Origin of the sequence: Sulfurospirillum arcachonense DSM 9755 (assembly GCF_000597725.1) — a bacterium.
Classification (GTDB): Bacteria; Campylobacterota; Campylobacteria; order Campylobacterales; family Sulfurospirillaceae; genus Sulfurospirillum_A; species Sulfurospirillum_A arcachonense.
In genome coordinates this window covers 1-57,671 of the sequence record NZ_JFBL01000009.1, presented here as the reverse complement: position 1 = coordinate 57,671, position 57,671 = coordinate 1, and the positions used below count along the sequence as shown (strand labels likewise).

The window sequence follows — 57,671 nt, the reverse complement described above, 5'->3', positions numbered from 1 at the left end:
AGTTACTCTATCTTGAGCTGATACTCCTGTTGTAACATTATCTTTTGATTCGATTGAAACAGTAAAAGGTGTTTCGTATTTTGAGTTGTTATTTTGAACCATCATTGGGAGTTGGAGTTCATCAACTTTTTCATGAGGAAGACACAAACAAACTATACCACTACACTCCCTTATAAGAAGTGCCATTTGTTCTTTTGTTAGACTTTGGGCAGAAAAGATTATATCAGCTTCATTTTCTCTGTTATAATCATCCATAACAATCACACCATTACCTTTTTGCAAGGTTTTAAGTGCTCCATATAATCGTGATTTAGAATCACGACTCATTGTATTTTGATTCATTAGGTATACCTTTATATTAAAGTAAACTTATTGAATCAGGGCTAATGCTAAAAGCAATATTATCCTAATTATTAAACAATAAAAAGACATATTATTTTCTCTTCCATCCAGACTTTAACTGTTGGTTTTGGATTTACACCAAATCTGCTGACCTTCATACTATGAAGCGCTCGTGGACTTCTACTTTTAAGTAGTTACCACCAGTAAGGAATTTCACCTTGCCCTGAGAAATAAATTTTGATTATATTATCAAATATATTATTAATTGATAATTAAAAGTTTATCTATTTTATGTAATATTTTTATTTAAGAAAGAAGGAATTTTTTCCAAGTTTTGTTAATACGAAAATCTTTGGGGGCTAATAACTTGGGCTCTTTCTCTTTTACAATTTGCTTTTTATAATGATACATAAAAACACTTACTCTATAGTTTTTTGCACAATGAATAAAAACTTTTTTATTCTCTTTTTGCAAAACTTTTAATATCTTCAAAAATAGTTGTAACTTTTCTTTTTCTGGTTTTTTCCAACTTATAGGGATATGTATATAAGACATTTTATTTTTTGTTACAACCTTCCCTTCATTCTTAAGAGCATTTGTACTTTCACTAAGAGCAAGATTTATAACAACATCAAATCCTTTTTTAGCAATTTTTTTAAACTCTTTTGAGTTAGGTTGTCCTGCTGTAGATATATTTTCATTAAATTTTATATAATTTAAAATTGATTCCATCTTTTCTCCTTTGTAATAAATACAGCATTATATCAAGAAATATATTGGTCTATCTTTAGCTATAATATCCGTTATATTTACTTCGAGGATGTATATAATGAACCCAATTGAAAAAATATTGAAAAAACAAAAAGCTGTTGTTATTGATGGTGCCTTAGGAACAGAGTTAGAAAGAAAAGGGTATGAGCTCAATGATCCTATTTGGTCAGCTAAATTTTTAATGCAAAACCCTATGGCTATAGCACAAGTGCATCAAGACTATCTTGAAGCTGGGGCTGATTGTATAACAACTGCAAGCTATCAGGCAAGTTTTGAAGGTTTTATGAAAAAAGGTTTGAGTAAACAAGAAGCCAAAGAGCTTCTTAAAAACTCTATCGAACTAGCAAAAAAAACTAGAGATAATTTTGTTCAAAACAATACAAATAAGTCTAGAGTAAAACCTTTAGTAGCTGCTTCTATTGGTCCATATGGAGCATTTTTAGCTGATGGTTCAGAATTTAGAGGAAATTATAAAGTAAGCGAGCAAGAACTCATTGATTTTCATAAAGAGCGTATGCAAACTATCCTTGAAACAAATCCTGATTTACTTGCACTAGAAACTTTACCATCTTTCAAAGAAGCAAAAGCACTGTGTGAGCTTTTAAAAGACTTTCCAAATGCTCATGCATGGTTAACTTTTAGTGCTAAAGATGAAAAACATATAAACGATGGAACCCCAATCAAAGAGTGTGCACAGTGGCTTGATAAGCAAAAACAGATCATAGCCATAGGGATTAACTGCACTGCTCCACAATACATCGCATCTCTTATTTCACAAATCAAAGAAGTATCTACTAAGCCTATCATCGTCTATCCAAATGCTGGTGGAAGTTATGATGCTATAACAAAAACATGGAATACAAAAGAAGAGATATCTTCTTATAAAGCAAAAGCCGAGCTATGGTATGAAAAAGGTGCCACTCTTATTGGAGGATGTTGTCAAACTACCCCAACAGATATCGAGCAAATAGCAAAATGGGTAAGGGAAGATTAAAGTTTATTATTGATTTTTTTCCATGTCTTGGCTGCATACAGCACACTAACAACAAGGATAACAATAGAGACAATTGTAAATATAACCGTAAAAACCAATTCATCCATGATTTATTCCTATAATTTTTACAATATACTAACAAATTGTCTCTAAAAACTTTGTTTTACGTTAAACTCTTCTCTTTAAAAACCCCTATTTAATGATATTTCGTGTATTATGTAATATACTTACCCTAAGGGTAAAAAGGAAATTATAATGAATGTAAAAGACGTTGCACAATTTATGCTAAACGAATTAAAGAAAAAAGGTGTTTTAAATCAGGTAGGATTAGTGGATATTATTAAAGAAAAATTTGGAGATGAATTTGTTTTTGAAACTACGCATGGAACTCTTACTATAGACAGAAAAGTTATAAGAGAATTCAATAAAGTAAAAGGCGAAAATATCCTTTGGGATAAAGATGGATGTTGTTGGAGATAAATTTATACACCTAAAACAACAACTTATGTAAGACTGTAAATACCCTACAGCCTTACATGTAAAGAATCTAAGCAAAAAACCTCTTATTTACCTCTTCACTAAGTTTTTGTCCACTAAAGTGGGCGCGCTGTACTAACTCCCAAAAGTATCTATAAGTTGCGCGATCATGTAGTTCTCCGGCATATTGGATTGGTCCCCATGCTGCATTTTGTGCTGCTATGAGTATATTACCTGCATCTTCTACTTCAGTAAAATCTGGTTTCATGGCATCTACTATAGCGGTGATTTGTGTTGGGTATATACTCCACATTCTCATAAAACCAAACTCATTTTTTGCTCTGTATGCATCTTCATAAGTTTGATATGCATTTTTTAAATCAAGTGTTACATTATGAGCTGGGATAACATGATTTGAGAGTGCGGCTTGCGTGACTTTTGCTTTTGCACTACTTATTAACTTATGCTCAAACTGTCCTGGACTTCTCATATTACCAGCAGGGATTGCCCCTTGGTAGCCTGAGACAAAATCCATCAAACCAAAATCAAGTACTTGAAGCCAAGGAAGAGTTGCAAGCTGCTCAACATCTCTTAGTGCCCCATGTGTTTCTATCAAAATATGGATTGGTATTTCTCTTGCTATACCTTCTTTTTTACATATTGTCTGGATATACTCTATTTGTTCTTTTGCTTCTTCATAAGCTGTCGCTTTTGGAAGAGTTATATATGAGAGTTTTTCACCAGCACCAGGAACCAAGATATCAACATCTTGTTTCCAATTTATATTTGAATAATCATGTATACGCACTCCAGCCATCCCATACAGATTAGCCTCAGAATTTATCATACGAACAACCATCCTAGCGTGTTGTTCTTCTGCACCAACTTGTGCACCATCTTCACAATCACAAGTTATATCAAAAATTGGTCCTAGTTTTTTTTGTAATTCATATGCTTTTCCAATAAGCTTTTCACTGCCAGTAAAATGCTCACATGAAGGAATAATCGGTAAAGATTTTCCTGATTCAAATAGTTCAACATTAGGGTGTGTCATAATCTCGTCCTTGTTATAAATTTTTATTTTTTGGTATTACGATTGTATAATCTAAATCTAGTACAACGTTTTTAAGGTATTTTCCATCTTCACCTTTTGGATTTTCTACGTCCTCAGGTCTCATATTTTTAAGCCCAACAGTTCTTACTCTAAGTAATCCTATATCTTCTCTGTTATGCTCTATCTTTTCTATAATTTCACTATATGCGTAGATTGTATCTCCTCCATACGTTGGATTTGCGTGAACTCCAGCATTTATAGCATATATCCAAAGAGCATTTTGTAAACCATTAAAAGAGATAGTTCTTGCTATAGAAATTACATGTCCCCCATACATAAGTCTCTCTCCCATAGGAGTACTTTTCATCATAAAATCATCAAAATGTACTTTTGCATTGTTTTGGTAAAGCTTTGTTGCTAGTGTATGATCGCTATTGTCTATTGTTATTCCTTCTAGATGATTGAGTCTCTCTCCTACTTCATAATCATCAAAAAAGTACTCTCCTCCAGTCACTTGTGTATCAAATCTAAAAAGTCTAGGAATACTAATATTTTCTGATATAGGTGCTATTTTTTTGAGCTCTGGTACAATATTTATACCTCGCATAATCCCTTGCTCCCTCTTATGCACCATAACCCATCTTTTTAAGTTTAACACCTCATCACCATATTGATTATGCCCAATCGAATGAACATAAACAACGCCACTTTTACCATTAGAATTCTCTTTTAATCCAATAATAGTAGACTCCATACTTACAGTATCTCCTACAAAAACAGGATTTTTAAATACCACTTCAGCATAACCAAGATTTGCAATAGCATTAAGAGATATATCTTGTACTGACTTTCCAAAAGTAAGATGAAACATCAACATATCATCAATTGGTCTATGTGCGTAACCCAACTCTTTTGCAAACTCATCAGAAGAGTGAAGGGCAAACCTACTTCCAGTAAGCCCAATATAAAAAGAAACATCTCCATCACTTATAGTTCTTGGTAGTGGATGGATTATCTTTTGATCTATTTCAAAATCTTCAAAATAATTTCCTTTGTTAATTTTATTGCTTATTTTCAAAATTAACTCCTTAAAATAATTCTTTACCAATTTCTCGGTATCTATCATACAATGTTATAATCCTTTGTGCCCATTCTATTCTTGTTCTATCTATAAGTTCATCTTTAAACTGTATTACTTCTCTTCCACTTTTTTGTGCACGTTCAAACTCACTTATCATCTCTTTTGCATCTTCAACTTCTTGTTTTTTAGGTGTAAAAATGTCATTTACATACTCAAGTTGTATAGGATGGATAGCTGCTTTTCCATCACATCCTAGATAATATGCATCTTTTGAACTTGCTTCACAAGAAAACTCATCATTTACATCAAAATGGGGGCCATCTATAACTATTTTTCCATACGCTCTAGCAGCAAGTACTATTTGTGCCATATAATTAAAAATAGCCTTTGAATTTTTTTTCAAATTTATCTGCAATCTTTGAGCTAAAGTGTTTGAACCTATCATCACACAACGAAGAGATGTTCCAGCAGAACAAATATCTTGGATATTAAGTACTCCTAAAGGTGATTCTATAGTTATCATCAACCCTAATTTTGGATCAATTGCCTCTAAAATTTCATCTGCTTTCATCACATCACCCGCACTTTGAATACAAGAAAAAAGAATCGCATCAATATCTATTTTTTTTGCTAGTTCTATATCTGCTAATAAATCTGGGCTATTGAGTTTATTAACTCTTAAAATTCTCTCACTTGTTCCAAAATCACTACTTTTATTAAACTGTTTTTCTATTATTCTACGAGCTACTACTCTTTGCTCTTCTAAAATACCCTCTAAATCAAAGATAACTGCATCCGCTAAAAGGGTCCTTGATTTGTCTATATATCTTTCATTGTATGGTGGAACAAAAAGCATAGAGCGTCTTGCTCTATACACTTCAACTTTCTCACTTTCAACAGGTTTTTCACTAGTAAGCTGTTTTACTAACTCTTTTCTTAAAACTTTTCCATTCTTTGTTTTTGGATAGTCTTTAACAACATAGATTTGTTTAGGAGCTTTATACTTTGCTAAGTTATTTTGTCCATATTTTAGTATTTCTGCTTCTTCTTGTTCACTTATATTCCCTCTTGGGATAATAGCAATAGCAACAAGTGTTTTATATACATCTATATCAATCCCTAAAGCTACACAATCAGCAACTTTTGGATGTGTTTTTATCACTCTTTCTATTTCATGAGGACTTACTCGAAAACCAAAAGTATTAATGATGTCATCTTTTCTTCCTAAAAACCAGATGTATCCATCTTTATCTTTTTTTGCATAATCTCCTGTAAAAAAATAACCGTTGTGTCTTGCTTTTGCAGTATCTTCTTCTAAGTGCCAATACTCTAAAAACAATCCTGGATCATCCTCTCCAATACAAATCATACCCTCTTCTTCAACATCAACTTCTTCTAATGTATTTGGGTCTAAAAGTTTTACATTATGTCCTGGTTGTACAAACCCTGCACTTCCTGGACGAATTGGTTTAAATTTAGAGTGAGAAATATAGTAAGAAAACTCACTCATGCCAATCGCTTCATATATATTTTGTTTAAAGCGTTCTTGCCAAAGTGTTACCATTTCAGAAGAGAGGTGTTCTCCTGCACTCATGCAGTGTCTTAAACTTGGGCAATCTTCAATACTAAAATCTGTTTTTTGAATAATCTGTCTGTATATTGTGGGAACACCAATAAAAATAGTACATTTATGCTTTTTAATAAGCTTAATCCAACTTTTTGCATCGTTTTCTCCTTCATGTGCAATTACTGTATATCCTCTATATAAGGGGTCCATCAAAGCTGAACCTAAAACATAAGTCCAATTAAATTTTCCCGAATGCATAATCCTATCATTCTCTTTAAAGTCAAACCAAAATTCACTTGCAGGTTCACGTCCTACGAGTGAGCGATGAGAGTGAAGTACCCCTTTAGGAAAACCTGTCGTGCCTGAAGTATATACAAGATATGCGGGTTCTCCTGATTTTGAATTATAGTGATTTACTGCATCACTAAAATTTTCTAAAATCTCATCTAAAGCATAAATTTGAATACTTTTAGGTTTTTGTATAGCATCAACATTTGGTATACCTGCTATAAGTATATGGTTTAGATTATCTAAGTTTTCTAAATAAGGAAGAAGATTTTCATACATTACCGCTGAGAGTATCATCACTTTTGCTTGCGAATCTGTTGCAAGATATTTTACTTCAGAGCCACTTAAAAGTGTCGAAGTAGGTACAGCGATTATCCCTGCTTTCATCGTTCCAAAAAAGGAAATAGGATAAGCTAAAGAGTTTTTCAGACATATCAAAACTCTATCTCTCACATCTACATGTATAGATTTTAGAAAGTTTGCAAGTCTATCTGATTTGTTTGCTAAATCTTTATAAGTTATTTGACTTGTACCAAGATTGGTATCTTCAATAATCATAGCAATCGAATTTTCTTTTATCGTTCCTAAGTGTTTTGATGTGCAAGAAACTCCAATGTTTAAGAACTCAGGAACTTCTATTTCTAATTGTGGATATTCTTTCATTTTATTATCTCCTTTTTCTAAAGCCAAGCTCCAGTAAAAATATTTATTACCTATATTTGCCCAAATGGCCAATTTTCTTGAATAGTATGAATTGGCATTTTGTTTAAAACTTCTAAAGCAAAGTTTTGATCCTCTTTATCTAAACTTTTAAGTGCATAAGCTCTTAAAATATTTTGTAAAGACTTCCCAAACATAGGAGGATCTAACATCTCACCGTTATACCTTATTGCACCCCCTAAAAGTGCTTCTGCTTTGATGGCTTGCCTTAAGATATTGATATCATTTTCTATAGCTAAAGGAGATGGAGTAAAAGCCACTTTACAAATATTGATATGATTTGGAGTGATGACTTGTTTCCCGGTAAGTCCCATAGCAGTTTCTCTTTTTGCATGGGAATAAACATGCCTACTTGCATCATCTCCATGTAAATCTAACCATCTTCTAATATCTTTTTTTTCAACACAGCTATCAGGAAGTGAATTTGGTGTTAATAAAACTTCAACCCCGCCTATAACTCCTCGACCTTTTATTCTTGCTTCCATTGTTAAGATATTAAAAAATGTTTCAAGCTCATCAATCCAACCCTCTGGGGTAATTTTATATGCCATTGCTTTTGAAAAATCATGGATACCAAAAACAACATGTTTTACAGTAGAGTGAGTCATAAGCTTATCTGCAATTTGAAGTGACCTTGGGTGTTCAATAATAGGCTGTATAGTTAAGTTACTTCCAATAGAAACCAACCAAGAAGACAAATCTCTGATTTCAGCATCCCCATAAACTTCCCCTGCTTTTGCTAAAACAATCACATCTATATATTTATGAATCTGTTTTATCAATTTTAAATCTGCTTCGTATTCCAATGTTCTAAAAGGATTTATTCTAATAGCTATTTGAAAATCTCTTTCTGGGAATTTTGGTAACTCTTCAAGTAAAAGAGCTCTTGACATCTCTTTCATTCGACACCCATCTTCAAGATCAAATAAAAGAGTATGTGCTTTGGTTTTATAAGCATGTTTTTGTAGTCTATATTTTGCTTGTTCAATATTTTCATAACTCCCATCAAGAGGATTAAACTTAATAGGTGGATAATATATTTGAATTCCAGGCCAGTACCCACCAAGTACTGGTGTTAAGTCATCGTTAGCTGTCAATTTTGACAAATCCATAAAAGATGAAGTCATACTTTTTACCTTTTTAATTTAATTTTTTCTTGAATTTAAAGAAGTTCAAATCCAATTTTTATCATCTAAAACTTTAATTTATTTGTACTATTAGTCCATAGATAAAATAAATCAAAACGTAATAATTAGTTATAAAAATATTATTAATATTAAATTTATAATAGCTATAATTATTGGTATATAGGGGTTTAAGAAGACATTATAAAAAGAAGTTTCATATAGTGAGAAAAAAAAATATAAACTTCTTAAATAGTGAAAGAAAAATATATATAAAATATAAATTTATGTAGATTTGTAACATAATAATGTTATTATTAATAAAAATTATTGGTATAACATGAATCAAAGCAAGTCACTCACTAAGGGATTATCTGTTTTAAAAGAAGTAATGTTAAGCGATAAACCTCTTACAGCAAATATTTTATGTCAAAAATTAGACATAGATAAAAGTACTATGTCACGATTGGTTACTACTTTAATGCAAGAAAACTTTATAGAATATCTGAACAATTCAAAAGAGATTATACTAAGTGATTTGATGAGAAAGCTTACTCAAAAAGATAATAGAGAAAAAATTGTACAAAATACTCAAGAATTATTAGACAAAATATTTTATATGACCAATGAATGCTCCTATATAGGCATACTCGACAATAATTCCGTTTTATATCTTAATCAAGTCGATAAATCTAAAAGAGTTTTAAAGACAAGAGATTCTATAGGAAAACACGCTCCACTTCATACAAATGGTTTTGGCAAAATAATTCTAAGTTATTGCGATATTGATTTGTCCCAACTACAATTGACAAAATATACAAGCAATACTATTACTAGTATTAGTAGGCTTCAAAAGGAGATAGAGATAGTAAAACAAACAGGTTATGCTATAGGTAATGAAGAACATGAATTTGGTTTAAAATCTCTAGGAGTTGCTTATTTGAATAAGAAAAAAGAGTTTGTTGGAGCTGTTGGTATTTCTGGGCTATCTGTAAGATTAGATGAACATACTTTAAAGAAATTTGGTGAAGAAATCTTTAAACTACTCAATTATTCCTAATTTATTTTTTCCACTACTTTTAGCATGGTACAATCCTCTATCTGCTTCATCTACTACTTTATCTATTGTTTTTACGCCATCAAAAGAACTTATACCAAATGAAGCAGTAATTTTACTCACGCCATCCCCAAAGTCATAATTTTCTATATCTTTTCTCAATCCTTCTACTACTTTTAGCAAATCTTCTCTTTTTGTATTAGGACAAACTATCAAAAACTCTTCGCCACCCCATCTACCCAACTTATCTGTCGCTCTAATATTTTGTGATAAAATGACAGCAAACTTTTGAAGAATATCATCTCCTTTGAGATGTCCATACTTATCATTAATTTCTTTAAAATTATCAATATCTAAAAGAATAATGCCACAAGGAACTTCATATCTACGTGTATACCTATATTCCTCAGCCAAGACTTCATTGATTTTGAGTCTATTTCCTATCTTCGTTAAAGCATCTTCTCTAGAAACTTGAGCTAACTTTCTATTTTGTACTTTTAACTTATAGCTATAAAAAGAGATTATTATAAGAAGTAAAAGTCCTACAAGAATTATTTCCCCTACAAATGTATAATCTACTCTTCCACTCTCCTCTACGGCAATCCAATTATTTAATATTTTTCTTACTTTTATTTGATCAATACTATAAATTATTTTTTGGAATATACTATTTAACAGAGGTTCATCATTTCTTGAAGCTATTGTCAAATCATCACTTTCTTTGAGTCTTGCTGATACTTTTAGTACACCATGAAAGGATTGCTGAATATTGGTTACAGTTACACTTAGATTATCAAGATAACCATAGATTTTTCCACGCTCTACTTTTCGTAAACCATCTTGAATATTTTCTACCTCGACAATATTTATCTTAGGGTACTTATCTTTAAGAATTTCAATTATTGAATTACCCTTTGAAGCACCAAAAGTTTTTGTAACTATATCTCCCATATCATCAATAAATGGTTTATCTACTTTTGTAGCCAATACAATAGGAAACTTCATATAAACATCAGTAAAATTCATATAGGATAAACGATCGGTTGTTGGTGTTGCAGAACCAATAATATCACATTTTCTACTCTTCATAGCAGATATACTCTCATCCCAGTTTTTTGTAGGATACACTTCTATTTTTAACCCAGATTTTTTTCTTATCAATTCAAAATAATCAGCAATCATACCCACATATTGACCTTCCCTAATACCTTCAAAAGGCATCCAGTCAGGATCAACACAAAGTTTTAATATGCCTTTTTTCTCTAAATATGCTTTCTCTTTTTTACTAAATATAATATTTGTATTAACTCTATTTTTTAGAATATCTCCAAAAGTTTTTATTTTATCTTCTTGATGAGAAAAAGCTCTATTGCTTCTAACTAACTGTTTATATGCACGTATTAACAACTCTTTACTTGTTTCACCTATATCATAAAGACTTAAAAGCATCAAATTTTTTATCTCTTTTGCTTCATAACGAAGCGATGATAAAGACTTTTTTTGATTATATTTATGTATTATTTTTACTGCTTCATCTGTGTTTTTTAAAGCATACTCCCAACCCTTTTTAGTAGCAGCTAAAAGATTTATTGTCATTTGAGTTTTATTCTTAGCTACTTCAAGAGAAGTAAAAAGGTTTATTGCATTCGTTACAAATCCATATTGAAGTGGGTCCATTACGTTATAAGGAATATTTTGTTTATCAAGTTCATAGAGTTCATTTGATGTAAATGCACTCATAGCATCTATCTCTTTATTTTTAAACGCTTCTATTCCATACGTATGAGGAACATGAATACTTTTTATAAAAAAGTGCTCTAATAGAAGAGATAATGAACTACTTCTATACTCCTCTTCAGTAACCATAATCTTTTTCCCTTCAAGCTCTGAAGGTTTTTTTATCTCAGGCTGGGTAACAAGAACTAGAGGTGAGCGTTGTAAATATGTAGCTAAAACAACTACTGGTTGAAGGATATTATTTTTAATCATTAAAGGCGCATTGGATATACCAAAATCTACTTTTTTAGATATAACATCTTTTTGTATATCCACTCCATCTGAATATTCTAAAAGTGTTACATCCAAACCAGCTTCTTTATAAAAACCTTTTTCTTTAGCTACTATAAATCCAGCATGTTCAAACTGATATTTCCAATCTAATTGAATACTTACTTCTTCTAATGATTCACTTGAGTATAAATTGAGTGATAATACAAAAATAATTATTAGTTTTAAAAAATTTTTCATTAACAAATAATAGCATAAAATCAATTTTTTAGCTTAATTTAGCTAATATTAAATAAAAAAAAGGCTAATAGATGGGTCAAACGATAACAGAAAAAATATTTAGTGACCATGTAGGTCATGAAGTAAAAGCTGGTGAGATTATACAATGCAACATCGATATGGTAATAGGAAACGATATAACAACCCCTATAAGTATTAAAGCATTTGAAGACAGTGGCGTAGAAAAGCTGGCAAATCCCGATGGTTTTGCTCTAGTAATGGATCACTTTATACCTGCAAAAGATATTGCAAGTGCAAACCAAGCTAAAATAAGCCGTGACTTTGCATATAAACACAACTTAAAAAACTATTTTGACGAAAAAGACATGGGAATTGAACATGCACTTCTTCCTGAAAAAGGACTTGTAGTTCCTGGTGATGTTATTATAGGTGCGGATAGCCATACTTGTACACATGGAGCACTTGGTGCATTCTCAACTGGTATGGGAAGTACAGATTTATCATTTGCTATGATAACTGGGGGAAACTGGTTTAAAGTTCCTGAAGCTATCAAAGTTGTTTTTACTGGTAAACCTGGCAAACATATTTATGGGAAAGATCTTATTTTAGAAGTTATTCGCCTTATTGGTGTTGATGGTGCACTTTATAAAACCTTAGAATTTACAGGTGATACAATAGCCCACCTAAGTATGGACGATAGATTTTCACTTTGCAACATGGCTATAGAAGCTGGTGCAAAAAATGGTATCGTTGCAGTTGATGATGTCACAAGAGAATTTTTAGCAGATAAAGACTTAGCAAGACCATCAAAAGAATTTTACTCAGATGAAGATGCAACGTATGTTCAAACACTAAATATTGATGTGTCTAAACTAGATCCTGTTATTGCTTATCCTCATCTTCCATCAAATGGAAAATCAGTAACACAAGCAGTTACAGATGATTTAGAAGTTGACCAAGTATTTATCGGAAGTTGTACAAATGGACGTTTAGAAGATTTAAGAATTGCTGCTAAAATTTTAGATGGTAAAAAAGTTGCACAAAAAACAAGACTTATCATCACACCAGCTACTCAAAAAATCTCATTACAAGCTCAAAAAGAGGGTTTAGTTGAAATTTTTATAAATGCAGGAGCTGTTTTTTCAAATCCAACTTGTGGAGCCTGTTTAGGTGGTTACATGGGAATCATTGGAAAAGATGAAAGATGTGTAGCAACAACAAATAGAAATTTTGTTGGACGTATGGGTGATAGAAGTAGTGAAATCTATTTAGCAAACTCAGCTGTCGCAGCTGCGAGTGCTATAACTGGAAAAATAACAGACCCAAGGTAATGTTAAATCTACCTTGTGTGATAGTCGCTGGGGGAAAAAGTTCTCGTATGGGAAGTGACAAAGCGTTACTTCCTTTTGGGAACTTTAAAACCCTTACACAATACCAATTAGCAAAACATGCTAAGAACTTTAGCTCTTTACATGTAAGTTGTAAAACCAAAGATAAGTTTGACTTTGAAGCTAATTTTATAGAAGATGTAAAAGAGTTCAGTGAGTACTCACCTCTCATTGCTCTATACAGTATTCTAAAACAGTTTGATACACCAGTGTGTATTTTAAGTGTAGATACTCCTTTTGTAGATATTGTAATGTATGAAAAACTCTTTGCATGTAAAGAAAAAAATGATGTTGTTATAGCTCGTTCACCTTATGGTTCTCATCAACTGTGTGCTATCTATTCTCCATCAATTTTACCTATTTTAAAACAGCAAATTTTAGAAAATAATCATAAAATAAAAAACTTCCTAAATCTTGTAAAAACAACTTATGTTGATTTTCAAAGTGATGAGCCCTTTTCTAACTTAAATCATCCTCAAGACTATAAAGAAGCAAAGGATAAAGTTTGATTGATACTCTAACACAGATTCCTTCTTTAGAAAGTTTAAATAAAACACTTCAAGAAACAAGTCATCCAAAACTTATGTTAATAGATTTAAAAGAATTTAAAAAAATAAACTTGAAATACTCTGATGAAGGTGGGGACTTTATTTTATGTGAATTTGCAAAAGCTTTAGAATCTTATGCAAATAAAAATGAAATGTTTTGTTTTAGAGTAGAGGAAGATTCATTTGCTCTTATAAAAGATATGCCTTTTGAATTACAACACATGGAAAAACTAATCTTTTCATTGGCAGATTTTATAAAAGAACAAAAATATACTTTTAATAACAATGAGATAAATATAAATGCTCATATAGGAATTTGTTTAGACCAAAAAAATCATCTAAAAAAAGCAAAGTCAGCTCTTAATGTTGCAAAAAAAGAAGATATGCCTTTTGTTACTTACTCAGAGTTTGTAAACAGACTTCTAGAAGAAAATGAAGAAAAAATTTGTAAAGTTTTACAACAGGCTTTAGATGATGGTACCATAATCCCTTATTATCAAAAAGTTATAGATAGGAACCAAAATATCGTATATAACGAAATGTTATTAAGAAATGAAAATAAAAAATCAATTCAATCACCAAAACTTTTTCTTACAATTGCACATGATAGAGGTTTTTATAACGATATAGTACAACTTGTAGCAAAAAAAATGATAGCACATAAAAATAGTAAAGCTATAAATTTATCTTGTCATGACTTCTTTGATGAAGAACTATTTAGCTTTTTAATTGAAATTTTTAAAAATACTAATACTATATTTGAGCTGCAAAACAATGAGTATTTACAAGCAGATAACTTAGATGAAAAACTTGAAATTATAAAACAAAACAACATTCAAATATGTCTTGATAATATAACTTCAAATTCTGAACTATCTTCTTTTAATAAAGAACATATTGATTTTGTAAAGGTGTGTGGCAATTTAATCCGCTTACTTAGTTTAAGCCCAGATGCAAAGTCTACATGTAAAGAGATTCTTTTTACATGTAAAGAATTAAATATCAAAACAATAGCTTCACACATAAACTCAGATAATGCTTTAAAAGAAGTAAAAGAATTAAACTTTGATTACTTTCAAGGATATTTTTTAGGAAAACCTACTTCCACTTTTGCTGAATAATCAGACCACTTATAATTAGAAAGAGTGCTATTATCGTAGATAAAAGTATCTCTTCTCCTATAAAAAAATGAATAAAAACTAAAGATAAAAAAGGTGATAAAAAAATCAAATTTGATATTTTTGATATATTATGTGTAAGCCTCACTGCTTTTAACCAAAATACAAAAGTAATTCCCATCTCAAAAAACCCAACATATATAGCCCCAAAACATGCTTCAACACTTGGAAGTTTTATCCCACCAGTAAAAATTATATAGAGTCCTATCATAACAACACCTACTAAAAAATTACAAAACAACCCTACTGTTGCATCGGCTTTTGATTTTGTATTGAATATCCAATAAAGAGACCAAAGAAGTGTACTAAAAAGGGCTAAAAGTACTCCATATAAATCAGAAAAATTCAATGAAAAAGGCTCACCTCTTGTAGAAATTATGAGAACTCCAAAATAACAAATCAAGCCAGCCACTATATCTGCAAAAGTTAATTTTTGTTTTAAAAAAACAACTGAGAGATAAGCAAACATCAATGCCCAAGTATAATTAATAGCCTGAGCTTCTTGAGCGGGAAGTATGTCATACGCTTTAAAAAGAACAAGATAATATATAAAAGGATTAATAGCACCTAAAACAAGAACTAAAAAAGGTTGTTGCTTTACATGTAAAAAAACTTCACCTAATTTTTTTTGATACGCTATGAGAGTTCCTAAAATAAATAGTGAACTAAGAGAAGAGTAAAAAAGAAGTTCAAGAGGACTTAGATAAACTAATGTAATTTTAAATGCAGTCGCTACAGTAGACCATAAAAAGACAGAAATCAAAGCATACTTGTAAGCAAGAGATTGATTTTTTTGCATTGCCTACCTTTATACAACTCTAAAGGAGTAAAGGCTTTCACCTCTACTCCTTTTTTATTATTTATTTTGAAGTGTTATTGATATATGAATAATCACCCATTTTTGTCCAAGCTCTTGCTTTTCCAATAAATGCTCTTTGAGAATCTAAAAGTTCTTTAAACACAGGATCTTTTGCTGCTTGTTCGTTAAGAATTTCATCATTTGCTTTTGAAAGTGCTGCTAAAACTTCTTTAGGGAAAGTTGACACTTTAACATCTGGATGCTCAGTTTTGATTTTTTCCCAAGCAAGCGCATTTCTATACACTGATTTTTCTAAAACTCTATTTGCCACTTTACTCATAGCAGTCTCTAGTATAAGTTGTAAATCTTTAGGCAATTTTGCATATGATTTTTTATTTACCAAAAATTGAGTTTCACTAGCAGGCTCTTGCCATCCAGTGTAGTAGTATTTTGCAATTTTTTGAAATCCCATATTCATGTCATATACTGGGCTTATCCACTCAACTGCATCAATTGTTCCTCTATCAAGTGAAGTGTATAATTCTCCTAAAGGTACAGTAACAGCAAGAACACCTAATTTAGACATAACTTCTCCACCCATACCAGGAATTCTAACTTTTAAGCCTTTTAAATCTTCAAGTGATTTAATCTCTTTTCTAAACCATCCACCCATTTGCATTCCAGTGTTTCCACCTTGAAAATGCATTAAGCCATGTTTATCATAAACTTTTTTTGCTAACTCTTTTCCTCCACCATACTCAAACCAAGCATGTTGTTCTGCTGGAAGTAATCCAAAAGGAACAGTTGTAAAGAAAATAAGTTTGAAATCTTTACCTTTATAGTAATAAGATGCAGTGTAACCGATATCATACTGTTTTGCTTTAACCAAGTCCATTACAGCTAATCCTGCTTTATGCTTCGTAGGGTCATCTACACGTAGTTTTAATCTACCATTTGACATTGTTTCTACCATCTTTTTCAATTCAAATGGAGCCTCTCCAAGAATAGGTACTGTCTTTTTCCACGAAGTGGCAAGTTTTAAGTGGTATACTTTTCCTCCAGCTATCATATTTGAAGCTAAAATCATAGCTAAAAATGATGCTACCATAATCTTTGTAAATCTCATACTATCTCCTTAAATTTCTCTGTATTGTAATCAAAAAAAATAAAATGTTTGATTAATTACATAATGCCTTGTATAATACAAAGATAAATTTCAAAGGAAACTCATGATAAAGCATATCGTATTTTTTAAATTAGAAGACAACTCGCAAGAGCACAAACAAATTATTAAAGATAAACTCCTCTCTTTACAAGATAAAATAGAAGTTTTAAAAAGCACCGAAGTTGGCTTAAACTTTGCAACGGAAGATAGAGCATATGACTTGGCACTTCTATGTGATTTTGAATCTAAAGAAGACTTACAAGCTTATGCTATACATCCTGTACATGTAGAATTTGTAAACTATGTAAAATCTAAAAACACTATTACTAAAGTAGTAGATTACGAGTACTAGGATAACTTCCTAGTACCTTTTTTGATACCATGAGTCATCAATAGCAATAAATTTTTTGACAACTTTTAACTTTAAATGGTCCTCAATAGATTGGGTTCCAAGTCGAATATACTTTATTTTATTGAGATTTAGATGTACTTTAACTTTAAAAATTTCTGGATTTATTTCTATATCTTCTCTCAATTCTATGATATACTCACCAGGTTTTTTATCAAAAACATGATGACTTCTGTTTATCAAAGTATCTTCATACTTATCATTTATATAAATATTAAATCTTTTATGTCTCCATATCTTATTATGTGGTCTATACACAACAATAGCACCTTTCCCACTTTTTAAATTTATTTGTGCAGGACTTGGAGATGAAGAATTGCAACCAACAAAACCTAATACTAAAAAAACACTTACTACTAAAATTTTAAATATTTGCATATAACTACCCCTTTTTTAGTTTATTATATAACATTTTAAACTGTGGCAATGAAGATATAATTGAGCCAGAAACAATAAAAAAACATGCCAGCCAAATTGAACTAGATGGCTTGGAAAATCCTAAAACTATAAGAAGCAATGTTGATAAAAGAGGTATAGAATAAGACAAAGTTCCTAAAAACTGAATGTCTCCATTTTTTACCCCATAATCCCAAACAAAAAATGCTCCACCAACAGGTCCTAACCCTAAAGCTAAAATCGCTATTAATTCCATAAAATTAGGTATGACTGTTATTTCGAAAATTAAATGACAAGCTAACGAAAGAACAGCAGTAAGCCCGCAAAATCCTCCAACTGCACTTGTTGGTACTTTACCTAAAAGACGTGATAGCACTGAATACGAAGCCCAAATAACCGCACAAATAAAAGCATATATATACCCTTTTAAGTATTGAACTTCAAAGTTAAAACTACCACCTTTACTTACTAAAAAAACAACGCCTATAAGACCTAAAGTAACTCCTATAATATGATACCATTTTAACTTCTCATTTGGCAAAAAAGAGCTCACTAAAACTATAAAAAGTGGCCATAAATAATTGATAAGATTAGCTTCAATAGCTGGTGCATTTTGAATAGCTAAAAAATAAAAAAATTGATACCCTAAAAGACCAGATACCCCTACTATCCAAACTTTAAGTGGCCATGTTATATGAACTAGTACTCCTTTACCTTCTTTTTTCCACAAAATAACTCCAATCAAAAAGGCTACAAAAAAGGACATTGAAGTAAGCTCAAATGGTGGTATATTTTTAGCTAGGACACTAAAGCTTGCTAATGTTGCCCAAAGTAAAATTGCAACAATACCAAATAAATTTCCACGTTGCATATAGCCTCCAAATCTGCTAAAATTAAAAGAAATAGGAATTAAATTGAATAAAAAAATATCATTAATTATTATAGCATTATTTGCAAATATACTTTTTGCTAATGAAGCTACCGATGCTTTCAATACTGCAAAAATATATGAGCAAAATGGTGATTTAAAAAAAGCCATGCTATTTTATAAAAAAGCTGCGTTTTTAGCTATTGAGCCAAAAATAATAACACCTCAAACAAAACAGCCTACTATTGTAAAATATGGTAAAAATGAAATTGATAGTTATGGCGATAAAGAAACGGATGAGACAGTAAAGCAAATAATATTTTCTGCATTTGATATAGAAGCATATAAATTAAATTATCTCCTTCCTGTTACTTACAACTATACAGACCATGAAGGAAGAGAAAATTTTGAAACAAAATTCCAACTGAGCTTTAAAAAGAACCTCGCTACCAATCTTTTAGGAATGGATGAGAAACTTTACCTTGCATATACTCAAACTTCTTGGTGGCAAACATCTCAAACATCATCCCCATTTAGAGAGACCAATTATGAACCCGAATTGTTTATGATTTTCCCTTACAAAAATGCCAAAACTGCCCTTAAAGCCTATAAAATTGGCTTGGTTCATCAGTCTAATGGACAAGATAGTATAAAATCTCGTTCTTGGAATAGAGTTTACTTAACTGGTATCTTTCAATACAGTGGTATATTCTTTGAACCTCGTGCTTGGTATAGATTTGAAGAAAGTGAAAAAACAAATACCCATGATGGTGATGACAATCCAGATATTCATAACTTCCTTGGATATGGAGATTTAAAAGTATCTTATCCCTATAAAAAACATCTCTTTTCAGTGCTTCTTAGAAATAATCTAAGATTTGATGATGAGAATAAGGGTGCCATTCAATTTGACTGGACTTTTCCTATTCCTTGGATAAATGATGCTTATGGTTATGTTCAAATCTTTAGTGGGTATGGTGAAAGTTTGATTGATTATGACAAGTCAAATGATAGGATTGGTTTAGGTTTTAGCCTAACTAGATAAAATCTAAGCATAAAAAAAGGGGAAGCTAGTTTGACTAGCTTCCCCTTTATATTATTAGTTACTTATTATTAGTATCTAGGAGCACGTCTTGGACGCTCTTCTCTAGGTCTAGCTTCATTAACTCTTAAAGTTCTACCATCAATTTCTTTTTCATTTAATGCTTCAATTGCTGCAGCAGCTTCTGTATCATTAGCCATTTCTACAAAACCAAAACCTTTTGATCTTCCAGTCTCTCTATCATTTATAACTCTTGCACTAGCAACTTCGCCGAATTCTGAAAATAGCTCTACTAATCTGCTATCGTCTGTTTGGTAAGAAACATTACCTACGTAAATATTCATTTACTTTCTCCTTAAATTTTCAAAACCAATGATAATCACCACACAAAAAATGCTTAACGATACAAAGGAATTTCTAAGTGTTGATTATATCATAAAAATTATGCTTTTTGTATTTTTATGGGTAAAATACGACTTGTGAATTATTTTATGTAACAAAAAGGGACACTAGTGCTTGCTTTAACTATGACATTAGGATTAAAGATTTTACCGCTTTATATAACTATATTTTTAGGTTATATCATGGTACATTTTTTTCAAGCTAGACGAGAGGGTATGGCTTCTTTACTAATTTATATTATAGGACCTGTTGTCATTTTTATGGCAGCATATAAAGTACATCTCAATCTTGCTGTTATAACCCTACCTATACTTCTTTTTATTCTCAGTAGTGCCTTAGCTATATCTACACTTATTTTTGGAAAACATATATTTCAAGACAATACAAAAAATATTTTAGCTTTTTCTGCAGGTACTGGTAATACTGGTTACTTTGGTATTCCATTGGCTATTATGCTTTTAAGTGAAGACTTGGCTAACATCTATATTTTTGCTGTTTTAGGCTCTTTTATTTATGGAAGTACCGTTGGCTTTTTTATTGTAGCAAAAGGCAACTATAGTATCAAACAAAGTCTTATGAAAGTTGCAAAACTTCCTTCTATTTATGCTCTAAGTTTAGGCTTACTTTGTAATATTTTTGAACTAGAATTAAGCCACGATTTAGTAAATTATCTTAATTATTTTAAAGGAGCGTATGCAATTTTAGGTATGATGATGATTGGTATGGGATTACAAGGTTTATCACAAATAAAAATTGATACTGTATTTATGGGATATGCTTTTGGCATAAAATTTATAATTTATCCGCTTATCACTCTTTTAATTATTTGGCTTGATGCAACATTTTTTAATTTTTTCACTACCGATTTGTATAAAGTTATGTTCATTTATGCCATTGTACCAATGGCCGCAAATACTGTAACAATGGCCTCTTTATTAAATGTTCATCCACAAAAAGCATCATTGGCTGTTATTATCAGTAATATTTTCTCTATATTTACTATTCCATTTATGATTGCTTGGTTTATGCCTTAAGATACTTTTTGAGGCGTTCTATGCCTTCTCTCATATGAGTAATATCTCTTGTATAAGCAAACCGAAGATATTGCTCTGTGTGGTTTGAGCCAAAATCAACCCCTGGAGTAGTTGCAACGTGAATATTTTCCAAAAGCTCTTTTGCAAACTCAAAACTATCATCTGTATACTTTGAAACATTTGCCCAAAGATAAAAAGCACCCTGCGGTTTTGCATCTATCTCAAATACTTGGCCAAGTTCAGTAAACAGATAATCACGTCTTTTTTTAAACTCCTCTTTTACCTCTTCTAAATGTTTTTTATCAAAAGCTTCAAGTGCCCCATATTGACTTAAAGTTGGTGCAGATATAAAAAGGTTTTGCGCTATTTTTTCTGCAGCTCTTACTTTCTCTTTTGGCACTATTATCCAACCCAGACGACTTCCAGGCATACAAAAAAACTTTGAAAATCCGTTTATTACATATACGTTTGAGCTATACTCCAAAGCACAATGTGCATCACTTTCATAAGTAAGACCATGATAAAGCTCATCAGAGATAAAAGATACATTCTGTTTATCACAATACTCTATAATCTCTTTTAAATTCTCACTCTCATATATATTGCCTGTAGGATTTGCTGGAGATGAGATTTGTACGGCATCAAGTGTATGCTGTTTTAAATCCTTTACATGTAACTGGTATTTATCCTCTTTGCCAATAGGCATAAAAACTGGTTTTATATCCATCATATGTGCAAAGTTTTTATAACAAGGATACGATGGATCGGAAAGACCAAGAGAAGAAGCGTGTTTTAAAGTAAGCCCATAAGCAATCAAAAATGCCCCACTCGTTCCAGGTGTTAAAAATATCTGAGAAGGCTCAACTTTGACCTTATAAGTATCATGATAATGTTTAGCAATCTTTTCTCTTAACTCATACAAACCATGACTCTCTGTATAAGAAAACCTATCTTCATCGATAGCTACATGTAAAGCTTTTTTCACGCGAGTTGAAGGAGGAAGATCTGGCTGTCCTATTTCAAAATGTATACTATCTTCGTACTTTTTAGCCTCTCTTACTATATCCATTACAATAAAAGAAGTCATATTTTGTGAGCGCATGAATGTTCCTGATTTTTTTTAGATACAATTATTATATCAAAAAGAGGATCGCTGTAAGATGCAAAAAAAACTCTATAGTCTTAATGACATAGGCAAATTACTCACATATATTCCGCCTATCTTTCTTCTTCTACTTGCTACTATTTTTGTAATAACTTCTTATTTTATCACGCAGTATAAACAAAAAAGCGACATTCAACTTTTAAATCAAAAACAAAAATTTATAAATCAAAATATTTTAGATGAGTATATAAGTTCTATTAACAAAACAATAAAAATGCAACTTGCACAAAGCGACCAAGAATTAAAAAAAAGTGTGCATACTCTTAAAGGTATCCAAATTGGTTTTTCTAGTGATTACAAAAAGATACAAAACCATATAAAAAATATTGAACAAAAAAATAATATAAACTTTGTTGTTTTTGATAAAGAGTTTCATATATACCATGGACTTAATACACTTACAAATATCCAACAACTTATCTTTAATCACAAAAACAATAAAAACTATCTTGATTTAACACTTCTTTATATCATCTCTCAAGGGGAAAACTCTTCTTTGTCATGGAAAGATGATTTTCGCAACACAATACAATTGAGTTATTTTGAAAAAAGTATTGATGGTAATTATATGATAGGAGCATTCTCTTCACTTGATAGTCAAGAAAATCTTCTCATAAAATCTTATTTAAGTTCTATTAGGAAACATAAAAAAGACTCTCATGAACCTTATTTTTGGTTGTATGATTATGCAAAAAAAAATGTATTTAATTTAAACAATCAAAAAAAATGGCAAATTATAAATAGTATAAATAAAGAGAGTATTTATCAAGATTTTGAAAAGTATCAACTATATATAGGTATAGCTCCAAATAAACAAGCACTCATGCAAAATATAAAAAAAATTAAAATGCAGTACAAAAACAAACATCTTTTTAATGTTTTTATTATTGTAATATTTACCATGATACTCGTTTCATTTACTATAATTTTCTCCTCTTTTATAAAAAATATTTTCTCTTCCTATAACAGAAGATTTGCAAGTAAAAATAGACAATTAAAACGGCTAAAACAAAGATATGAATTAGCCGTTATTGCTTCAAATGATGGACTTTGGGATACAAATTTTAAAACAGGTACCACATTTTTTTCAAAAAAATGGCTTGACATTTTGGGATATAAAACAGGAGAAATAACTACTTATAAACAGTGGCTCAATCTCTTACATGCAAAGGATAGAAAAAATATTGAAGAGATGATACAGCTACATGTAAAGGATAAAAAAGAGAATCATCTCATCTGTGAATACAGACTAAAAACTAAAGATGGCTCTTTTAAATGGATGCTAGCTCGAGGTAAAATCTTTATGGATACAGAAGGAAATGCGGAAAGACTTTTAATGATGAGTATGGATATAGATGCAAAAAAGGAAGCTACAAAACATTTAAAAGCATTGGTTAAAAAAGAAGTTGCAAAAAATGAAGAAAAACAAAAACTTCTTATCCAACAAAATAAACTAGCCGCAATGGGAGAGATGATAGGCTCAATTGCACATCAATGGAGACAACCTCTTAATAACATCTCTTTAATTATTCATTTTATTAGAGATAATATAAATAATAAAAATTTTAAAGAAGAACAATTAAATACTTTTGTAAACAAAGCAAAAGAGCAAATAACTTATATGTCTGAGACAATTGATGATTTTAGAGATTTTTATAAACCTTCAAAAAATATAGAACTGTTTGATATCAAAATAGCCATCACTTCTACAATAAATATTATGCAAACACAACTTGAAAAAAACAGTATTCATGTAAAAATATCAGGAACATCTTTAGCTATATATGGCTATGAAAATGAATTTAAACAAGCTATTTTAAATATCATTTCCAATGCAAAAGATGCCATAGTAAGCCAAAAAGAAAAAAATCCTTCACTACTTGGGGAAATACTCATTAATATTTTCAAACAAGATAATAAAAACATAATAACTATTTCTAACAATGGTGCAGAAGCAAGCCAAGAAGTACTTGAACGCATGTTTGAGCCTTATTACACTACAAAATTTGAGAACCAAGGTACAGGCATTGGTTTATACATGACTAAAACCATTATAGAAACGAATATGAAGGGTACTATAAATGCTAAAAATTCCAATGGTGGAGTCATTTTTACGCTAGTAATTTAGATATAATAATTTTACAAAAAATTTAGGTTGATAAAATATGTTACAATTTTTCACAAAAGTCCTTTTAGTAGAAGATGAATCTGTTGCTAGAGAAATACTAAGTTTTTATTTAAACACTATTTTTGATGAAGTTATAGTAGCAAAAGATGGTATTGAAGGTTTAAATATATATAAAGATTCTTTTTCTTCAAACAAAAGAATAGACCTCGTTTTAACCGATATAAAAATGCCTAATATGGATGGCATAGAAATGCTAGAAAATATATATAAAATCAATCAAAATCAAAAATTCATCATAGTATCTGCTTATAAAGATGAAGAAAAACTTCTAAAATCTATTGATTTAAAAGTACTTTCATACTTCCTAAAACCCTTAAATATAGACAATGTCATGAAATTACTCATAAAAGCAAAAGATGAAGTCCTTGAAGATAAAAGAAAAGATGAAGGCATTATAAAACTAAATTCTATTTATACTTATAATGTGCCAAATAAACTACTTTATGAGAATCATTCGTTGGTCAAACTTTCAAAAAAAGAGACCCAGGCTTTAGAAACTTTAATCCAAAATAGAGGGAAAATCACCGACACCTCTACTTTAAAAAAACAGATATGGGGTGATGTAGTAACTTTAGATAGTACATTTAGAACTGTAATGAAACGACTCAAAGATAAAATAAAAGTGCAGGATTTTATTGTATCAAGAAAAGGTCAAGGTTACATAATCGAGTAAAAAAGTTACATACTAAAATATAAATCTACTTTTAACAAACTTTTTTGAAACTTTATTGAAACTTTATTTTATAATCATTCTAAGACTAAATACAAGGAGTGAATATGAAAACAACTAGTTTGTTAAAAAAAGTTTTAGTTACTTCAGCTCTCTCAGCTGCACTAATATCAGGTGTAAATGCTGCAAGTAAAGAAAAGAAATATATAATTGCTACTGCAAGTACTGGTGGTACTTTTTACCCTGTTGGCGTTGGTATTGCGACTATTGCTAGTCTAAAACTTGCAAAGAAAAATAAAATAACATTTTCAGCTATAACATCTGCTGGGAGTGGTGAAAATGTTGATATGATTGATAAAGGTGAAGTTGACTTTGCTATTTTACAAGGACTTTTTGGATCTATGGCATGGCAAGGTAAAGCTAAATATGAAGGAAAACCTAGAAAAAACCTTCGCTCAGTAAGTATGCTATGGGAAAATGTGGAACAGTTTGTTGTATATAACAAAGTTTCAAAAACTGGAAATATTAAAGATATGAAAGATTTATACGGAAAAAAATTCTCCATAGGTAAGAGAAATTCTGGTACAAGAGTATCCGGTGAAACTATTTTAAGTGCTTTAGATATAGATTTTTCAAAAATGGATTTACAATTTTTAGGATATGGACCAAGTGCTACTGCTATGCAAGATGGAAAAGTTGATGGTATGAATATCCCATCAGGAACTCCAACAAGTGCCATCACAAATGCCTATGCAACAATTGGTGCAAAAAACATAAGACATTTAGAATTTACAGATGAGGACATTAAAAAAATTCAAGCTGCATATCCAGTTTGGACGAGATTTATAATCCCAAAAGAGACTTATCCAGGTCAAGACAAAGCTATCAATACTATAGCTCAACCAAACCTACTTGTAGTTACTAAAGATACTCCTGATGAAACAGTTTATCTGCTAACAAAGACTATGTATGAAAACCTTCCTTTTTTAAATACTGTTCATAAAGCAACAAAAGCTATGAGCCTTAAAAAAGCAATTTCTGGCTTACCAGTACCTCTTCATCCAGGTGCTGCAAAGTACTATAAAGAACAAGGTATAGAAATCCCAGCAAGACTAATAGCTAAATAACTTATATCGGACTATCAATCATCAGATAAACTCTTTTTTATCTGATGGTTTTGATAGTTTTATAAGCTATTACATAAATTCCCAATACCTTATAAAACTACCAAAATAGGCAGGCAATATTATGTTAAAAATCAGTAACGAAAGTATGGAAAAATTTATTTTTATCTATGCTATAGCAATTTCTATTTTTCATTTTTATATAAACATAAGAGGAGGTTTGAGTGACTTATGGTTTAATGCTGCTCACTTTTCTCTTTTAGCATCTTTAGGCTTTTTAACTTTTAGATTTTCAAAAAAATCAGATGCAGAATACATCTCTATTATAGATATCATTTTAGCTATTTTAGCTATAGTTCCTTTTGTTTATATGATAGGATTTGAAGAGTCTTTGTACCAAGTAGCAAATGGAACTATGAGATTTTGGGATTTAGTTGTTGCTGTGATTACAATAATTTTATCTATTGAGATTACAAGAAGAACAACGGGTTTAATTATCCCCTTTATAATGCTTACATGTATAGGATATATTTTATACTTTGGCAAACTTTTAACAGGTGTATTTGCTTTTGCAGGAATGACTCCAGAGAGATTTCTTTATAGAATTTACTTTACAGGAGAAGGTCTTTTTGGCTCAATCGCTACTATATCTTCTACGTATGTTTTTATGTTTATCCTCTTTGCTGCATTTTTACTTAAAAGTGGTGCTGGCGATTTTATAGTAGATTTATCAAGTGCTGTTACCTCTAGATTTAAAGGGGGAGCAGGACATGTAGCTGTATTTTCTTCTGCTCTTATGGGGACCATTTCAGGAAGTGCTGTTGCTAATACTGTATCAACTGGTTCTATTACCATTCCTATGATGAAAAGAAATGGCTTTAAACCTATCTTTGCTGCAGGAGTTGAAACAGCCGCCTCAACTGGTGGCCAAATAATGCCTCCAATTATGGGTGCGGGTGCTTTTATCATGGCACAAATCACCCAAATTCCTTTTGTTACTATAATTTTAGTTTCTATTCTTCCAGCAATACTCTATTTTTCTTCGATAGCTTTTTACATACATATTCATGCGAAAAAAAATAATATAGAAGTACAAAAAAGTGATGTCGCTTTATTTAAAACATTAAGAGAAGGTTTTCACTTTTTGATTCCACTCTCAACACTCATTGGATTACTTGTATATGGATTTACACCTACATATGCTGCAGGTATCTCAATAGTAGCTATTATTGCTGCTTCTCATTTAACAAAACACAAAAAAATGGGTATAAAACAAATACTTGAAGCATTAGCTCTTGGTGCACAAAATATGATTGTCACTGGTGTTTTACTTGTTGGTGTTGGTATTGTTGTTGGTGCTATTAATATCTCTGGAATTGGTATAACTTTTTCACAACTCATCATGGAGTGGTCACAAAACCAACTTATTATTGCATTTGTTTTAATTGCTATTGCTTCTTTAGTCTTAGGAATGGGTCTTCCTGTAACTGCTTCTTATGTCGTCCTTGCAGTACTTTGTGCTCCAGCACTCGTAGGTCTTATGCTTTCTCCAGAGATGGCAGCTCTTGCATCTGCAGGAGTTATTTTACCAGAAGTTACAAAATATCTTCTTGCTGCACACCTCATAATCTTTTGGTTATCTCAAGACTCAAATTTAACACCTCCTGTTTGTTTAGCAGCATTTGCAGCAGCTGCAATTGCAGGAACACATCCTATGAAAACAGGACTTCAATCTTGGATTTTAGGGAAAGGCCTTTACATAGTTCCTCTTCTTTTTGCTTTTTCACCTCTTATTACTGGGGATTGGCTGCAAAGATTTGAGGTATTTGGTTTTAGTATGCTTGGTTTTTTAGCTTTTACTATAATTGTTGAAGGATTTTGGGATAGAAAACTCTTTCTTTGGGAACGCTTAATATTTGCTCTTAGTAGTTTACTTTTACTCTCTCAAGATACACTGTTTAATTTAGAAAGTTATTTTGAAATAGTACCAAATACTCATATATTAGGATTTATACTATTTACATGTATAATGAGCTTTCATAAATTAAAAGGAGCTCTTCCATGCAATCAATTAAAAACAAACTAGAAAAAAATGGTTTTGAAGTGATTATTGTAGATACAAAAGACGAAGCTTTACATGTAGCTAAAAATTTTGTTAAAAAAGATATGAAAATTGGACTTGGTGGTTCTACTACAGTTTTAGAAACTGGACTTTTAGAATATCTTGTTAATTTAAAAAATATAACTTTATTTAATCAGTATGAATCTGGTATTGATATGGCTGAAAATCTTAAGCGTAGACGTGAAGGAATTTTAAGTGATTTATATGTCACTGGATGTAATGCCATTACTAGAAATGGTGAACTTGTAAATGCCGATGGTAGTGGAAATCGAGTAGCTGCTCAAATATTTGGTCCTAAAAAAGTACTTTTACTGGTAGGTAAAAATAAAATAGTAGATACTCTAAAGGATGGCTTTAAAAGAATCAAAGAAGTTGCAAGTGTTAAAAATATAAATAGAATGAATAAAAAAGCCTTGGAACTAGGTAAAGAGCCTAAATATAATCTAGACAATATTGGCAATAAATTTGCTTATATAAATGCAGATGAACCAGGAAGAACAACTATTGTTCTCATCAACGAAGAATTAGGCTATTAAAAATAAAAAGGGTAAGAACATTACCCTTTGTTTTCTTTACTTTCTTTCTAATCGCTCCACTAACATATCATTTAAAGTTTTAAATACTATTTTACTATTTTCTTCTATACTTTGAAAACTATTGAGTAATTTATCTTTTTCTTCTAATAAGTTAGTTTGGGAATCTTTAAGATATGTCATAGATAAAAGCACTTTATCATGAAGATTTTTATGTGGTAATGCAAAATCTATATACCCTTTTGTATCTCCAAAAATTTCTTTACCTTCACCTTCATACCATTTTCCTATCCTACAACTCGTATGATCTGCAAATACTTTCTCTTTATCATCTGAATATATAGCACTATACGCATTTGATTTATAAATAGCATGATCGATTTTTGCCAATGTTATAAAGACGGTTGAGCTAATATTTCCAATACCTTTTGATGATTTATCAGCATGTTCTAAAAGATCATTGAATGTTGTACCTAAAACACCCATAGTTTGACTAGACTCATCTGCATCTTCTTTCATTTGTTCAGCACTTTGAGCTATGTCATAAGTCTCTTTTTGTAAAAGATTAATCGATACTTCTATCTCTGCTGTTGCTTTTTGTGTTGTCTCTGCAAGCTTTCGTACCTCTTCTGCAACTACTGCAAAACCACGCCCATGTTCACCTGCACGTGCTGCTTCAATAGCTGCATTCAGTGCAAGTAGATTTGTTTTATCTGCTATATCATTAATAATACTCACTACATTAGAAATCTCTTCAATTCTATGAGTCAATTCTTGGATACTACCCTCATTTTGTGTTACAATCTCTATAAGAGAACTTATTTTATCAATAGTTACTTGTATATTTGCATAACTTCCTCTAGCTTCTTTTGCAGATGTTTCCCCTTCAATTGCCATTTCCTTGAGTTGAGTAACTATAGACACTAAATCATTTTGTACTGTAACAAAATCATTTGATGAGCCAGCAACTTCCGCTAACTTTGCATTTAAAGTGTTTCTCGAAACATTTGCATGTGTTGCTTTCATAGTTTCAACAGCTTTATTCACCATTTTTACTTGTTCTTTAAATTCACCATGCATATCTTTATGTAAAATTTTACGATCAAAATTTTCATTTGAAGCCGCAAGAATAGTCTCTTTTGTCTCTTTTGTCACTAATTCAAAGTTATCTAAAAGTGAATTCATATTTGAACAAAGTAGTTTTAACTCTCCGCCCTCTTTCAAATTAACAATACGACCATTTAATTTTCCATGCTCACTATCTTTTACAATAGCTGCTATAGTATGTATAGTTGCTTGTGCTTTTCTAATGTTAATAAACATAAACCATGCTAATGCAAAATTTAAAAAATTTATAATCTGTATCCAATGAAAACCATTTGATATTACCTCTAAAGTAAATGCAATAGTAAATGCTGCTAAAGAAATTATATTTGCATATTGTACTTTAGATAACGAGGAACTTTTTTGAACAACAGAAGCTAAATTGGACATATACTACCTTTTCAAATTGTATTATTTATTTAATAATAAGATAAAACTCTTTATTATTGAAAGTGTTTTTTTAAATTCCATTATTCTACTACAAAAATTACATAAAAACAATATTTTCAATAATTATTGATTTAAACTTCATGTCAATTTTGTTCTATTCATTTATTTGAATTTATAATATAATCTATTTTCAATAATAAAGGTTATCTATGCAAAACAAAAAACTATTTTTTTTCTTACTTACTTTGGCTATGCTAGGCTGGGGAGCCTCTTGGGTTAACGTAAAAGTTTTAAGTCTCTATATTAATGAATATCAGATGATGTTTTTAAGATTTGCTATAACATCAATTACCATTGCCCCAGTAATTCTCTATCTAAGAAAATCTTTCCAACTCGATAAAAAAACTGCTCTACTTGTACTATTAGCTTCCATAACAAACATATTTTATATGAAATACTTTTTTTTAGGAACAAAATTTGGAACAGCTGGGCTTGGTGGAGCATTTGTTACGACACTTATTCCTATTAATACCTTTATTATAATGGCACTTTTTTTCAAAAGGAAAACAACAACAAAAGACTTATTAGCTTTACTTTTAGGTGCTTTTGGAGTTTTAATGATACTAGGAGTTTGGACACTAGATATTTCTCAAGTGCTTACAAAATATAACTTATATTTTATTCTAGCCTCTCTTCTTTGGCCAGTACTTACTATCATAAGTTCAAAAGCTACTAATATTTCTCCCTTAGTTTTTATTTTTTACATGTATCTTTGTACGACCATACTCTCTGGTATATTTTTTATTGATTTCTCTTTTGTACAACACATAAAATATGACAATATATTTTGGTTAAATATTTTATCTATTTCGATTGTAGGAACTACTTTTGCAACCTCTATTTATTTTATTGGTATTGAAAGACTAGGAACAAATGAAGTAAGCTCTTTTATATTTTTAGTGCCATTTTTTGCTATAGGGCTAAGCATAGTGTTTTTAAAAGAATCCCTAAATGCTCATGTTGTTATAGGAACCATCATGACTATCATTGCTGTTTCATTATTAAACAATATCAAAATGCCACATTATAAGAGAAAAAAACAAAATACCCCTTAAGAGAAAAATTGATATAATACAGCAAAGATATATAGAGGGAAAAACTCCACATGAATTTAACACATTTAGATGAAAAAGACAGACCAAAAATGGTTGATGTATCTAACAAAGAAGATACAACAAGAATAGCTGTCGCAAGTGGTCAAATACAGATGAGTCAAGAAGCTTACAATATGATCGTAAGTGAAAAGACAAAAAAAGGGCCTGTCATCCAAACTGCTGTAATCGCAGCGATTTTAGGAACAAAAAAAACAAGTGACTTAATTCCAATGTGCCACCCTTTAATGCTAACTGGAGTAAACTGCGATGTTGATGAATTACCAGATCTTCCTGGCTTTAAACTCAGTGTTACAGCTAAACTCAAAGGACAAACTGGCGTTGAGATGGAAGCGCTCACAGGAACAAGCATAGGACTTTTAACTATCTATGATATGGCAAAAGCAATCGACAAATCTATGGTTATCTCAAACGTACGATTAGAATCAAAAAGTGGTGGAAAAAGTGGACAATTTACAAGAACTTAAATTAACTTACCCTTGTCATTGGGAATATAAAGCTATACTTGAAACACAACATGATATAAAAGAGATTGTAAAAAGTGTACTTAATGAGAGAGAACACTCTATAAAAAAATCGCAAAATAGTAAAAAAGGGAAATACGTTAGCTATACTATCAAAACTCTAGTGCATAATGATGATGATAGAAAAAGCGTTTTTGAAGAATTAAAACAACACCAATCAATTAAATTTGTGTTATAAAAAGGTTTATTATGGAATCAATACAAAATATTTTTAGTGCAACACTTAAAGAGAATAGTGACAAACCTAATCTTTTTTCGATTATAAGTGAATTAAGTTTTGAACTTTCAAAAAAGAAAATTCAAAGACTCAAAGATGATACTCACATACAAGTTCGTTTAGGGGAACTTTTTGAACTCTACACAAGAGCATTACAAACTCAAGAGCTTAAAAATGCACACAATATAGATGCCGTGATAGAAGGTCTTATAAAAGCTGCAAGTTATGATAAAGAAGAGTTCTTATATAAAACTATTTATGAAAAAGAACAGTTAGAAAAATCTATCATTGAGCAAAAAGAAAATATTAGAAACAATATAATTAGCACTTTTAACATACTTGAATCTCACATTGAAAATATGGAAGAAGATATATCCAAAGACTCTTTAACTGCCCTTCATGATGCAAAACTACGTGGAGTGGAAATGCTTGGTATTTTAAAAGAGACTACAAGTGAAGCATTTTTAACGACTTTAGAAAAAGCACATGATATTGAAGATACTATTTTTGAAATCACAAAAAATATCACATATCAAACTATCAACGAAGGTGATTTTACAAAAAGTCGTTTTTTAGATATATCAAGTAATATTATAAAAATAGCTATAGAAATAGCCGATGAAGACCATGGAAATGCAAAAGAATTACTCAATGGTTCTATTCATGGAACTAAAGAAGGTATGGCAAAAGCAATTGATAAATTTAAAAATGATTTAAAATTTGCACCAGAAGAGCTTTCCGAAGTTTTCGAAAATGATTTATCTACTATTAAAAAAACACTCATAAATATTGAAGAAGATTTCATCAAAATGCTAGAAGATGACAAAGAAACTTCTACTGGTCCTTCAAAAAAAATTATTAATGAAATTTTAGATTCTGAGTTTAACAACTCTTTTGCAAAAATAAAAAGGGTCACAGCAGAAGCTAGAGAAACTTTAAGTGAAAAAATAGAAGAGTTAAAAAATAGGCCTTACTTGGAAAATGGTTTTGTAAAAAAAGCTGAAAAGAAAATTGAAGAACTTGAAAAAGTTGCAAGTCAAAAAGTCAATTCTCTTAAAAACTTTGAATTTGAAAATGAAAAAGCAAAAAATGCTACAAAAGAAGCAAAAAGACTAGGAAATCATGCATGGTCAGTTGCTAAAAATGTTCTTGACGGTGCTTTTAAAGGTGCCAAAGACGCTATAAATAAAGATAAATAATGAAATAAAGAGTGTGCTTAAGCACACTCTTTATTTTAATGCGATATCAAAGTTGGAATCGTTGTATGTTCCAATAAATATTTTGCAGAACCTCCAAGCATCATCTCTTTGATGCCTTTATGTCCATATCCTCCAGCAACTATTAAATCAAAATTGCCTTTTTGTGCATTTTTTACTAATGCTTCACCAGGAATCAATGTTGTTTTAACAAGCTCAAACGTTGTATCTATATCATGCAGTTCTAAATAACTTTGTAAATCTTTAATACGTGAAAGTGTTTTTGTTGTAAAAGCTGAAGAAGATACAATATGAACTCTTTTAGCTTTTTTTAGTAAAGGAATCGCTTCAGATACTGCGCGAGAAGCTTCAGGAGAATTATTCCAAGCAATCATAATAGCTTCGGTTTTAAACTCTTTCATTTTTCTTGGTATAACCATTACAGGTTTACCACTTTCTCTTACACTTGCTTCAAAAGTTGCTGTTGAAACACCCTTAGGAGGAGCTGCAGCTATAACCATATCACAAAACTTTGATTGTTGTGCCACTAAAGTACTTCTCACCCCTATACCTACACTCACATGTGCTGTAGATTTACCTTCTAGTGGTAACTCATTAATTTGTATATCTAATTCTTTACAACATTGATTAAAAATAACTTTATGTTTATTAATCTCTTCTTCCATATTTTCAGCACTAATATCTTCTAAACGCTCTAAAACGATTGAAGAAAGTCCTACTCCCTTAGGAATTAAATGATTTATACTAGCTTGTGATACTAATATTTCTAAATGTGTATTAAAATATTTTGATACCAATAAAGCACCATATATTCTCTCTTCTAACTCTTTTCCACCACCTACAGGGAAAAACATTTTTTTTGCTACCATTATAACTCCTTATTTTCTTGAAAAAACTTATAAAATTTTCTACATTTTCTTCTTGCTTCATCCAAACTAATATGTTCAAATTTTACAATACTATCTTGCTTCATTTGAGAAAGTTTAAAACAATCTACTGGTATAACCGAACCAATTTTCGGATAACCACCTATCGTTTGTCGCTCTTTTAAAAGCACTATTGGTTCTCCATGACTTGGTATCTGAATTGCACCATAAGCAATAGCTTCTGATATAATCCCTTTACATGTAGACAATACTTTCTCACCACTAAGTCTATAACCCATTCTATCATTTTGTGACGTTACTTTATACTCCGAAGAGAAGAACTTATCACGCTCTACCTCATCAAATAAATCCCATTGGTACCCAGCAACAACTCTTAACGTTAAAACCTCATCATAATCTGGTTGATTTTTCAATGCTAATTTTTTATTGTCCTTAAAAACCTTACTCTGGTATGGCAAAAACTCCTTTACATGTAAAGGTTTTCCACCAATTCCTTCTTTTAAACAAACACTCGTACTTCCAAATTGTGGAATTATATCAAAACCTCCCACAACTCCAAGATAAATTCTCGCACCACTTGATGCAAAGCCTAAATTTAAGATATCTCCATCTTTTATCTCATAAGTTTTCCATATCTCTATAGGCTGATTATTGATTGAGGCATCTACCTTCGCTCCACTTAAAGCAAAAGTAGTATTTCCATTGGCTTTTAGTTTCACTCCACCAAAAACAATCTCTAAAGCATTTGTCCCATAATCATTACCAAGTAATCTATTTAACCAATGGTAAGAAAACTCATCCATAACTCCAGATTCAGTAACCCCAATACTTCCAAGACCTTTTCTTCCAGTATCTTGAACTGTAGCTAATATCCCAGCGTTAAGTACTTCAAAACCTGTCATAACTCACCACCCAGTTTTAAAAACTCTTCTTTTGAGATTGGCTCAAACTTCACTTTATCTCCAACTCTAAAATAAGAAAAACCTTCATAAGAAGTATCAAACATAAGAACTGGAGTTCTGCCTATGATTTGCCAACCTCCTGGACTCAATCTTGGATAAACTGCTGTTTGAGTATCTGCAATGCCTACACTTCCTTTTGGAACTTTGGCTCTGGGATTTGCAAGTCTGGCAGAAGCAATTCTCTCATCTACCTCTCCCATATAAGGAAAACCTGGGGCAAATCCTATTGCATATACAAAGTAAGTTCGCTGTGAATGTATATCAATAACATCTTGTACACTTAAATTTTTACTTATTGCTAACTCTTCTAAATCTAAACCAACATCACTTCCATAATAAACTGGCAATAGCATGTCTCTTGTAGACATCTCTGTGTCTAAGTATGAAACAATTTCTAATGCAACTTGTATCTCTTTACAAATTTGCTCATACGAAAAATTTATAAAATCATAAGAGATCAATAGTGATGTATATGATGGTATAAGTTCTGTAATACCAGGTAAATTCGCCTCTTTAAGAGTAAAAAACACTCTACGTACATCTTTTGCTGTATCAGCGTCTATTGTTTTACCAAAATAAATTATCAAGGAATCAACAGAAGCAACTTCAAATCTCATACCTACTCCTAACTTATATATTCTCTTAAAGCTTTCACTAAATCAACTGCTTTTTGATTATCTCCATGTACACACATAGAGTCTGCTTGCATAGCAATAATCTCTCCACTAATAGTCTTTAATTTTTTCTCTTCTTGAAGCATTTTAATACGCTCTATAATTTCATCTTTTGATTCAATAACTGAACCTTTTTCAACACGAGGAACAAGTAAACCTTCATTTGTATACGCACGATCTGCAAATACTTCATAAATAAGTCCAACACCATAAGATTTGGCTATCTTTTCATAATGGGCATTGTTATTTGTTGAGAGTATCATGAGTTTTAAGTTTTTATTGTATTTTGATAATGCTTTTACAAGAGCGATAAAAATATCTTCATCTTTCATCATATCGTTGTATAAAGCACCATGAGGTTTCACATACTCTATTTTTGTATTGTTTGATTTACATATAGCTTCTAATGCTCCACATTGATATATAACCATAGCTTCTATTTCTAAAGATGAACATTTCATGCTTCTTCTACCAAAACCAACCAAATCAGGATATCCAGGATGCGCTCCAATACTAACACCATTTTTTATAGCAAGCTCTACGGTATACTGCATAATAACAGGATCAGATGCATGAAATCCACACGCTATATTTGCACTATCAATAAAAGGCATGATAGCATCATCCATACCCATTTTCCATGAACCAAAACTCTCACCTAAATCGCAATTTAATTGTATTTTCATAAGATTCCTCTCTCTAAACTATTGCTTGTTTTAACTCTCTTAAAATATCTTCTTCTATATGCCACTCTTTCCCATCAACAGAGTGTGCTTGAACACCTTTTATGCCATCAACTGAGCCCAAAGATACTATATATGTCAAATACGCATCTACGTCTTTAAAAGAGGGCAAAATATCTTTTTTATAATGCTTTTCAAGATAAGCTATAAAACCATAACTTCCCCAGTTTGATACTGTCGCTATAATAGGAAAATCACAACAAACTTCACAAGGAACTAGTGATAAAAACTCTTTTACAGACTCTTTAAAATTCCCCATTCCAACTTCATTGCCACCATCACCTATTGCAAAAGTAGGTTTATTTTTTCCTGCAAGTTCAAATAATGCATCAAGAGGAGCAGTAAACTCTTTTATATCTATGCTTCTTGCATTTTCATATTTATTGTTACTGTTTCTTCCACATCTCTCAATAGAAATATGACAAATTGGTTTATGTACCTCAAGCAGTTCTAAATACTCTTTTTCGCTATGCCCTTCTATAGGAACATAAATAGTTTCAATCTCTTTAAAAAAATCTTTACAATACTCATCTGTTATGATTATTGCTTTATACCCTAAAGCATTTAAAGCTCTTGCTAAAAAGTAAGTTCCTATAGGACCATCTGTTTCAGCAAAACCTTTGACATAAAAACCTGTATATAAAAATACAGTTCCTTTTTCTAATTTTACAAAATTTTCTACAGCCTCTTTACAATGCTCTTTAGGATGTTTTTCTTGAAGTATATCCATGCCTCTTGTGGAGTGTTGGAGGATTACTTCATCTACACTTTTATACATAATAATCACTATCCTTTTTATCTGATACAAACATATGTCCTGGACTATGAGTAATAGCAAAAGGAAGTTTTACTTCTCTAAGAACATTTTGAGGAGTCACACCACAAGGCCAAAAAAGAGGAATCTCATCATCTTTAATTTCTACAGCATCACCATAATCAGGATTTTGCACATCTTTTATGCCTATCATTTCAGGATACCCTACTTGGATAGGAGTTCCATGCATATTTGGAAAATGGCTCGTTACAACACAAGCATCAGCTACTCTCTCTTTTTTTATAGGTCTCATAGAAACTACCATATTGCCTTTAAACATATCTACTGGTTCTAATTCTATATTAGTATCATACATCGTTACATTTGTTTTTAAATCTACATGGCGTAAAGAGATACCATTTTGTAAAAGTGATGTTTCAAAAGTAAAACTACACCCTATTAAGAAAAATACAAAATCGTCTTTATAGTACTCTTCTATACTTTTCACACTCTTTACTTTTTCGCCATTTTCGATAATATCATATGAAGGAAGTTCATTTAAAAGGTTTGCACCTTTTGCTAAAGTTTGTGAAAAATGAGAACCTTTTACTACTTCTAAAACAGGGATAGCTTTTGAATTTTTCTTTGCAAACTCTTCAAATGAGTCGGCATACTCTTTTGGTAAAACAACCATATTAGCTTGAACGTGCCCACTGCAATATCCTGCAGTGGGTTTATCAAACTCACCTTTTGCTATTTTCTCTCTAAACTCTTTTACTGTCATCAGAACCCTTTACAGTGTTTAATTGTAATGGTATTATATCTTATTATTCCACCATTTTAGCAGGTAAATATGTAGCTACTTCAGGGAATATAGTTACAATCATAACAATAAAAATCATAATAATGAAAAATGGGAAAGTTGCTTTTAAAATATAACTTATTTTTTCACCAGAAATACTTTGTATGACAAACAGAGAAAATCCAACAGGCGGTGTTATTTGTGAAAGCTCCACCATAAACACTAAAAATATACCAAACCATAAAGCATCAAAACCAGCCATAGTAATAATAGGCAATACAATAGGCAAAGTCATAACTACAATTGAAATTCCATCAAGTATCATTCCTAAAACTATATACATCAGTCCAATTACAAAAATAAGTACATATGGAGAAAGCCCAAGCCCACCAATAAACTCACTAATTGCTCTTGCAATCCCTAAAAAACCAACAACTTGAGATAAAAATCCAGCACCAGCAATAATAAAACTAATCATAACTGTAGTTTTCACTGAATTAAAAAGAGCCTCTTGAAAAATCTCTAAGTTAAAACTTTTAAAATAAATAGCCAAAACAATAGAACCTAATACTCCTAAAGCAGCAGCTTCAGTTGGTGTAGCAAATCCTCCATAAATACTTCCAAGAACTAAACCAATTAAAGAAAATATAGGTAATAAATCTTTAATAGATAAAAGTTTCTCTTTTAAAGTAAAAACTTCCTCTTGTGCTGGAACTGTCGTTTTATCAAAATAAGAGACTATCATGATATACACTGAGTATGAAGTTGCCAATAAAAGCCCTGGAAAAACTCCAGCTATAAAAAGTTTTCCAATAGAAACATCTGATAAAACACCATAAATAATCATAATCAAACTAGGAGGAATTAAAAATCCCAATGTTCCACTACCTGCAAGTGAACCTAGTGCTAGTTTTTTACTATATCCACGAGCTTTAAGTTCTCCTAGAGTTATCTTTCCAACAGTTGCTGTAGTAGCCGCTGAAGAGCCTGAAACTGCAGCAAAAAGTGAACAAGCCGCAACATTTACATGTAAAAGACGCCCAGGGACTTTTGAAAGCCATGGCATAAGACCATTGAGCAGTTTATTGGATATAGAAGAGCGGTACAATATCTCCCCCATCAAAATAAACATAGGAAGTGCGGCTAATGACCATGAGTTTAAAGAGTCATACAAACTCCCAGCCAATAAATCTCCTGCTTTTTGAAAAAGACTTATAGTAGGTGGAAGGTTATGTTCAAACAAAAACATTCCCGCAAGTCCTGTAAGCATAAGAGCTGAGCCAATCCAAATTGAACTCAACAGGAAAAAGAACATTATGCCTATCAAAACAACAGATAAAATAAGCGGATCAGCTATCATCACAAATCCTTTTATATGTAAAAACACAAGCTGCAATAATAAATAAGGTAATACCTATTGGCATAGGAATTTGTGTAAGATAAAGAGGTGTTTCTGAAACATTTTCTGATAACATTTCCATCTCTTTTGAATCTACCATGAATAACCAACAGTAGTATAAAACAAATACTAATACAAAGGTATTTAGAATCCCAGCAAATATATCTACATATCTTCTTTTCTCATCACTCAACCTAGCAGTTATAATGTTTATCCTGATATGCCCCTCTTCATTAAAAGTAAAAGCCAAACCAAAAAAAACAGCTGCTAAGTAAAAATATCCACTATATTCATCAGCAAGCATTGTCGAATAATCAAAAAAAGAGCGTCCTATAATTTCTGTCATTATCAAAATAACAAGTAAAACAAATAGCGTAGAAGAGATGTAAGCTCCCCAGCGGGAGAGCTTACTATTTACGGTTTCTAACCACTCTAACATTACTTGTACTCGTCAAAAATCTTTTTGATTGATGAATTTGCACCTTTTAAATATGTAGCTAATAGTTTTTTACCAATAGCATCTAACTCTTTTTTAAGCTGAGCACTTGGTTCATTTACCACCATACCATTATCTGAAAGCATTTTAAGTGCTATTGCATCTTCTTGTTTGCTTGCTTTCCATTGTATTTTTTCTATCTCTTTTGCTGCTTTTAATACTGCATTTTGTTGATTTTTATCTAAAGAATTCCAATAGTCCAAGTTAATTGTTACAGCTTGAAGAGGATATGCATAACCAATTTTTGTAAAATTCTTTAAAACTTCCCATAATTTTCCATCTTTACCAGAAGCTGAAGATGTTACAACACCATTTACCATTCCTGTTTGTAGTGCTGAATAAACCTCACCCCATGGAAGAGCAACAGCATTTCCACCAGCCATTTTTACAAAATTTGCTGAGTTTTTATCATACGTTCTTGCTTTTACATCTGAAAAGTCTTTTGTTGAAGCAATCGCTTTATTAGTATAAATCCCACTTGGTGGCCAAGTTACTGCGTAAAGCATTTTTTGATTCCACTTTTTTGCTACCATATCATAAGCTGGTTTTGAAATTTGATACAATTTATAAGCATCCTCATAACTAGATGCAATAAAAGGAAGTGCTGAAATCCCGAACACTTTACCTCCACCACTTGTAAAAGGTATAAACATATCTGTCATAGGAGCTGTTCCATCTTTAACTGCTTTTAAAGGATTTCCTTTTACTAAAGAACTTCCTGGATGTACCGTGATTTTTACGCTACCATCAGTGTATTGACTTACTAGACTTGCAAACTTTTGAGCACCTTTTGTATGAAAGTTATTTGCTCCATACTTTGCATTTAAATCTAGCTTTACATTTCCTGCAACAAGCACTGCACCTAATCCAGCAAGTAAAATCGCTTTTTTTAACATTATTTCTCCTTGGTTAGTTTTTTACATATTAATACATCCAAGTAGGGAATAGGAGGGGAAATGATGAAAAAAAGGATTAAAATTCAAAAAAAATCTCTTCATTTGTTACTTTTTAATACACTATTTTGCTATTATTCTTTTATGAAAAATATAATGCCTATACTACCAAGTTCTTGTAAGTCACTCCTTTGTAAATATCTTAATGAAGATATTTTTGAAAAATTAAAAGATAAAAAAACATCTCATAATTTCACCCTAAGTAACGCTATCAATTCTGGTGTACAAAACTTAGACAGTGGCATAGGAATATACGCAGGAGATGAAGAATCTTACTCTTTATTTGCTCCTTTATTTAATCCTATTATTAGTGATTACCATCATTTTGAAGCAGATGATAAACATAAAAGTAATCTCAATATAGATAATTTAAATGCACCTGATTTAGACCCCAAAAATGAGTTTATACTCTCAACACGTATTAGAGTTGGACGTAATCTCAAAGATATGCCTTTGGGTACGGCTATATCAAAAGAACAAAGATACATGGTAGAACAAAAAGTATCTGATGCCTTGCTTGAGTTACAAGGCTCCCTTCAAGGAAAGTATTATCACTTAAACTCTCTAAGTACAAAAGAACAAAAAGAGCTTACAGAAAATCACTTTTTATTTAAAGCTGGCGATAGATTTTTAGAAGCAGCAGGACTCAATAGAGATTGGCCAGAAGGAAGAGGAATTTATCATAACGATGAAAAAAACTTTCTTGTTTGGGTCAATGAAGAAGACCAACTACGAATCATCTCTATGCAAAAAGGTGGAGATATTCAAGCTGTATTTTCACGTTTAGTTGATGCTATACAACAAATAGAAAAAAGTATCTCTTTCTCTTACAATACTCACCTAGGATACATCACAAGCTGTCCGACAAATCTAGGTACAGCAATGCGAGCAAGTGTACATATAAAACTCCCAAAACTTTCATCAAATATGGAGTTATTTAAAAATATAACAGATAACTACCACTTACAAATAAGAGGCCTTCATGGAGAACATTCACAAAGTGAAAATGGCATATATGACATTAGTAACAAAAGACGATTAGGTATAACTGAGGTAGAGTGTGTGCAAAATATGTATGATGGGGTCAAAGCTCTTATTCAGCAAGAAAAAGAGTTAAATTAGTTTATAACCCACTTGAGGAACATTTTCTATAATCTCTAAAGGAAGTTTTTTCCTCAAATCTCTAATAAAACTTTTAAGAGCATCCATACTCATAGGTTTATCTCCCCATAATTCTTCTTCTATAGTATTATAATGAACAACATTTCCACTGCTAAGTTGTGTTAAAAACTTTACTTCTCTTAAACTCAGCGAAGTCTCTTGGTTGTAGAATTTCAAATTTAAATTATCAATATCCAAAAAAGTGTGCTCTCCTAAACGTATCAGACCCGTATACTTTCCATGTAAAGCATTATGAAGACCCTCTTCTAAACTCTGTGAACTAATAGGTTTTAAGATAAAGTGTTGTACATGAAGATTGATAAGTTGCATCAAATACTCTTCGCTATTATGAGCTGTAAGAAGGACTATTGGGGTTATAATATCTTCTTTTCTTATCTTCTTAATAAGCTCAATTCCGTCCATTAATGGCATCTCTATATCACAAAGGATAATATCTGGTCTATGCTCATAATAAGTATCTAAACCCTCTTCTCCATTACTAGCTTCGTACACCTCTTTAAAATAGAATTTCAAGGTATTTACAATATGCTTTCGAACACCACTTTCATCTTCCACACACAGAACACTCAAATCTTTATACATGTAAAACCCTCACTACAAACCTTGCGCCACCATTTTTATTACTTACAGACAACTCACCACTCATTTTTTCTTCTATTATCATTTTTGACATATATAATCCAAGTCCCGTTCCTGCTGACTTTTTAGTGCTAAAGTATGGATCATATATCTTTTGTATAATATCTTCTTTAATTCCACCACCATTATCACTCACGATAACTACTGCTTTATCATCTTCTGCATCAATAATTACAACAATAGTAGGTTTTAAAATAGCTCTTTGTATCAAAACATCTTTTGCATTTAAAATCAAATTCAAAACAACTTGTGCAAACTCTGATTTATATCCACTTGTGTGCAACTCTTCTTTTACATGTAAATCCAAAATGATATTTTCACTTTTTAAACTAGCACTTGCTAAACTAATCGCTTCTTCACAAGCCTCCTTCAAAGAGAAAACTTTTTTTGTTTTGGCAGGTTTGAAAAAATCTCTAAAATCATCTATTGTTTTAGACATATAAGAGATAAGTTTATTGCCATCTTTTGATTCTCTTTGTATAAAATCCTTATCTGCCTTATCAAATTTTGCAGCAGTTTCAAGTTCCATAAATATACCCGATATTTCACACAATGGCTGTCTCCACTGGTGAGCAATCATACTTATCATCTCTCCCATTTGAGCTAGTCGTGATTGATGAAGAAGTGCTTGGTCTTTTTTCTTTGCTTCACGTAAGGCTTCATTGATTCTGATTCTAAGTATTTTGTTAAAATCTTTGAGGGCCTCTTCTTTTTTTGAAACATTTTCTCTGTAACTTGTAAATACTCTAACAATATTTTTAGAAATCAAGTAACTCACCAATCCAACAAGAATCATTAAAGAAAAAGCAATGAGCAAAATAATCCGTACATATTTATCAATTTTACGTTCTAATTTCAGTTTTTTCTCATAAATTGATGACTCGATATCATCAACATAAAGACCTGTTCCTATCACCCAACCCCACTCTTTGTCTAAAGCTAAAAAACCAATTTTTTTTCTAGGTGCCTCAAACTCAGGTTTTGCCCAATAGTATTCAAGAAAACCACCCTCTTCATTTTGTTTTGCTATATTGATAAACTTTTGAAATATTTTTGCACCAGTAGCATCGGTATTATTAGTATCATCATGTCCAATACTAGATCTTCTAAAAGGATGGGCTACGAGATGATGAGAAGTATCGTGAACCCAAACATATCCATTGGTTTCATAACGAACACTCTCTATCCAGTCTATTACTTGTATTTTTAATTTTTCTAAAATCTCTTCTTCATACTTATCAATAGTTTCATTACTTATTTTCACACCACTTTTTGAGAGTGCACGAAACTTATCATAGGCTCGTTTTAACTCTATCTCTCGGTGATAATTTATATAATCTAAAACTTTTTTATTTTCATTTTTTAAAATATTTTTTTGTCGTAAAATATACTCTTTTTCAAGTTCAATACTTTCTTCATGAAAGTTGCTATATTGTGTGTTTACAAAAAAATAAATAATCAAAAGTGCAAATAAAGATACAGCAATAATCGGTGTTGCTATTATAAGCCGTGGTAAATCTTTTTCATTAAACATATAGCATTATAATCTATGAGTGATTAAATAGCTTTAAAAGCTATATCCTCTTTTTTTAAAGTTGTTTCATAACCTTTAGATGGATTTAAAGGAATTAAAAAAGATAAACCAAAAGAGAACAGAGCAATAATAGCCCCAATAGTAAACACTAAAGAGTGAGAATATAACCAAATAATCCCTAACAATGCAGGTAAAATAACTGCGGCAATATGATTGATAGTAAAACTCACAGCACTAGCACTTGATAAATCTTTTGGGTCTGCAATCTTTTGAAAATATGTTTTTAAAGCAATAGCCATAGAAAAAAGCAGATGATCTACAACATATAAACCATATGCAACATACAAATTATCTACAAAAGCATAAGAAACAAATACCAGTACAAGTCCGAGATATTCCAATCTTAATGTCCGTCTTTCTCCAAACTTTGATATAAACTTCCCAATTTGAGGAGCAAAAAATATATTTAAGATTGAATTGACAAAAAGAAGTGAAACCATGTGATGTATATCTACACCAAATTTTTCAACCAACAAGAAACTAGCAAAAACCATAAATATTTGCCTTCTCGCTCCTGCTAAAAAAGTCAGCACATAAAAAAGCCAATACTCTTTTTTTAATTTAATTTTGTTTTCTTGAATAACATCGTCTTTAAAATGTTCAAAAAATATCCAAGCAAAAATAGCGATTACAAAACTAACTCCACCAAAAAACAAATAAACATGTTTATAATCAACACTATAAAACTTCATCATCATAAATATAAGAGCATATACTACTAAACTGGTCAATGACCTTGCAGCAGTGATTTTGCCTAGGATAATTGGAGCTTTTCTTTTTTCCAACCACTGTAAAGATAAAGATTGGTTCAGTGTTGCTTGATAGTGAAATCCTATGGACATAATAACAGTCGTTACATAAAGACCAAGTGCACTAGGATACATACCAGTGAATGCTACACCAAGACCTAATAACATCATAGAGAGATATGCTAATCGTTGTTGTTGAATAAATATGAGAACAAGAATAATGCCAAAAGACAAAAATCCAGGAATTTCTCGAATACTCTGCAGCAAGCCTATTTGACTACCATCAAAAGCTGCTACTTCTATAACAAAGTTATTTAAAAGCGATGCCCAAGCAGAAAAAGAGAACACCATAGATATAGATAAGATATAAAGTAAAGCTGTACGTGATTTAAAAAAGTCTTTTGTCATAAATTTCCGTTTTTCACGTATTATATCTTTTCTAGAACTAAAGTAACCCTATATACCTAGAGTAAGTAAAAAATGAAATGTTTTTAAAAGTTAAGTATATATCTTACTTTATATTAGAAGCCAAAGCCAACATATTTGAGTTTTTTACCTCAAAATTTGAACATCTTTGACAAATTTCTTCACCACTTTTATAAGAAAAAGCACATTTACACACTTTGCAAACTCTTAATTCATGTTCACAAAGTACCTCAATCTTATCATATGCAAAATCTATCAAATCAAACTTTACATTTTGGCTTTTTATCGATTGAGTTTTGCAGATATCTTCACATATCCCACACCCTATGCACTTACCCATTTGAAAAAATATTTTTGTTTTTTTCTTATCATAATTCAACGCTTCACTAGGACAAAATGTTACACACTCCCCACAATTAGTACAGCTCTCATCAATCTTTTTTTGATGTGAAAAACTCAGTATTTGATTTATTACGGTTTCATTTACATCTAAAAGGTTCTCTTTTAAACTCTTTTTGACTCTATCTAAACTCTTTACATGTAAATCTATTTCATCCTTTACATGTAAAGGTTTTATTAGACTTCTAAAAAATGCTCTTCTAGCCAATAAAGGCTTAGTTTCTATCTCAAAACTTTTTTTCACTTTTAACGCTGAAATCTTTTCTAAAACAACATTTGCTTCATCTATATTTTTTTCTATAAAACTCTGTACTTTTTGATTTGTATTTATTTCACAATCTTTACATGTAAACAGATTACATGTAAAGCTTTTTTGAGATTCAAGTGCCATAGTGATATAATCAAACTGAGTATATTTTGCAAGGCACGATTGCTGATTTTCACAACTAAGCATGGGATTATCTTCATAAAGCATTTTTTGTATAGGTTTTACTACACTCTGTCCTACTAAAAACAAAGAACCTGTCGGACACGAACCAATACAAACCCCACAGCTAGTACACTTTTTGGTTTCTAATGTTAATTTTTTTCTAACAAAGACAAAAGCATTTTCAGGACAAATCTCTAAACATTTTTTACAGTCATTATGAGCATACTCATTTCTTAAACAACTCAACCTGTCATAAGTAAAAAATCCTGCTCTTTGTATATACTCTTCTTTAGACATCTTCACTCTTCAAATAATCATAGTCTGCTATCAAAAATTCTGCACTAAAATCACATAAATCTCTATAAAAAGGTGTTTTAGCCATATCTTTGATACCTAAAAAGTAGATAGGTGCCCATTTTAAAAGGTGCTCTTCTAAAAATCTAATTTGTACTTTTTTTTCATTTCTTTGCACCAAATTTTGCATAAAAGCACACTCTAAAGCTATGTGATCTGGAGCATTTATTTTAGAAGGTAAAAGATTTAACTCATACCCATGTGAAAAGTAAAACTGCATCACTGGATTTTGAAGACCTACTTGTACCTCATCTTTATCATCCATAACAAACGATTCTACTGGAATTGAATTCATCAAAAACAAAGAGCTAAAATCTCTATTTAATAGTTGTGTCAACTCCTCTTGAGAAGTCTTTTGAAACCACTCAAGAGCTTCTACAGATATCATCTCTAAAAACTCTGTATTTTCTTTTAACTCTTCTATAAATTGCTCTTCCATAATATCTGTAAATACCAAAGAAAGAAAAGCATATATATACTCTCTTTGTCTATCTTCCACCTTATAAACACCCTTTAAAGAAGCTTTTTTTAGGTGGTGGTGGTGATTTAAAATCTGTTGCTAAGATTGTGTCTCCATCAAGCTTGCCAATAATCTCTACTTCATTTCTATTAATGGCTACATCTAATTTATATCTTTGAAGACCATCAAGTTTGATATCATAATACTTCCCTTCATCATGAACAAAAAGCACTAATTCATCTATAACCTTATCACCAAAATCCCACTTCTTAAAGCAATCTCCTTCTCCACATACACTACTCTCCAAACGACAATCAGTAAAAAGACCACTATTTGCACACCATTTTGAAGTTAAAAAACCCTTTTTACTATCTTGCGCAACTAAAGATGAAGCAAATAAAACAACTGTTAAAACCAAAAGTAACTTTTTCATTATTTCACCTCCGCTTTCAAGCTTTGCAAATAAACAACTAAGTCATTTCGACTCTTCTCATCCAACCACTCATAACTTGGCATTGTCGAAGTTCTTATACCCTTCTCATCAACATCATACCAAGTAAAGTTTTTATGTGCATTTCTATTGTATCCAGCCACCACTACTGCACTTGGCTCTACTATAGACTCCATCAAATACTCTTTTGTTGAATATCCACCTATATTAGAAAGGTTCGGGGCCATAAAATCAGGTGCCATATTTACATTTTTATATCTATGACAAGCAGCACAATTTTCAAGTGCTAATTTTTCACCATTATTCACATCACCTTTTGACTTTTCATTGAGCAAATCAATCAGTTTTTCACCACCACTTTTTCCAACTACCTTAACCCCTATCCAAGAACTCAGTAGTTTTAAACCATCTCTATTTTTTTTATCTCCATCCCATATAGCAAATGCTATAGGAAAAGCCCCTTTATTAAGATTGAGATAAGAGGATTTTAATGGTAAAGACAAGCTACCTTTCCAGTAACCATTTTTATAAACCATCTGCATTTTACTAGATTCACTGCCATCTTTAATCTGAGTCATTGAGCGAAAACCTTCCGAGATAAAAACCCTTTGATAATCACTAATAGCAGTCTCTTTTACTTTAATTCTATACTTTTGTATATCTTCATGAAAAGCATTTTGATTGTTTTCATTTACCTGATGATATACATCGTTATTGCCATTAGGCTCATAGGTAAATCCTGTGGCTTTTTGAAGATGAACAACTACACTTCTTCCAACACTTCCCATACCAATATATGGTAATTTTTTGCTATCTTTATACGAAGTTGGAAACTGTACGGCAAAACCATCACCATAAGAAGTTGTGCTATATCCTTCTTGAATACTTTTACTTTCATCTTTCCATTTGATTAAAAAAGAGATATTTTTACCATCTGTAATAGCTTTTACTCTAAGTTTTTTTGCACTATTATCCGCATTCATCGCATTTGCATCAAGATCATTGAGTTTTATTGTCGTTTGAGGGTAAACAATCACATCTTGATAACTCGTACTCAACCAAGCTTTTGATGTCGGCCCAATGTCTGATACATTTCCTGGTATTTTCATCGCTTTTATACTGTTACTTGCTATAAGTGAACTACCTATAAAACTGAGTGTTATAAGTACTTTAAGTAAATTTTTCATGAGTCTCCCCCTTTAGCATTTGAAGGCATAAAAAACTTCATTGTATTGCTATTCTTTCCTGCACTATAACGCTCATCTAATAGTTTTTTGGGAGTTAAGCTGTGCTTTTTGGCATACTCTTTATAATACCCACTATCGAGTCTAAACATATCTTCGTGATTATAAGCGATTAACAAATCCATCAATTCGCTTTTACCAGTATCTTTGCGTTTTTGCATTTCTGTTTTTACTGTTTTGATAGCTTGGTGTACTTCTGAGCCAAAAAGTTTTTCTAACTCTTCAGTAGGGATTCTATTACTTCCCTCTATTATTTTCCCATGCGCATCAAATTTTGGAGGTGCTTCAGTTGGAGGAACATAGTACACATTAGGCTCTGTCCCCTTATCACTTCTTAAAGGAAGAGCTACTTTATACTTATGAACAAGTTTATGAACTTGCCCCTCTTCATCATCTAAAAAACCTACAAAACGGATACGACCTACACACTGTTGTGCACAAGCAGGAGGTAATCCTTGCTCGACTCTAGGAAAACACAAGATACATTTTTCACTTTTTGAAATTTTTGGATTAAAATAGATTTTTTTATAAGGACATCCTGCTATACAGTATCTATACCCCTGACATCTATCCAAATCTACCAAAACAACACCATCTTGATCTCTTTTAAAAATAGCATCTCTTGGACAGGCACTTAAGCATCCTGGATTTGTACAGTGATTACATATCCGAGGAATATAAAAGAAATAATTATCTTGAGGAAAATCTCCAGCACCCTCATCTTCATCCCAATTTGGACCCCATGTAGGCTCAATATTTGGTTTAAATTCAGCCCCACTTGCAAGCTCATCATGGTTATAGTCCCAAGGAACTCCATAATTTCCCTCGATAGAAGGAACTCTTCCTGGCTGTAAATCACCAGCAGAGTCAAATCCACCACCTAATTCTTGCCATTTTTTAGGGTACCCAACGCCTGGATAGGTTTCGACATTATTCCAGTACATATACTCTCTGCCGTTTCTATTTGTCCATTGTGTTTTACAAGAAACTGTACAAGTTTGACAGCCAATACATTTGTTTAAATCCATTACCATTGCTAACTGACGCTGACTCATCTTACTGCCTCCTTTTTACTGAGCAAAGCCCAGAAAAAATTCCTCGTGATTAAAGCACGAAATAATATTTCTGTATATTTCATTATACAATAGCCTTTTCAAAATTGACTGCTCCATCATAAGCATACTGATTTCCATCCCATAAGCCACCAAACTTCAAATGACCCCAACCATCTGCCATCTCTAAAAGATTTAAACCTGTTGGTACCACTTCATTATGACCCTTTTTATTTCTGTACATGTAAGGCTCCCAGCCATGCTCCATAACCAATCCATCAGGAGGACAGGATGAGCTTACTTTAGCCATAGCAAAGAACTCCCCAAGCTGGTTAAATACTCTTATCTCTTCACCATCTTGTATGCCTTTGATAGCCGCAACTTTACGGTTTACTTGAATATATGGTTTCCCGCGCTGAAGTCTTTGAAGTGTTCTACTTGCTTTATAATTTGAGTGAATCGACCATCTTGCATGTGGCGTCATCATCACAAATGGATGAGAAGCAGTATCAGGACGAATTCCTTTCATACCCGTATTTGTCATCGCTCCCATTTTGATATACAATTCATGGTCTACATAAAATGTTTGACGTCCACTAAGAGTCTCAAAAGGTACAAACTTATACAAATGGTCTTCATTGGAATTAAAAGGACGATCAGCGTACAGAGGTGAAGTTTTTGCTGCTTTTTCATTAAGCTGTAAAAAACCTCCACCCTTATACATCTTTTCAATCGTCCAAGGCTCATACTGTTCAACATTTTCAAGAGCTGCAACAACTGCTTGTTTATCAGTTCCTAAATACGGCTCCATCTCTGATTCACTCTCTTCATCAGTATTTGTATACTCTTTATGAAAGATAGAAAGGTCATGAAAACCATCTCTCGCATAATTTTTATCATCTGGTACTTTTGCGTACTCTATATTTTCTGGCTTATTGGCTATCTCTTCGAGTTTTTTAGCCAAGAGGCTAAACATACTCCACTCATCCATCGCTTCACCAACTCTTTTGAGATTCGCTGAAGGTTGGGCTAAATTTGTAAACCTATGATAACCAGGAGAAGTTCTCAAATCCCATACCTCATAGTGAGATTTTGCAGGAAGTAGAATATCTGCGTAGATTGCCGTTTCACTCATACGAGTATCTACATAAGCAAAATATTTCATCTTCCTCAAAAATGCTTCTCTATAATCACTCCCTTTGTTTCTTCTAAACTTAGAATCAGCAACTATTAAAGCAACTTCTGGTGACCAGTGGGGTTTAACGCCTTTTACTTTGCCATCTTCCCCTTCTTCAAGCAGAGCATTGACTACTTGCATATACTCATCTTTACTCATGCCATTTTGTGCACGTTTTACATCTTCATCTTTAAAATACTTATCAAAAGTATTCATTCCATCACCAAAGATAAACTCTCCAACAAAACCTGAACCAAAACGAGGATTATATTTTCCAGCAAAACCACCAAGTTGCCCCATACCACTTAACTGAAACTCATTTTCCGTATTGAGTCCTCCATAAGGGCCCATACGACCAGTAATTCCACAAATAGAAGCTATATTCCAGATAGACATCATGCCATTGAAATACTTATTTAAACTAAATCCCGTCGTGATTTCGACTACTTTTGGAAGGGCAATATCTCGTGCAAGTTGCGCTACAGTATCAGGATGAACTCCCGTATCTTCTTGTGTCATTTCAGGGCTAAATTTTTCTGAACTTTTTTTGAAAATCTCAAAGGCTGTTGTCACAAAGACTTTTTCACCCTCTATCTCTATCTCCCACTCACCCTCTAAGGCAGGCTCTATATTAAAATCACTCAATCTTAGTGTCTTAACATCACTTCCTTCACTTCCTGGCATGAGTGCTGGTTTATTCTCTTTTTCATTCCAACAGTAAAATTGTTCTTCATACTTCTCATGCTCATGTTCATCTTTTGCATGTTCTATATCACTACGCCTTAACATTTTCATGTTGTCTTTGCGAACTAAAAATGTTAAGTCTGTATAGTGTTTCATAAATGCTGGTTTAAACATCTTTTTATGGAGTATCTCATAAATAATGCTCATAGCCAAGATATTATCACTCCCTGCTTTTAAAGGTATCCAAAGATCCGCTGACTTTGCACTTGCATTAAACTCTGGAGTTATTACAATAACCTTTGCCCCGTTGTATTTCCCTTCCCATACAAAATGGGCATCAGGAATTCTTGAGACACTCGGATTTCCTCCCCAAAAAACTGCAGTGTTTACTGTGTACATAAAATCATAGGTACAACCAAGGTTTCCTTCTCCATAAGCAATAGCAGCCCCACTGAACATATCTCCTAAATAAGAAGCAGGGTAAATTCTCACCGCTCCAAGTTGAGTTGAGAAACGAAGAGGCGCTGCACGACGACCTTCTGTTAAAAGACCTGTTCCTGCATGTACCATCAATTTACTAGGACCCTTATCTTCATCTACCATCACATCCCATATATTTTGTGCTACTTCAGTTGCCGCTTCATCCCAGCTAATTCTTTCCCACTCTCCAGCACCCCTCTCACCTACTCTTTTCATAGGGTATAAAATTCTATCTTTTTCATACATTATTTGAGAGTGCTGCACCCCTTTGTTACATCCTCTTGGATTAAAATCAGGGATTTGTGCATTGATAGATGGGTATTTTGCAGATTGGTTTTCTCTTGTTACTACGCCATTATTTGACCAAACTTCCCAAGCACAGTTTCCTTGACAATTGACACAATGATACGCATAACCATGCTCTTCTTTTTTGCCATAAGAAAAATCAAATTCATTTCTATACATATTTTCTGTATAAGTTGTATTAGGATAATTCTCTTTTGCATTTTCTATTGAATTTATAGTAGTCTTAGCAAATAAATTCCCTTGTGAAGCAACTATAGCTGCAGTAGCTCCCGATAACTTTAAAAAATCTCTTCTTTTCTCATCCCTCATTTTTATCTCCTTATCGGTAAATTCATATCATTGCCCCACTCATCCCAACTACCTGTATAAACTTTAGCATTAGGATAGCCTAAAAGCTCTAAAGCTGTGATGATATGAGAACTTCTACCTGCTCCAACATGACAATAGGCATATATTTTTTTATCTTTTGTAATACCATATTTATCAAAAACTTTTTGAAGCCTATCTAACTCTTGAAAAGATAACTCTTTATCAAAATCTGTTATGTTTTTCCACTCTATAAAAACAGCCCCTGGTATATGACCACCTCTGGCTACATTATCAAGTTTTCGCTCACCCATGACTTCTGTAAAACCTCTGGTATCTATAATCTTATACTCAGAGTCTTTTCCATTTTTTAATATATCTTTCACTGCATCTAAAACTTCATGCTTACTAGCAATGTAATCATAATTTATTTTTTTGGTATCAATTTTATAATGACCATTTTTTTGTTTTGGCTCAGCTCCTTTGATTACTAAAAGTTTTTTTGCCTGTTTTTTCATTTTATCTTTTGTTTCATCTATCAACATTTTTGGTGCTTTTGATTTTTGTAATGCTTTTAACTCATTTTTTAATTTATCATATACTCTTTGTTGAGGGTCAATTGCCATAATAGCACTTCTACCACCATCAAGAATTTTTATATTTTTATGTCCCCAACTTTTAAAAAATGCATATACTCCTGTGGCATTTGGTCCTCTAAAGTTATCATAGGCAATCACTAAAGTATCATTACTAATACCTTTTGAACTTATGTATTTTTCAGCTTCATCTGGGCACATAAAAAGAGGTGCACAATGCATATGCCCAGTAGAGTCAGAATGATGCAAATGATGTGCAAACATTTCAACAGAACCTTTTATATGACCTGTTTTAAATATATCTGCACCATCACCAGAAACAAACATCACATCTTGCTTATTAATCAACTTTATGGCTTCTTTTGCAGATATAAGGATATCTCCTGCAAAGGATAAGTTGACACTTAAAATAGCTATAAATATTATTTTGTACCACTTTGACATATTGCCTCCTTTAATGACTATAGTATTTATTTTAAAACTTATAAGCTTTAGTTATCTTAAAACTCTTTCATTCTTATTAAAAAGTTACTTTGTGATTACATATTTAAACTAAATTTATTTATTATTATATGCAAACACAAAAAAATTTGATAATATAAACAAAACAATAAAAGGTACAAGATGAATAATAGTCAAATCATCGAAAAATCTCTTCTCTCTATTATCGTAAGTGGAAATTATCTAAGTACATATGAAATAGTAAAATTAGGAGAACCTCTTGATATAGAATTAGCTCATAAAAAAAGGTCACTCATTTTGCAAACATTATTTATACAAGCAAGAAATACAAATCAAGAAAAAAGACTTACTAACAAAATACTTACCTTATTAGATAAAAAAGAAGAAACTTACAATACATTGGCAAAAAACTATAAAAATAGTGCAACTATTATAGGTCAATGGATACAAAAAATACATTCCACAAAAATGCTCATTCAAAAAGGAGTTGTTTATGGATAAAAAGAAAGTTGAGTTTGGATCAACAAAACATCCAAATAACAAAGCTCCTTATGCTAAAAAAGTTATTGCAATAAGCAGTGGAAAAGGTGGTGTAGGGAAAAGTACGATAAGTGCTAATGTTTCAGTTGCTCTTGCACAAAAAGGTTATAAAGTAGGATTACTGGATGCTGATGTTTATGGACCAAGCATTCCTAGACTTTTTGGTATAGAAAATGAGAAATTACAATGGAATGAAAAAAACAAAATTATCCCAAGTGAAAACTTTGGTGTAAAAATCATGAGTGTTGGTCTTACAACACCCTCTTACGACACTCCTTTAGTATGGAGAAGCTCCGTTGCAGTATCTGCGCTCATGCAATTTTTAGAGGATGTAGAGTGGGGAGAATTAGACTTTTTAATTATAGATATGCCACCAGGCACAGGCGACATACAGCTAAGTATGGCTGAAGAATTACCTCTTTTTGGAGCTATTTTAGTAACCACACCACAAACTATCTCCTGTGACGATGTAAGCCGTGCTGTAATGATGTTTAAAGATGTACATGTAAAGATATTAGGCATAGTAGAAAATATGAGTTATTTTATAACCCCTGATACTCATAAACGGTATAATATTTTCGGAAAAGATGGTGCAAAAAATATTTGCAAAAAATATAATCTCAATCTACTAGGACAAATACCTCTAGAAATGACTATAAGAGAGATGAGCGACAATGGAAAAATTCCTATTGCCTTAGCCAATGATAAAATAAAAGAGAATTATAAAAATATTGTGACAAAGATATTAGAAGAGGTTTAAAACCTCTTCTAGTTTAAATGAGAATTAGTATCTGTATCTTAGAGATAAACGAATGTTTTGTGCAGTTTCAACAGCACCAGGAGTCACTTTAACATCCATAGGTGTACCTGTTGAGCCAAAGAACATATCACTACCAGTATAATCATAATCCATACGAGTATATCTGATTTGTCCTGTTAGGAATTTACTTACAATAGGAAAATTGTAATAAATTTCATAGGCATCACCACGAGTTGCTAATTTAGAACCAGCTAAAGTATCTTCACCATAAGTGAAACTTCTCCAATATTTGCTACCATGATTATACTCTATACCAAATCTATCACTATCCATAAAACCAGGCATATTAACACCAACATAGTAAGATGATCCTGTTTCTGATTTTGTTGAACCTAACATTTCTTTCATTGATCCAATTGTTCCTACATTATCAACAATTACATTATGTGCTGAACCTGCTTCTGGATCAGTTTTACTAAATGCATAAGATGCAAAGAAAATTGTATCATCTAAAAAGTCTGAAATTTCATCACCGATACCATTAACCTGAACAGATAATGAACCTCCTGATAAATCACCAACATCTGTTAAATTAACATTATATCCAGCAGCTGGACTAGTACCATTTGTATATGCAAAATTTGCACCCATCATACTATAACCTTGAAAATAATTACCCATAACTTTATATTGTCCATCATCATAAAACTGTACTAACAATCCTGCTAAGTCCATATTAGCTGAATCATAGTTACTTTGAGCATATGGTGTATAAGTAGTACTAGGACTTACTGAATTAAGAACTGGGAAACCTGTAAAAGTTGGATATTTTGCATTCGCATTAGAATTACCTCTACCTAAACATATTTTAAAATACATTCCCGATATACCAGTTAATTTATCAAAATCAAACTTAAAACTAGCTCCATCAAATTCCATATTAATATTGTGTCCTACAGGAGATGAAGGGTAAGGATTATCAGCTCTTAAATTTGTCATAAAACCATCCGTAGATGGACGACGACCAAAACTAGCAGTATAAGCCATATCACCCATATTGCCAAAATATAAAAAATATGCTTCTTTTAAACGAATATTACTATCTCCACTAGGCGTTTGACTTGAAAACCAATCCATGTTTTGAAAACCATTATTAGAAGGAGCGGCATTTTGTCCATAAGCTTTATACATTCCCAAAGCACCTTTAAAAACCAAATTATCGATTGGTTGTGCTGCCATGCCTAATGTTAGTTTATTAGTCCATAATTCATTACTAACATCATTTGCACCATCAATTTTATAGTCCAACATATCATATGCTGTTCTAAAATCAACACTCCATTTAATATTATCACCAGCACTATGTGCCTTAACCTCTGAAAGTTGAGATTTAAGCGCATCTATATTTATCTTTGATTGAGCTTCTTTAAGCTCTGCCATTTGCGCTTTTAAAGCAGCTATCTCAGCTCTTAGCGAATCCTCTGCCATTGCAGTTGTTGCTAGTGTTGCCCCAACTAACATTGGTATAATAAACTTCTTCATCATATCTCCTCCGAAAATATTTGTTGTATTTAAAGTCGAATTCACAACGACTAATTATTTATTAATAAAATTAATAATTCATTTGTATACAAAATTTAAACTTATCACAATTTAAATCAGCCTCAAATTTCTCTAATTAATAAATAGTAGCCAAATTTAAATAAATTTAAATTTAAATCAAAATAAAACCGTCAATATAATTTAACCTTTTTGAAAAAATAACGTATATTTCACAATAAAAGAAAATTTAAAAGAACAAAATGTAAATAAATATTTACTTTTATAGTCAAAAAATAAATTAAATTTTTAAAAAAGCTTAAAATATAACAAAAATATTAATAGAAAGAAAAGTATGTACTAAGAGTAACATGTAAAGAAATAAATAATAGTAATTTATGATTGATATTAATAAGTAAATAAAGGAATTGTGAACGAATATTAGTTTGTATTGAATAAATATGTATAAAGAAGAAGAAATAACGCGAACCGGCGGCGACCTACGTTTCCGTCCCAGTAAGGGAGAGTATCATCGGCGATGAAGAGCTTAGCTTCCTGGTTCGAAATGGGACAGGGCGTTTCCTCTTCTCTATAGCCACCGGAAAGCGTTAAGTAAATATACATTATATACTTACTTCACGCTTCTAGTGCGTTTAAGAATTATCTTGATTGTCAAAGAAGTAAAAACTACTTTCTTTGCGAAGCAATAGCTTTAGTGCTTGAGTAATAACTGGACTTTGTTCAGTTTTTACGAGCATTAAATTTTTATGCTTAACAAGGAAGTGATGTTTATT

General features: G+C 31.6%; 55 protein-coding genes, 1 rRNA gene and 1 riboswitch (1 of these 57 running past the window's edge). Of the genes, 21 read left to right on the top strand and 35 right to left on the bottom strand.

Annotated elements, in window-relative coordinates; all coding sequences use genetic code 11:
• Together ribB and K354_RS0108350 are read right to left on the bottom strand one after the other, a co-directional pair.
• A protein-coding gene (ribB, locus tag K354_RS0108355; protein ID WP_024955051.1) for a 3,4-dihydroxy-2-butanone-4-phosphate synthase crosses the window boundary here: on the bottom strand, positions 1-342 show its 5' portion. 288 nt of this gene lie to the left of the window's left edge; 342 of the gene's 630 nt are visible here — the first part of the coding sequence; its start codon is at positions 340-342; its stop codon lies beyond the left edge, outside the window.
• A 91-nt stretch (positions 343-433) separates the two neighbouring features.
• Positions 434-577: riboswitch (FMN riboswitch) on the bottom strand.
• 71 nt (positions 578-648) lie between these two features.
• Positions 649-1,074: a protein tyrosine phosphatase family protein gene (locus K354_RS0108350; RefSeq protein ID WP_024955050.1), complete on the bottom strand. Its 426-nt coding sequence runs from the start codon at positions 1,072-1,074 to the stop codon at positions 649-651.
• A 97-nt stretch (positions 1,075-1,171) separates the two neighbouring features.
• On the opposite strand from K354_RS0108350, the gene mmuM reads away from it, so the two are divergent.
• Together mmuM and K354_RS0108335 are read left to right on the top strand one after the other, a co-directional pair.
• Complete coding sequence (gene mmuM / locus K354_RS0108345) at positions 1,172-2,107, top strand: homocysteine S-methyltransferase (RefSeq protein WP_024955049.1); 936 nt, start codon at positions 1,172-1,174, stop codon at positions 2,105-2,107.
• Between the two features lie 255 nt (positions 2,108-2,362).
• On the top strand, positions 2,363-2,587 hold the full coding sequence (locus tag K354_RS0108335) for a DUF6953 family protein (RefSeq protein ID WP_024955048.1): 225 nt from the start codon (positions 2,363-2,365) through the stop codon (positions 2,585-2,587).
• A gap of 67 nt (positions 2,588-2,654) precedes the next feature.
• Here the strand turns inward: K354_RS0108335 and K354_RS0108330 are convergent, their stop codons facing one another.
• The 4 genes from K354_RS0108330 to K354_RS0108315 are packed head-to-tail and all read right to left on the bottom strand — an operon-like array spanning position 2,655 to position 8,421.
• Positions 2,655-3,638 carry an HpcH/HpaI aldolase/citrate lyase family protein gene (locus K354_RS0108330; protein WP_024955047.1) on the bottom strand — a complete coding sequence of 328 codons (984 nt, stop codon included), beginning with the start codon at positions 3,636-3,638 and terminating at the stop codon, positions 2,655-2,657.
• A 13-nt stretch (positions 3,639-3,651) separates the two neighbouring features.
• The gene (locus tag K354_RS0108325; RefSeq protein WP_245600593.1) at positions 3,652-4,716 is read right to left on the bottom strand and encodes a MaoC family dehydratase; all 1,065 of its coding nucleotides are present in this window, start codon (positions 4,714-4,716) and stop codon (positions 3,652-3,654) included.
• Positions 4,717-4,726: 10 nt separating this feature from the next.
• Positions 4,727-7,237 carry an aldolase/citrate lyase family protein gene (locus K354_RS0108320; protein WP_024955045.1) on the bottom strand — a complete coding sequence of 837 codons (2,511 nt, stop codon included), beginning with the start codon at positions 7,235-7,237 and terminating at the stop codon, positions 4,727-4,729.
• 50 nt (positions 7,238-7,287) lie between these two features.
• Positions 7,288-8,421, bottom strand: a complete 1,134-nt coding sequence (locus K354_RS0108315) for an HpcH/HpaI aldolase/citrate lyase family protein (protein ID WP_024955044.1) — start codon at positions 8,419-8,421, stop codon at positions 7,288-7,290.
• A 337-nt stretch (positions 8,422-8,758) separates the two neighbouring features.
• On the opposite strand from K354_RS0108315, the gene K354_RS0108310 reads away from it, so the two are divergent.
• Positions 8,759-9,478, top strand: a complete 720-nt coding sequence (locus K354_RS0108310) for an IclR family transcriptional regulator (RefSeq protein ID WP_024955043.1) — start codon at positions 8,759-8,761, stop codon at positions 9,476-9,478.
• Here K354_RS0108310 and K354_RS0108305 read toward each other — a convergent pair.
• Positions 9,461-11,722 carry a diguanylate cyclase gene (locus tag K354_RS0108305; RefSeq protein WP_024955042.1) on the bottom strand — a complete coding sequence of 754 codons (2,262 nt, stop codon included), beginning with the start codon at positions 11,720-11,722 and terminating at the stop codon, positions 9,461-9,463. The two genes, K354_RS0108310 and K354_RS0108305, sit on opposite strands and share 18 nt — an antisense overlap.
• Before the next feature lie 71 nt (positions 11,723-11,793).
• Between K354_RS0108305 and leuC the strand changes: the two genes are divergently transcribed.
• Genes leuC through K354_RS0108290 form a run of 3 tightly spaced genes read left to right on the top strand, consistent with a single transcriptional unit; the run spans position 11,794 to position 14,779 of the window.
• Complete coding sequence (gene leuC, locus K354_RS0108300; RefSeq protein ID WP_024955041.1) at positions 11,794-13,053, top strand: 3-isopropylmalate dehydratase large subunit; 1,260 nt, start codon at positions 11,794-11,796, stop codon at positions 13,051-13,053.
• Entirely contained in the window at positions 13,053-13,619 is a 567-nt protein-coding gene (mobA, locus tag K354_RS0108295) for a molybdenum cofactor guanylyltransferase MobA (protein ID WP_024955040.1), read from the top strand. Before leuC ends, mobA begins: the two co-directional genes overlap by 1 nt.
• A complete protein-coding gene (locus tag K354_RS0108290) occupies positions 13,616-14,779 on the top strand; it encodes an EAL domain-containing protein (protein WP_024955039.1) in 1,164 nt (387 codons plus the stop codon). The genes mobA and K354_RS0108290 overlap by 4 nt, the downstream gene beginning before the upstream one ends.
• On the opposite strand, the gene K354_RS0108285 is transcribed toward K354_RS0108290, so the two are convergent.
• Complete coding sequence (locus tag K354_RS0108285) at positions 14,757-15,635, bottom strand: DMT family transporter (RefSeq protein ID WP_024955038.1); 879 nt, start codon at positions 15,633-15,635, stop codon at positions 14,757-14,759. The genes K354_RS0108290 and K354_RS0108285 overlap by 23 nt on opposite strands.
• Positions 15,636-15,696: 61 nt before the next feature.
• Positions 15,697-16,761, bottom strand: a complete 1,065-nt coding sequence (locus tag K354_RS0108280; protein WP_024955037.1) for a TRAP transporter substrate-binding protein — start codon at positions 16,759-16,761, stop codon at positions 15,697-15,699.
• A gap of 103 nt (positions 16,762-16,864) precedes the next feature.
• On the opposite strand from K354_RS0108280, the gene K354_RS0108275 reads away from it, so the two are divergent.
• Complete coding sequence (locus tag K354_RS0108275) at positions 16,865-17,152, top strand: Dabb family protein (protein WP_024955036.1); 288 nt, start codon at positions 16,865-16,867, stop codon at positions 17,150-17,152.
• 9 nt (positions 17,153-17,161) lie between these two features.
• Here the strand turns inward: K354_RS0108275 and K354_RS0108270 are convergent, their stop codons facing one another.
• Complete coding sequence (locus K354_RS0108270; RefSeq protein WP_024955035.1) at positions 17,162-17,587, bottom strand: DUF2846 domain-containing protein; 426 nt, start codon at positions 17,585-17,587, stop codon at positions 17,162-17,164.
• Positions 17,588-17,591: 4 nt separating this feature from the next.
• The gene (yddG, locus tag K354_RS0108265) at positions 17,592-18,476 is read right to left on the bottom strand and encodes an aromatic amino acid exporter YddG (RefSeq protein ID WP_024955034.1); all 885 of its coding nucleotides are present in this window, start codon (positions 18,474-18,476) and stop codon (positions 17,592-17,594) included.
• 43 nt (positions 18,477-18,519) lie between these two features.
• Here yddG and K354_RS0108260 point away from each other — a divergent pair, with 43 nt between their 5' ends.
• Complete coding sequence (locus K354_RS0108260; protein WP_024955033.1) at positions 18,520-19,518, top strand: phospholipase A; 999 nt, start codon at positions 18,520-18,522, stop codon at positions 19,516-19,518.
• A 68-nt stretch (positions 19,519-19,586) separates the two neighbouring features.
• Here the strand turns inward: K354_RS0108260 and K354_RS0108255 are convergent, their stop codons facing one another.
• Positions 19,587-19,859 (bottom strand): RNA recognition motif domain-containing protein, encoded by a 273-nt coding sequence (locus K354_RS0108255; protein ID WP_024955032.1) that lies wholly within the window; start codon positions 19,857-19,859, stop codon positions 19,587-19,589.
• Between the two features lie 168 nt (positions 19,860-20,027).
• Between K354_RS0108255 and K354_RS0108250 the strand changes: the two genes are divergently transcribed.
• Positions 20,028-20,951 carry an AEC family transporter gene (locus K354_RS0108250; RefSeq protein ID WP_024955031.1) on the top strand — a complete coding sequence of 308 codons (924 nt, stop codon included), beginning with the start codon at positions 20,028-20,030 and terminating at the stop codon, positions 20,949-20,951.
• Here K354_RS0108250 and K354_RS0108245 read toward each other — a convergent pair.
• Positions 20,941-22,053, bottom strand: coding sequence for an aminotransferase class I/II-fold pyridoxal phosphate-dependent enzyme (locus tag K354_RS0108245; RefSeq protein ID WP_024955030.1), 1,113 nt, complete (start codon positions 22,051-22,053; stop codon positions 20,941-20,943). The genes K354_RS0108250 and K354_RS0108245 overlap by 11 nt on opposite strands.
• A 58-nt stretch (positions 22,054-22,111) precedes the next feature.
• On the opposite strand from K354_RS0108245, the gene K354_RS14695 reads away from it, so the two are divergent.
• The 5 genes from K354_RS14695 (at position 22,112) to K354_RS0108220 (ending at position 28,756) form a co-directional block, all read left to right on the top strand.
• Positions 22,112-24,244, top strand: coding sequence for a sensor histidine kinase (locus tag K354_RS14695; protein ID WP_024955029.1), 2,133 nt, complete (start codon positions 22,112-22,114; stop codon positions 24,242-24,244).
• Between the two features lie 37 nt (positions 24,245-24,281).
• Positions 24,282-24,977, top strand: coding sequence for a response regulator (locus tag K354_RS0108235; protein ID WP_024955028.1), 696 nt, complete (start codon positions 24,282-24,284; stop codon positions 24,975-24,977).
• 104 nt (positions 24,978-25,081) lie between these two features.
• Positions 25,082-26,101, top strand: a complete 1,020-nt coding sequence (locus K354_RS0108230) for a TAXI family TRAP transporter solute-binding subunit (RefSeq protein ID WP_024955027.1) — start codon at positions 25,082-25,084, stop codon at positions 26,099-26,101.
• Positions 26,102-26,222: 121 nt separating this feature from the next.
• The gene (locus K354_RS0108225) at positions 26,223-28,184 is read left to right on the top strand and encodes a TRAP transporter permease (RefSeq protein ID WP_024955026.1); all 1,962 of its coding nucleotides are present in this window, start codon (positions 26,223-26,225) and stop codon (positions 28,182-28,184) included.
• On the top strand, positions 28,160-28,756 hold the full coding sequence (locus K354_RS0108220) for a lactate utilization protein (RefSeq protein ID WP_024955025.1): 597 nt from the start codon (positions 28,160-28,162) through the stop codon (positions 28,754-28,756). Before K354_RS0108225 ends, K354_RS0108220 begins: the two co-directional genes overlap by 25 nt.
• Before the next feature lie 36 nt (positions 28,757-28,792).
• Here K354_RS0108220 and K354_RS15345 read toward each other — a convergent pair whose 3' ends face one another.
• On the bottom strand, positions 28,793-30,247 hold the full coding sequence (locus K354_RS15345; RefSeq protein ID WP_024955024.1) for a methyl-accepting chemotaxis protein: 1,455 nt from the start codon (positions 30,245-30,247) through the stop codon (positions 28,793-28,795).
• Positions 30,248-30,456: 209 nt separating this feature from the next.
• Here K354_RS15345 and K354_RS0108210 point away from each other — a divergent pair, with 209 nt between their 5' ends.
• Genes K354_RS0108210 through K354_RS0108195 form a run of 4 tightly spaced genes read left to right on the top strand, consistent with a single transcriptional unit; the run spans position 30,457 to position 33,359 of the window.
• Positions 30,457-31,362: a DMT family transporter gene (locus tag K354_RS0108210; protein WP_024955023.1), complete on the top strand. Its 906-nt coding sequence runs from the start codon at positions 30,457-30,459 to the stop codon at positions 31,360-31,362.
• A 50-nt stretch (positions 31,363-31,412) separates the two neighbouring features.
• Positions 31,413-31,886: a cyclic pyranopterin monophosphate synthase MoaC gene (moaC, locus tag K354_RS0108205; RefSeq protein WP_024955022.1), complete on the top strand. Its 474-nt coding sequence runs from the start codon at positions 31,413-31,415 to the stop codon at positions 31,884-31,886.
• Positions 31,864-32,121 (top strand): HP0495 family protein, encoded by a 258-nt coding sequence (locus K354_RS0108200; protein ID WP_024955021.1) that lies wholly within the window; start codon positions 31,864-31,866, stop codon positions 32,119-32,121. Before moaC ends, K354_RS0108200 begins: the two co-directional genes overlap by 23 nt.
• Before the next feature lie 11 nt (positions 32,122-32,132).
• A complete protein-coding gene (locus tag K354_RS0108195) occupies positions 32,133-33,359 on the top strand; it encodes a hypothetical protein (protein ID WP_024955020.1) in 1,227 nt (408 codons plus the stop codon).
• A 35-nt stretch (positions 33,360-33,394) separates the two neighbouring features.
• On the opposite strand, the gene K354_RS0108190 is transcribed toward K354_RS0108195, so the two are convergent.
• The 9 genes from K354_RS0108190 to K354_RS0108150 are packed head-to-tail and all read right to left on the bottom strand — an operon-like array spanning position 33,395 to position 40,990.
• Positions 33,395-34,246 carry a universal stress protein gene (locus K354_RS0108190; RefSeq protein ID WP_024955019.1) on the bottom strand — a complete coding sequence of 284 codons (852 nt, stop codon included), beginning with the start codon at positions 34,244-34,246 and terminating at the stop codon, positions 33,395-33,397.
• Positions 34,246-35,166, bottom strand: a complete 921-nt coding sequence (locus K354_RS0108185) for a 5-oxoprolinase subunit C family protein (RefSeq protein ID WP_024955018.1) — start codon at positions 35,164-35,166, stop codon at positions 34,246-34,248. Before K354_RS0108185 ends, K354_RS0108190 begins: the two co-directional genes overlap by 1 nt.
• Positions 35,163-35,843 (bottom strand): 5-oxoprolinase subunit PxpB, encoded by a 681-nt coding sequence (pxpB, locus tag K354_RS0108180; RefSeq protein ID WP_024955017.1) that lies wholly within the window; start codon positions 35,841-35,843, stop codon positions 35,163-35,165. The genes K354_RS0108185 and pxpB overlap by 4 nt, the downstream gene beginning before the upstream one ends.
• An 8-nt stretch (positions 35,844-35,851) precedes the next feature.
• On the bottom strand, positions 35,852-36,586 hold the full coding sequence (locus tag K354_RS0108175; protein WP_024955016.1) for a 5-oxoprolinase subunit PxpA: 735 nt from the start codon (positions 36,584-36,586) through the stop codon (positions 35,852-35,854).
• Between the two features lie 13 nt (positions 36,587-36,599).
• On the bottom strand, positions 36,600-37,421 hold the full coding sequence (locus K354_RS0108170; protein WP_037940523.1) for a DUF4392 domain-containing protein: 822 nt from the start codon (positions 37,419-37,421) through the stop codon (positions 36,600-36,602).
• Entirely contained in the window at positions 37,414-38,181 is a 768-nt protein-coding gene (locus K354_RS0108165; RefSeq protein ID WP_024955014.1) for a putative hydro-lyase, read from the bottom strand. The genes K354_RS0108170 and K354_RS0108165 overlap by 8 nt, the downstream gene beginning before the upstream one ends.
• A gap of 43 nt (positions 38,182-38,224) precedes the next feature.
• Positions 38,225-39,559 carry a TRAP transporter large permease gene (locus K354_RS0108160; protein WP_024955013.1) on the bottom strand — a complete coding sequence of 445 codons (1,335 nt, stop codon included), beginning with the start codon at positions 39,557-39,559 and terminating at the stop codon, positions 38,225-38,227.
• Entirely contained in the window at positions 39,549-40,037 is a 489-nt protein-coding gene (locus tag K354_RS0108155; RefSeq protein ID WP_024955012.1) for a TRAP transporter small permease subunit, read from the bottom strand. Before K354_RS0108155 ends, K354_RS0108160 begins: the two co-directional genes overlap by 11 nt.
• Entirely contained in the window at positions 40,037-40,990 is a 954-nt protein-coding gene (locus K354_RS0108150) for a TRAP transporter substrate-binding protein (protein WP_024955011.1), read from the bottom strand. The genes K354_RS0108155 and K354_RS0108150 overlap by 1 nt, the downstream gene beginning before the upstream one ends.
• Before the next feature lie 63 nt (positions 40,991-41,053).
• On the opposite strand from K354_RS0108150, the gene K354_RS0108145 reads away from it, so the two are divergent.
• Positions 41,054-42,169, top strand: a complete 1,116-nt coding sequence (locus tag K354_RS0108145) for a phosphagen kinase (protein ID WP_245600592.1) — start codon at positions 41,054-41,056, stop codon at positions 42,167-42,169.
• On the opposite strand, the gene K354_RS0108140 is transcribed toward K354_RS0108145, so the two are convergent.
• The 10 genes from K354_RS0108140 to K354_RS0108090 form a co-directional block, all read right to left on the bottom strand.
• Entirely contained in the window at positions 42,161-42,811 is a 651-nt protein-coding gene (locus tag K354_RS0108140) for a response regulator transcription factor (RefSeq protein ID WP_024955009.1), read from the bottom strand. The genes K354_RS0108145 and K354_RS0108140 overlap by 9 nt on opposite strands.
• Positions 42,804-44,402: a sensor histidine kinase gene (locus K354_RS0108135; RefSeq protein ID WP_024955008.1), complete on the bottom strand. Its 1,599-nt coding sequence runs from the start codon at positions 44,400-44,402 to the stop codon at positions 42,804-42,806. The genes K354_RS0108140 and K354_RS0108135 overlap by 8 nt, the downstream gene beginning before the upstream one ends.
• 23 nt (positions 44,403-44,425) lie before the next feature.
• Positions 44,426-45,619: an MFS transporter gene (locus K354_RS0108130; protein ID WP_024955007.1), complete on the bottom strand. Its 1,194-nt coding sequence runs from the start codon at positions 45,617-45,619 to the stop codon at positions 44,426-44,428.
• A 103-nt stretch (positions 45,620-45,722) separates the two neighbouring features.
• Positions 45,723-46,763: a DUF362 domain-containing protein gene (locus K354_RS0108125; protein WP_024955006.1), complete on the bottom strand. Its 1,041-nt coding sequence runs from the start codon at positions 46,761-46,763 to the stop codon at positions 45,723-45,725.
• Positions 46,756-47,319 (bottom strand): TorD/DmsD family molecular chaperone, encoded by a 564-nt coding sequence (locus K354_RS0108120; RefSeq protein ID WP_024955005.1) that lies wholly within the window; start codon positions 47,317-47,319, stop codon positions 46,756-46,758. The genes K354_RS0108125 and K354_RS0108120 overlap by 8 nt, the downstream gene beginning before the upstream one ends.
• A gap of 1 nt (position 47,320) precedes the next feature.
• On the bottom strand, positions 47,321-47,713 hold the full coding sequence (locus K354_RS0108115) for a hypothetical protein (RefSeq protein WP_024955004.1): 393 nt from the start codon (positions 47,711-47,713) through the stop codon (positions 47,321-47,323).
• Positions 47,713-48,918, bottom strand: coding sequence for an ethylbenzene dehydrogenase-related protein (locus tag K354_RS0108110; protein ID WP_024955003.1), 1,206 nt, complete (start codon positions 48,916-48,918; stop codon positions 47,713-47,715). Before K354_RS0108110 ends, K354_RS0108115 begins: the two co-directional genes overlap by 1 nt.
• On the bottom strand, positions 48,915-50,030 hold the full coding sequence (locus K354_RS0108105) for a DMSO reductase family iron-sulfur subunit (protein ID WP_024955002.1): 1,116 nt from the start codon (positions 50,028-50,030) through the stop codon (positions 48,915-48,917). Before K354_RS0108105 ends, K354_RS0108110 begins: the two co-directional genes overlap by 4 nt.
• Before the next feature lie 82 nt (positions 50,031-50,112).
• Positions 50,113-52,983 (bottom strand): molybdopterin-dependent oxidoreductase, encoded by a 2,871-nt coding sequence (locus tag K354_RS0108095; protein ID WP_024955001.1) that lies wholly within the window; start codon positions 52,981-52,983, stop codon positions 50,113-50,115.
• Between the two features lie 2 nt (positions 52,984-52,985).
• Positions 52,986-54,020 (bottom strand): sulfurtransferase, encoded by a 1,035-nt coding sequence (locus K354_RS0108090; RefSeq protein WP_024955000.1) that lies wholly within the window; start codon positions 54,018-54,020, stop codon positions 52,986-52,988.
• Between the two features lie 180 nt (positions 54,021-54,200).
• Here K354_RS0108090 and K354_RS0108085 point away from each other — a divergent pair, with 180 nt between their 5' ends.
• Positions 54,201-54,539 (top strand): hypothetical protein, encoded by a 339-nt coding sequence (locus K354_RS0108085; RefSeq protein ID WP_024954999.1) that lies wholly within the window; start codon positions 54,201-54,203, stop codon positions 54,537-54,539.
• Positions 54,532-55,338, top strand: a complete 807-nt coding sequence (locus K354_RS0108080; protein WP_024954998.1) for an Mrp/NBP35 family ATP-binding protein — start codon at positions 54,532-54,534, stop codon at positions 55,336-55,338. The genes K354_RS0108085 and K354_RS0108080 overlap by 8 nt, the downstream gene beginning before the upstream one ends.
• A 24-nt stretch (positions 55,339-55,362) precedes the next feature.
• Here the strand turns inward: K354_RS0108080 and K354_RS0108075 are convergent, their stop codons facing one another.
• Entirely contained in the window at positions 55,363-56,880 is a 1,518-nt protein-coding gene (locus tag K354_RS0108075; protein ID WP_024954997.1) for a DUF3373 family protein, read from the bottom strand.
• Positions 56,881-57,364: 484 nt separating this feature from the next.
• Positions 57,365-57,480, bottom strand: a 5S ribosomal RNA gene (gene rrf, locus K354_RS0108070).
• Positions 57,481-57,671 lie beyond the last annotated feature (191 nt).

Coding starts and splice junctions, on each gene's coding strand:
- K354_RS0108350 (WP_024955050.1), bottom strand. CDS start 1,074: ATGGAATCAATTTTAAATTATATAAAATTTAATGAAAATATATCTACA.
- mmuM (WP_024955049.1), top strand. CDS start 1,172: ATGAACCCAATTGAAAAAATATTGAAAAAACAAAAAGCTGTTGTTATT.
- K354_RS0108335 (WP_024955048.1), top strand. CDS start 2,363: ATGAATGTAAAAGACGTTGCACAATTTATGCTAAACGAATTAAAGAAA.
- K354_RS0108330 (WP_024955047.1), bottom strand. CDS start 3,638: ATGACACACCCTAATGTTGAACTATTTGAATCAGGAAAATCTTTACCG.
- K354_RS0108320 (WP_024955045.1), bottom strand. CDS start 7,237: ATGAAAGAATATCCACAATTAGAAATAGAAGTTCCTGAGTTCTTAAAC.
- K354_RS0108315 (WP_024955044.1), bottom strand. CDS start 8,421: ATGACTTCATCTTTTATGGATTTGTCAAAATTGACAGCTAACGATGAC.
- K354_RS0108310 (WP_024955043.1), top strand. CDS start 8,759: ATGAATCAAAGCAAGTCACTCACTAAGGGATTATCTGTTTTAAAAGAA.
- K354_RS0108305 (WP_024955042.1), bottom strand. CDS start 11,722: ATGAAAAATTTTTTAAAACTAATAATTATTTTTGTATTATCACTCAAT.
- leuC (WP_024955041.1), top strand. CDS start 11,794: ATGGGTCAAACGATAACAGAAAAAATATTTAGTGACCATGTAGGTCAT.
- mobA (WP_024955040.1), top strand. CDS start 13,053: ATGTTAAATCTACCTTGTGTGATAGTCGCTGGGGGAAAAAGTTCTCGT.
- K354_RS0108285 (WP_024955038.1), bottom strand. CDS start 15,635: ATGCAAAAAAATCAATCTCTTGCTTACAAGTATGCTTTGATTTCTGTC.
- K354_RS0108280 (WP_024955037.1), bottom strand. CDS start 16,761: ATGAGATTTACAAAGATTATGGTAGCATCATTTTTAGCTATGATTTTA.
- K354_RS0108275 (WP_024955036.1), top strand. CDS start 16,865: ATGATAAAGCATATCGTATTTTTTAAATTAGAAGACAACTCGCAAGAG.
- K354_RS0108270 (WP_024955035.1), bottom strand. CDS start 17,587: ATGCAAATATTTAAAATTTTAGTAGTAAGTGTTTTTTTAGTATTAGGT.
- yddG (WP_024955034.1), bottom strand. CDS start 18,476: ATGCAACGTGGAAATTTATTTGGTATTGTTGCAATTTTACTTTGGGCA.
- K354_RS0108255 (WP_024955032.1), bottom strand. CDS start 19,859: ATGAATATTTACGTAGGTAATGTTTCTTACCAAACAGACGATAGCAGA.
- K354_RS0108245 (WP_024955030.1), bottom strand. CDS start 22,053: ATGCGCTCACAAAATATGACTTCTTTTATTGTAATGGATATAGTAAGA.
- K354_RS14695 (WP_024955029.1), top strand. CDS start 22,112: ATGCAAAAAAAACTCTATAGTCTTAATGACATAGGCAAATTACTCACA.
- K354_RS0108235 (WP_024955028.1), top strand. CDS start 24,282: ATGTTACAATTTTTCACAAAAGTCCTTTTAGTAGAAGATGAATCTGTT.
- K354_RS0108230 (WP_024955027.1), top strand. CDS start 25,082: ATGAAAACAACTAGTTTGTTAAAAAAAGTTTTAGTTACTTCAGCTCTC.
- K354_RS0108225 (WP_024955026.1), top strand. CDS start 26,223: ATGTTAAAAATCAGTAACGAAAGTATGGAAAAATTTATTTTTATCTAT.
- K354_RS0108220 (WP_024955025.1), top strand. CDS start 28,160: ATGCAATCAATTAAAAACAAACTAGAAAAAAATGGTTTTGAAGTGATT.
- K354_RS15345 (WP_024955024.1), bottom strand. CDS start 30,247: ATGTCCAATTTAGCTTCTGTTGTTCAAAAAAGTTCCTCGTTATCTAAA.
- K354_RS0108210 (WP_024955023.1), top strand. CDS start 30,457: ATGCAAAACAAAAAACTATTTTTTTTCTTACTTACTTTGGCTATGCTA.
- moaC (WP_024955022.1), top strand. CDS start 31,413: ATGAATTTAACACATTTAGATGAAAAAGACAGACCAAAAATGGTTGAT.
- K354_RS0108195 (WP_024955020.1), top strand. CDS start 32,133: ATGGAATCAATACAAAATATTTTTAGTGCAACACTTAAAGAGAATAGT.
- K354_RS0108190 (WP_024955019.1), bottom strand. CDS start 34,246: ATGGTAGCAAAAAAAATGTTTTTCCCTGTAGGTGGTGGAAAAGAGTTA.
- K354_RS0108185 (WP_024955018.1), bottom strand. CDS start 35,166: ATGACAGGTTTTGAAGTACTTAACGCTGGGATATTAGCTACAGTTCAA.
- pxpB (WP_024955017.1), bottom strand. CDS start 35,843: ATGAGATTTGAAGTTGCTTCTGTTGATTCCTTGATAATTTATTTTGGT.
- K354_RS0108175 (WP_024955016.1), bottom strand. CDS start 36,586: ATGAAAATACAATTAAATTGCGATTTAGGTGAGAGTTTTGGTTCATGG.
- K354_RS0108170 (WP_037940523.1), bottom strand. CDS start 37,421: ATGTATAAAAGTGTAGATGAAGTAATCCTCCAACACTCCACAAGAGGC.
- K354_RS0108165 (WP_024955014.1), bottom strand. CDS start 38,181: ATGACAGTAAAAGAGTTTAGAGAGAAAATAGCAAAAGGTGAGTTTGAT.
- K354_RS0108160 (WP_024955013.1), bottom strand. CDS start 39,559: ATGATAGCTGATCCGCTTATTTTATCTGTTGTTTTGATAGGCATAATG.
- K354_RS0108155 (WP_024955012.1), bottom strand. CDS start 40,037: ATGTTAGAGTGGTTAGAAACCGTAAATAGTAAGCTCTCCCGCTGGGGA.
- K354_RS0108150 (WP_024955011.1), bottom strand. CDS start 40,990: ATGTTAAAAAAAGCGATTTTACTTGCTGGATTAGGTGCAGTGCTTGTT.
- K354_RS0108145 (WP_245600592.1), top strand. CDS start 41,054: ATGAAAAAAAGGATTAAAATTCAAAAAAAATCTCTTCATTTGTTACTT.
- K354_RS0108140 (WP_024955009.1), bottom strand. CDS start 42,811: ATGTATAAAGATTTGAGTGTTCTGTGTGTGGAAGATGAAAGTGGTGTT.
- K354_RS0108135 (WP_024955008.1), bottom strand. CDS start 44,402: ATGTTTAATGAAAAAGATTTACCACGGCTTATAATAGCAACACCGATT.
- K354_RS0108130 (WP_024955007.1), bottom strand. CDS start 45,619: ATGACAAAAGACTTTTTTAAATCACGTACAGCTTTACTTTATATCTTA.
- K354_RS0108125 (WP_024955006.1), bottom strand. CDS start 46,763: ATGTCTAAAGAAGAGTATATACAAAGAGCAGGATTTTTTACTTATGAC.
- K354_RS0108115 (WP_024955004.1), bottom strand. CDS start 47,713: ATGAAAAAGTTACTTTTGGTTTTAACAGTTGTTTTATTTGCTTCATCT.
- K354_RS0108110 (WP_024955003.1), bottom strand. CDS start 48,918: ATGAAAAATTTACTTAAAGTACTTATAACACTCAGTTTTATAGGTAGT.
- K354_RS0108105 (WP_024955002.1), bottom strand. CDS start 50,030: ATGAGTCAGCGTCAGTTAGCAATGGTAATGGATTTAAACAAATGTATT.
- K354_RS0108095 (WP_024955001.1), bottom strand. CDS start 52,983: ATGAGGGATGAGAAAAGAAGAGATTTTTTAAAGTTATCGGGAGCTACT.
- K354_RS0108090 (WP_024955000.1), bottom strand. CDS start 54,020: ATGTCAAAGTGGTACAAAATAATATTTATAGCTATTTTAAGTGTCAAC.
- K354_RS0108085 (WP_024954999.1), top strand. CDS start 54,201: ATGAATAATAGTCAAATCATCGAAAAATCTCTTCTCTCTATTATCGTA.
- K354_RS0108080 (WP_024954998.1), top strand. CDS start 54,532: ATGGATAAAAAGAAAGTTGAGTTTGGATCAACAAAACATCCAAATAAC.
- K354_RS0108075 (WP_024954997.1), bottom strand. CDS start 56,880: ATGAAGAAGTTTATTATACCAATGTTAGTTGGGGCAACACTAGCAACA.